The organism is Candidatus Poriferisocius sp. (genome assembly GCF_965202595.1).
Classification (GTDB): domain Bacteria; phylum Actinomycetota; class Acidimicrobiia; order Acidimicrobiales; family Bin134; genus Poriferisocius.
Genome location: NZ_OZ241836.1, coordinates 2,823,762 through 2,879,971 on the forward strand (window position 1 = coordinate 2,823,762; position 56,210 = coordinate 2,879,971).

63 protein-coding genes, 2 tRNA genes and 1 pseudogene (2 of these 66 cut by a window edge) are annotated in these 56,210 nt (G+C 52.0%); 40 read left to right on the top strand and 26 right to left on the bottom strand.

The features are described 5' to 3' along the window. The 15 genes from ACOGXC_RS12720 to ACOGXC_RS12790 form a co-directional block, all read left to right on the top strand. Window positions 1–460: the 3' portion of a hypothetical protein gene (locus tag ACOGXC_RS12720; RefSeq protein WP_419918545.1), read on the top strand. The gene continues 287 nt to the left of window position 1, outside the view; only the last 460 of its 747 coding nucleotides appear in the window; the start codon falls outside the window, past its left edge; it ends in the stop codon at window positions 458–460. 43 nt (window positions 461–503) lie between these two features. After that, complete coding sequence (locus ACOGXC_RS12725; RefSeq protein ID WP_419918546.1) at window positions 504–1,754, top strand: CpaF family protein; 1,251 nt, start codon at window positions 504–506, stop codon at window positions 1,752–1,754. Further along, window positions 1,754–2,641, top strand: a complete 888-nt coding sequence (locus ACOGXC_RS12730) for a type II secretion system F family protein (protein ID WP_419918547.1) — start codon at window positions 1,754–1,756, stop codon at window positions 2,639–2,641. The genes ACOGXC_RS12725 and ACOGXC_RS12730 overlap by 1 nt, the downstream gene beginning before the upstream one ends. Then, window positions 2,638–3,516 carry a hypothetical protein gene (locus tag ACOGXC_RS12735; RefSeq protein WP_419918548.1) on the top strand — a complete coding sequence of 293 codons (879 nt, stop codon included), beginning with the start codon at window positions 2,638–2,640 and terminating at the stop codon, window positions 3,514–3,516. Before ACOGXC_RS12730 ends, ACOGXC_RS12735 begins: the two co-directional genes overlap by 4 nt. Before the next feature lie 16 nt (window positions 3,517–3,532). Further along, a complete protein-coding gene (locus ACOGXC_RS12740) occupies window positions 3,533–3,724 on the top strand; it encodes a hypothetical protein (protein ID WP_419918549.1) in 192 nt (63 codons plus the stop codon). A gap of 27 nt (window positions 3,725–3,751) precedes the next feature. Continuing rightward, the gene (locus tag ACOGXC_RS12745) at window positions 3,752–4,129 is read left to right on the top strand and encodes a TadE family protein (protein ID WP_419918550.1); all 378 of its coding nucleotides are present in this window, start codon (window positions 3,752–3,754) and stop codon (window positions 4,127–4,129) included. Beyond that, window positions 4,126–4,575: a TadE/TadG family type IV pilus assembly protein gene (locus tag ACOGXC_RS12750; RefSeq protein WP_419918551.1), complete on the top strand. Its 450-nt coding sequence runs from the start codon at window positions 4,126–4,128 to the stop codon at window positions 4,573–4,575. The genes ACOGXC_RS12745 and ACOGXC_RS12750 overlap by 4 nt, the downstream gene beginning before the upstream one ends. 2 nt (window positions 4,576–4,577) lie before the next feature. Continuing rightward, window positions 4,578–5,039 (top strand): TadE/TadG family type IV pilus assembly protein, encoded by a 462-nt coding sequence (locus tag ACOGXC_RS12755; RefSeq protein WP_419918552.1) that lies wholly within the window; start codon window positions 4,578–4,580, stop codon window positions 5,037–5,039. Then, entirely contained in the window at window positions 5,036–8,131 is a 3,096-nt protein-coding gene (locus ACOGXC_RS12760) for a LysM peptidoglycan-binding domain-containing protein (RefSeq protein WP_419918553.1), read from the top strand. The genes ACOGXC_RS12755 and ACOGXC_RS12760 overlap by 4 nt, the downstream gene beginning before the upstream one ends. A gap of 10 nt (window positions 8,132–8,141) precedes the next feature. Further along, window positions 8,142–8,693 (top strand): RNA polymerase sigma factor, encoded by a 552-nt coding sequence (locus tag ACOGXC_RS12765; protein WP_419920083.1) that lies wholly within the window; start codon window positions 8,142–8,144, stop codon window positions 8,691–8,693. Continuing rightward, window positions 8,686–9,636: an anti-sigma factor family protein gene (locus ACOGXC_RS12770; RefSeq protein ID WP_419918554.1), complete on the top strand. Its 951-nt coding sequence runs from the start codon at window positions 8,686–8,688 to the stop codon at window positions 9,634–9,636. The genes ACOGXC_RS12765 and ACOGXC_RS12770 overlap by 8 nt, the downstream gene beginning before the upstream one ends. A gap of 81 nt (window positions 9,637–9,717) precedes the next feature. After that, window positions 9,718–10,062, top strand: a complete 345-nt coding sequence (locus tag ACOGXC_RS12775; protein WP_419918555.1) for a hypothetical protein — start codon at window positions 9,718–9,720, stop codon at window positions 10,060–10,062. Next, window positions 10,059–11,030 (top strand): thioredoxin-disulfide reductase, encoded by a 972-nt coding sequence (gene trxB / locus ACOGXC_RS12780; protein ID WP_419918556.1) that lies wholly within the window; start codon window positions 10,059–10,061, stop codon window positions 11,028–11,030. Before ACOGXC_RS12775 ends, trxB begins: the two co-directional genes overlap by 4 nt. Window positions 11,031–11,093: 63 nt before the next feature. Then, window positions 11,094–11,423 carry a thioredoxin gene (trxA, locus tag ACOGXC_RS12785; RefSeq protein WP_419918557.1) on the top strand — a complete coding sequence of 110 codons (330 nt, stop codon included), beginning with the start codon at window positions 11,094–11,096 and terminating at the stop codon, window positions 11,421–11,423. Between the two features lie 52 nt (window positions 11,424–11,475). Beyond that, window positions 11,476–12,456: a peptidoglycan-binding protein gene (locus ACOGXC_RS12790; protein ID WP_419918558.1), complete on the top strand. Its 981-nt coding sequence runs from the start codon at window positions 11,476–11,478 to the stop codon at window positions 12,454–12,456. Here ACOGXC_RS12790 and ACOGXC_RS12795 read toward each other — a convergent pair whose 3' ends face one another. The 11 genes and pseudogenes from ACOGXC_RS12795 to rpmH form a co-directional block, all read right to left on the bottom strand. Beyond that, window positions 12,457–13,335, bottom strand: a complete 879-nt coding sequence (locus tag ACOGXC_RS12795; RefSeq protein WP_419918559.1) for a ParB/RepB/Spo0J family partition protein — start codon at window positions 13,333–13,335, stop codon at window positions 12,457–12,459. Then, window positions 13,310–14,116, bottom strand: coding sequence for a ParA family protein (locus ACOGXC_RS12800; RefSeq protein WP_419918560.1), 807 nt, complete (start codon window positions 14,114–14,116; stop codon window positions 13,310–13,312). Before ACOGXC_RS12800 ends, ACOGXC_RS12795 begins: the two co-directional genes overlap by 26 nt. Window positions 14,117–14,413: 297 nt before the next feature. Beyond that, window positions 14,414–15,366 (bottom strand): annotated as a pseudogene (locus ACOGXC_RS12805) (IS481 family transposase). A 101-nt stretch (window positions 15,367–15,467) separates the two neighbouring features. Beyond that, window positions 15,468–15,842 (bottom strand): transposase, encoded by a 375-nt coding sequence (locus ACOGXC_RS12810; protein ID WP_419920084.1) that lies wholly within the window; start codon window positions 15,840–15,842, stop codon window positions 15,468–15,470. Then, complete coding sequence (locus tag ACOGXC_RS12815; protein ID WP_419918561.1) at window positions 15,820–15,990, bottom strand: hypothetical protein; 171 nt, start codon at window positions 15,988–15,990, stop codon at window positions 15,820–15,822. Before ACOGXC_RS12815 ends, ACOGXC_RS12810 begins: the two co-directional genes overlap by 23 nt. Window positions 15,991–16,346: 356 nt before the next feature. Then, on the bottom strand, window positions 16,347–16,976 hold the full coding sequence (locus ACOGXC_RS12820; RefSeq protein WP_419918562.1) for an RsmG family class I SAM-dependent methyltransferase: 630 nt from the start codon (window positions 16,974–16,976) through the stop codon (window positions 16,347–16,349). Further along, complete coding sequence (locus ACOGXC_RS12825; protein WP_419918563.1) at window positions 16,952–17,890, bottom strand: protein jag; 939 nt, start codon at window positions 17,888–17,890, stop codon at window positions 16,952–16,954. Before ACOGXC_RS12825 ends, ACOGXC_RS12820 begins: the two co-directional genes overlap by 25 nt. Window positions 17,891–17,892: 2 nt before the next feature. Then, the gene (gene yidC, locus ACOGXC_RS12830; RefSeq protein ID WP_419918564.1) at window positions 17,893–19,095 is read right to left on the bottom strand and encodes a membrane protein insertase YidC; all 1,203 of its coding nucleotides are present in this window, start codon (window positions 19,093–19,095) and stop codon (window positions 17,893–17,895) included. After that, window positions 19,088–19,402, bottom strand: coding sequence for a membrane protein insertion efficiency factor YidD (gene yidD / locus ACOGXC_RS12835; protein ID WP_419918565.1), 315 nt, complete (start codon window positions 19,400–19,402; stop codon window positions 19,088–19,090). The genes yidC and yidD overlap by 8 nt, the downstream gene beginning before the upstream one ends. Continuing rightward, window positions 19,392–19,742 (bottom strand): ribonuclease P protein component, encoded by a 351-nt coding sequence (rnpA, locus tag ACOGXC_RS12840; protein WP_419920085.1) that lies wholly within the window; start codon window positions 19,740–19,742, stop codon window positions 19,392–19,394. Before rnpA ends, yidD begins: the two co-directional genes overlap by 11 nt. Beyond that, window positions 19,739–19,873 carry a 50S ribosomal protein L34 gene (gene rpmH, locus ACOGXC_RS12845; RefSeq protein WP_419918566.1) on the bottom strand — a complete coding sequence of 45 codons (135 nt, stop codon included), beginning with the start codon at window positions 19,871–19,873 and terminating at the stop codon, window positions 19,739–19,741. Before rpmH ends, rnpA begins: the two co-directional genes overlap by 4 nt. Window positions 19,874–20,575: 702 nt before the next feature. Here rpmH and dnaA point away from each other — a divergent pair. The 10 genes from dnaA (at window position 20,576) to ACOGXC_RS12895 (ending at window position 31,533) form a co-directional block, all read left to right on the top strand. Further along, complete coding sequence (gene dnaA / locus ACOGXC_RS12850; protein ID WP_419918567.1) at window positions 20,576–21,955, top strand: chromosomal replication initiator protein DnaA; 1,380 nt, start codon at window positions 20,576–20,578, stop codon at window positions 21,953–21,955. A gap of 232 nt (window positions 21,956–22,187) precedes the next feature. Next, window positions 22,188–23,282 carry a DNA polymerase III subunit beta gene (dnaN, locus tag ACOGXC_RS12855; protein WP_419918568.1) on the top strand — a complete coding sequence of 365 codons (1,095 nt, stop codon included), beginning with the start codon at window positions 22,188–22,190 and terminating at the stop codon, window positions 23,280–23,282. 2 nt (window positions 23,283–23,284) lie between these two features. Continuing rightward, the gene (recF, locus tag ACOGXC_RS12860) at window positions 23,285–24,370 is read left to right on the top strand and encodes a DNA replication/repair protein RecF (RefSeq protein WP_419918569.1); all 1,086 of its coding nucleotides are present in this window, start codon (window positions 23,285–23,287) and stop codon (window positions 24,368–24,370) included. 34 nt (window positions 24,371–24,404) lie between these two features. Further along, window positions 24,405–24,725, top strand: coding sequence for a DUF721 domain-containing protein (locus tag ACOGXC_RS12865; protein ID WP_419918570.1), 321 nt, complete (start codon window positions 24,405–24,407; stop codon window positions 24,723–24,725). Window positions 24,726–24,844: 119 nt separating this feature from the next. Then, entirely contained in the window at window positions 24,845–26,830 is a 1,986-nt protein-coding gene (locus ACOGXC_RS12870; protein ID WP_419918571.1) for a DNA topoisomerase subunit B, read from the top strand. Between the two features lie 15 nt (window positions 26,831–26,845). After that, complete coding sequence (gene gyrA / locus ACOGXC_RS12875; RefSeq protein ID WP_419918572.1) at window positions 26,846–29,326, top strand: DNA gyrase subunit A; 2,481 nt, start codon at window positions 26,846–26,848, stop codon at window positions 29,324–29,326. 42 nt (window positions 29,327–29,368) lie between these two features. Further along, complete coding sequence (locus tag ACOGXC_RS12880) at window positions 29,369–29,737, top strand: hypothetical protein (RefSeq protein ID WP_419918573.1); 369 nt, start codon at window positions 29,369–29,371, stop codon at window positions 29,735–29,737. Beyond that, window positions 29,713–30,246 carry a DUF3566 domain-containing protein gene (locus ACOGXC_RS12885; protein ID WP_419918574.1) on the top strand — a complete coding sequence of 178 codons (534 nt, stop codon included), beginning with the start codon at window positions 29,713–29,715 and terminating at the stop codon, window positions 30,244–30,246. Before ACOGXC_RS12880 ends, ACOGXC_RS12885 begins: the two co-directional genes overlap by 25 nt. 17 nt (window positions 30,247–30,263) lie before the next feature. Beyond that, a tRNA-Ile gene (locus ACOGXC_RS12890) sits at window positions 30,264–30,337 on the top strand. A 221-nt stretch (window positions 30,338–30,558) separates the two neighbouring features. Then, a complete protein-coding gene (locus ACOGXC_RS12895; RefSeq protein WP_419918575.1) occupies window positions 30,559–31,533 on the top strand; it encodes an NAD(P)-binding domain-containing protein in 975 nt (324 codons plus the stop codon). A gap of 67 nt (window positions 31,534–31,600) precedes the next feature. On the opposite strand, the gene ACOGXC_RS12900 is transcribed toward ACOGXC_RS12895, so the two are convergent. From ACOGXC_RS12900 to pheA, 7 genes are all read right to left on the bottom strand, one after another. Then, window positions 31,601–32,383, bottom strand: a complete 783-nt coding sequence (locus ACOGXC_RS12900; RefSeq protein WP_419918576.1) for an inositol monophosphatase family protein — start codon at window positions 32,381–32,383, stop codon at window positions 31,601–31,603. Continuing rightward, window positions 32,380–33,609 carry a CaiB/BaiF CoA transferase family protein gene (locus tag ACOGXC_RS12905; RefSeq protein WP_419918577.1) on the bottom strand — a complete coding sequence of 410 codons (1,230 nt, stop codon included), beginning with the start codon at window positions 33,607–33,609 and terminating at the stop codon, window positions 32,380–32,382. Before ACOGXC_RS12905 ends, ACOGXC_RS12900 begins: the two co-directional genes overlap by 4 nt. Window positions 33,610–33,652: 43 nt before the next feature. Continuing rightward, complete coding sequence (locus ACOGXC_RS12910) at window positions 33,653–34,366, bottom strand: SDR family NAD(P)-dependent oxidoreductase (protein WP_419918578.1); 714 nt, start codon at window positions 34,364–34,366, stop codon at window positions 33,653–33,655. 14 nt (window positions 34,367–34,380) lie between these two features. Next, window positions 34,381–34,866 (bottom strand): MaoC family dehydratase, encoded by a 486-nt coding sequence (locus ACOGXC_RS12915; protein WP_419918579.1) that lies wholly within the window; start codon window positions 34,864–34,866, stop codon window positions 34,381–34,383. Between the two features lie 75 nt (window positions 34,867–34,941). Next, a complete protein-coding gene (locus tag ACOGXC_RS12920; protein WP_419918580.1) occupies window positions 34,942–35,568 on the bottom strand; it encodes a TetR/AcrR family transcriptional regulator in 627 nt (208 codons plus the stop codon). A 99-nt stretch (window positions 35,569–35,667) separates the two neighbouring features. Continuing rightward, entirely contained in the window at window positions 35,668–36,888 is a 1,221-nt protein-coding gene (locus tag ACOGXC_RS12925; RefSeq protein ID WP_419918581.1) for an LLM class flavin-dependent oxidoreductase, read from the bottom strand. Window positions 36,889–36,986: 98 nt separating this feature from the next. Continuing rightward, on the bottom strand, window positions 36,987–37,961 hold the full coding sequence (gene pheA, locus ACOGXC_RS12930; RefSeq protein ID WP_419918582.1) for a prephenate dehydratase: 975 nt from the start codon (window positions 37,959–37,961) through the stop codon (window positions 36,987–36,989). Window positions 37,962–37,981: 20 nt separating this feature from the next. On the opposite strand from pheA, the gene larB reads away from it, so the two are divergent. From larB to ACOGXC_RS12960, 6 genes are all read left to right on the top strand, one after another. Then, window positions 37,982–38,767 carry a nickel pincer cofactor biosynthesis protein LarB gene (gene larB / locus ACOGXC_RS12935; RefSeq protein WP_419918583.1) on the top strand — a complete coding sequence of 262 codons (786 nt, stop codon included), beginning with the start codon at window positions 37,982–37,984 and terminating at the stop codon, window positions 38,765–38,767. After that, entirely contained in the window at window positions 38,760–39,947 is a 1,188-nt protein-coding gene (gene larC / locus ACOGXC_RS12940) for a nickel pincer cofactor biosynthesis protein LarC (protein WP_419918584.1), read from the top strand. Before larB ends, larC begins: the two co-directional genes overlap by 8 nt. 215 nt (window positions 39,948–40,162) lie before the next feature. Next, the gene (locus tag ACOGXC_RS12945) at window positions 40,163–40,816 is read left to right on the top strand and encodes an MBL fold metallo-hydrolase (protein WP_419920086.1); all 654 of its coding nucleotides are present in this window, start codon (window positions 40,163–40,165) and stop codon (window positions 40,814–40,816) included. Between the two features lie 26 nt (window positions 40,817–40,842). Next, complete coding sequence (locus tag ACOGXC_RS12950) at window positions 40,843–41,214, top strand: hypothetical protein (RefSeq protein WP_419918585.1); 372 nt, start codon at window positions 40,843–40,845, stop codon at window positions 41,212–41,214. Beyond that, window positions 41,211–41,384, top strand: a complete 174-nt coding sequence (locus tag ACOGXC_RS12955; protein ID WP_419918586.1) for a hypothetical protein — start codon at window positions 41,211–41,213, stop codon at window positions 41,382–41,384. The genes ACOGXC_RS12950 and ACOGXC_RS12955 overlap by 4 nt, the downstream gene beginning before the upstream one ends. Window positions 41,385–41,435: 51 nt before the next feature. Further along, the gene (locus ACOGXC_RS12960; RefSeq protein ID WP_419918587.1) at window positions 41,436–41,714 is read left to right on the top strand and encodes a carboxymuconolactone decarboxylase family protein; all 279 of its coding nucleotides are present in this window, start codon (window positions 41,436–41,438) and stop codon (window positions 41,712–41,714) included. A 75-nt stretch (window positions 41,715–41,789) separates the two neighbouring features. On the opposite strand, the gene ACOGXC_RS12965 is transcribed toward ACOGXC_RS12960, so the two are convergent. Beyond that, window positions 41,790–41,873, bottom strand: a tRNA-Leu gene (locus ACOGXC_RS12965). A gap of 211 nt (window positions 41,874–42,084) precedes the next feature. Between ACOGXC_RS12965 and ACOGXC_RS12970 the strand changes: the two genes are divergently transcribed. Continuing rightward, complete coding sequence (locus ACOGXC_RS12970) at window positions 42,085–42,810, top strand: PP2C family protein-serine/threonine phosphatase (protein ID WP_419918588.1); 726 nt, start codon at window positions 42,085–42,087, stop codon at window positions 42,808–42,810. Between the two features lie 33 nt (window positions 42,811–42,843). Then, the gene (gene pknB, locus ACOGXC_RS12975) at window positions 42,844–45,018 is read left to right on the top strand and encodes a Stk1 family PASTA domain-containing Ser/Thr kinase (RefSeq protein WP_419918589.1); all 2,175 of its coding nucleotides are present in this window, start codon (window positions 42,844–42,846) and stop codon (window positions 45,016–45,018) included. A 43-nt stretch (window positions 45,019–45,061) separates the two neighbouring features. Here pknB and ACOGXC_RS12980 read toward each other — a convergent pair whose 3' ends face one another. Continuing rightward, window positions 45,062–45,673 carry an anthranilate synthase component II gene (locus ACOGXC_RS12980; protein ID WP_419920087.1) on the bottom strand — a complete coding sequence of 204 codons (612 nt, stop codon included), beginning with the start codon at window positions 45,671–45,673 and terminating at the stop codon, window positions 45,062–45,064. A gap of 25 nt (window positions 45,674–45,698) precedes the next feature. Between ACOGXC_RS12980 and ACOGXC_RS12985 the strand changes: the two genes are divergently transcribed. After that, a complete protein-coding gene (locus tag ACOGXC_RS12985; RefSeq protein WP_419918590.1) occupies window positions 45,699–45,974 on the top strand; it encodes a cell division protein CrgA in 276 nt (91 codons plus the stop codon). Between the two features lie 130 nt (window positions 45,975–46,104). Here the strand turns inward: ACOGXC_RS12985 and ACOGXC_RS12990 are convergent, their stop codons facing one another. Beyond that, window positions 46,105–46,362 (bottom strand): hypothetical protein, encoded by a 258-nt coding sequence (locus ACOGXC_RS12990; protein WP_419918591.1) that lies wholly within the window; start codon window positions 46,360–46,362, stop codon window positions 46,105–46,107. 41 nt (window positions 46,363–46,403) lie between these two features. On the opposite strand from ACOGXC_RS12990, the gene ACOGXC_RS12995 reads away from it, so the two are divergent. The 3 genes from ACOGXC_RS12995 to ACOGXC_RS13005 all read left to right on the top strand — a co-directional run bounded on the left by ACOGXC_RS12995 (window position 46,404) and on the right by ACOGXC_RS13005 (window position 49,420). Beyond that, window positions 46,404–46,907: a DoxX family protein gene (locus ACOGXC_RS12995; RefSeq protein WP_419918592.1), complete on the top strand. Its 504-nt coding sequence runs from the start codon at window positions 46,404–46,406 to the stop codon at window positions 46,905–46,907. A gap of 110 nt (window positions 46,908–47,017) precedes the next feature. Beyond that, window positions 47,018–48,064, top strand: a complete 1,047-nt coding sequence (locus tag ACOGXC_RS13000) for an Ldh family oxidoreductase (RefSeq protein ID WP_419918593.1) — start codon at window positions 47,018–47,020, stop codon at window positions 48,062–48,064. A 195-nt stretch (window positions 48,065–48,259) separates the two neighbouring features. Continuing rightward, window positions 48,260–49,420, top strand: coding sequence for an ATP-binding protein (locus ACOGXC_RS13005; protein ID WP_419918594.1), 1,161 nt, complete (start codon window positions 48,260–48,262; stop codon window positions 49,418–49,420). Window positions 49,421–49,621: 201 nt separating this feature from the next. Here the strand turns inward: ACOGXC_RS13005 and ACOGXC_RS13010 are convergent, their stop codons facing one another. From ACOGXC_RS13010 to ACOGXC_RS13020, 3 genes are all read right to left on the bottom strand, one after another. Then, window positions 49,622–50,314, bottom strand: coding sequence for a type I restriction endonuclease (locus ACOGXC_RS13010; RefSeq protein ID WP_419918595.1), 693 nt, complete (start codon window positions 50,312–50,314; stop codon window positions 49,622–49,624). 162 nt (window positions 50,315–50,476) lie between these two features. After that, complete coding sequence (locus ACOGXC_RS13015; protein WP_419918596.1) at window positions 50,477–51,613, bottom strand: DUF1214 domain-containing protein; 1,137 nt, start codon at window positions 51,611–51,613, stop codon at window positions 50,477–50,479. A 258-nt stretch (window positions 51,614–51,871) separates the two neighbouring features. Beyond that, window positions 51,872–52,435, bottom strand: coding sequence for an ATP-binding protein (locus ACOGXC_RS13020; protein ID WP_419918597.1), 564 nt, complete (start codon window positions 52,433–52,435; stop codon window positions 51,872–51,874). A gap of 93 nt (window positions 52,436–52,528) precedes the next feature. Here ACOGXC_RS13020 and ACOGXC_RS13025 point away from each other — a divergent pair, with 93 nt between their 5' ends. Then, entirely contained in the window at window positions 52,529–52,762 is a 234-nt protein-coding gene (locus ACOGXC_RS13025) for a FitA-like ribbon-helix-helix domain-containing protein (RefSeq protein ID WP_419918598.1), read from the top strand. Then, window positions 52,759–53,160: a type II toxin-antitoxin system VapC family toxin gene (locus ACOGXC_RS13030; RefSeq protein ID WP_419918599.1), complete on the top strand. Its 402-nt coding sequence runs from the start codon at window positions 52,759–52,761 to the stop codon at window positions 53,158–53,160. The genes ACOGXC_RS13025 and ACOGXC_RS13030 overlap by 4 nt, the downstream gene beginning before the upstream one ends. Window positions 53,161–53,188: 28 nt before the next feature. Here ACOGXC_RS13030 and ACOGXC_RS13035 read toward each other — a convergent pair whose 3' ends face one another. Beyond that, a complete protein-coding gene (locus ACOGXC_RS13035) occupies window positions 53,189–54,022 on the bottom strand; it encodes a polyphosphate polymerase domain-containing protein (RefSeq protein ID WP_419918600.1) in 834 nt (277 codons plus the stop codon). Continuing rightward, window positions 54,019–54,618, bottom strand: coding sequence for a DUF4956 domain-containing protein (locus ACOGXC_RS13040; RefSeq protein WP_419918601.1), 600 nt, complete (start codon window positions 54,616–54,618; stop codon window positions 54,019–54,021). The genes ACOGXC_RS13035 and ACOGXC_RS13040 overlap by 4 nt, the downstream gene beginning before the upstream one ends. Before the next feature lie 506 nt (window positions 54,619–55,124). Between ACOGXC_RS13040 and ACOGXC_RS13045 the strand changes: the two genes are divergently transcribed. Beyond that, window positions 55,125–56,210: the 5' portion of a CotH kinase family protein gene (locus ACOGXC_RS13045; protein WP_419918602.1), read on the top strand. The gene runs 411 nt beyond the window's last position; only the first 1,086 of its 1,497 coding nucleotides appear in the window; its start codon is at window positions 55,125–55,127; its stop codon lies beyond the right edge, outside the window.

Here is a 56,210-nt window from a genome sequence, read left to right on the forward strand (position 1 = left end):
TACCTCTCTAGTACTCGGATCGATAAGCAAGCAACTGGTGGACGGCCTCGACCACCTAAAAGAAATTGATCTTGTGATTGACATCGGGCGAGTACGACCTTACTCCCCGACTACCGACTTGGTTAGGCGCTGCGATTTGGTGATACTCGTTGTCCGACCTCATTTTGACCAACTTGTGCCTCTTGTCCACCAGGCAAGAAGGATGATCGCCCAAAACATTCCAACAGCACTGGTTTGTGTGGGGGATCGACCATACCCTCCAACAGAGATGGCCAAAGCAGCCCAAGTGGATCTCCTAGGTGTCATGGCCTATGAACCCAGAGTGGTCCAAGTATTAAGCGGTGGGTTTCCCAGCAATCGACGCCACCGTCGACTGCTTTTGTGGCGAACTCTAAACGAACTTGTTCATCGTATTAACTACCGTTTGCAAAATTCAGTAAACACTAGAATAGCAGCTTAAACTACCAATGATAAACCAATCACTTCTAGACAGAGTCCTAACCATGGTTACTCAAAAACTTGAACAGGTTGAAACAACCCAATCGGATACTCGACTTGAACAACAAGCTCTAGCAGGACAGTTTGTCCTAGAAGCTCTCGATGTCATCGCCGCAGAAAGAGTAAAAGCGTTCTTACCTCCGATGAATCATATTGAAGAGTCCAACATAGTTGATGAAGTCTTGGCAACCTTATTTGGCCTTGGGGCAGTAGAACGATTATTGGCTGATGAATCAATTGAAAATATTAATGCAAATGGATGTGACATAGTTTGGGTTTACCATGCCAATGGAGTCAAGCGACAAGCCAAAGCTATTGCTAAGTCAGACAATGAACTAGTTGCATTGATTCGCAAAGCAGCAGCTCGATTAGGTCGCAATGAGCGTCGGTTTGATATTGCTAACCCATTTCTTGATTTGAAATTACCAGATGGGTCTCGTCTTAATACAGTTATGTCAGTATCAGAACGACCAGCCCTATCAATTCGCCGACATCGCCATGAACAAGTTACGCTACATGATCTGTGTAAATCAGGAACCTTTGACAAAGCACTCCAAAACTTTCTATGGGCTGTAGTACAAGCTCGAATGAGCATCATAATCTGCGGTGGAACCAACGCAGGAAAGACAACACTTCTACGAGCTCTTCTAAATGCCTGTCACCCTGATGAACGGTTAATTACTATAGAAGACCGATTAGAATTGAGTTTAGCTGCTGACCCTAATCGCCATCGTGATGTAATTGAACTAGAAACCCGAACAGCTAATATTGAAGGATTAGGTGAGATAACTATGCAGCAGTTGGTACGCAATGCACTAGCAATGTCACCTGACCGGTTGATCGTAGGTGAAGTACGAGGCCCAGAAGTAGTGGATATGTTAGCAGCACTATCTACTGGAAATGATGGATCCATGTGTACAATACATGCAAATTCCTCTCAAGCAGCATTTAGTAAAATTGCCACTTATGCTTTAAGATCTTCAGAGCGTATACCGGTAGAAGTCACTAATCGTATGATTGCAGAAAGCATAAATTTTGTCGTTCATCTAAGCAAGGATAGTCATGGTCATCGACAAGTAATATCAGTCAGAGAAGTCATTGGTTATTCAATGGGTGAAGTAAGCAGTACCGAAGTGTTTGGACCCAATTCATCAGACTTGAATACTCTTTTACAATCTTCCACTCGAGAACGACTAACTAGTGTTGGCTTTGAATCAACTGTCTCAGAACAAGATCCAAAGGTGTTGAATTACTAATGAATTTACTGATTGCTTCACTACTTGGAGCTTCTTTAGGAAGTGGAATATTTATCACTGCTTTGGGCTGGCGAGGGATCCAACTAGAGTTTAGCTATCCCAACTTTAATCTTTTGAATAAGCTACAAATAGATACAGCTTCACTTCTACTCTGTTCAACCTTAGCTGGTACAGGATTTTTTATTACTCTTGTACTAACTAGATGGGTAGTTGCTGGTTTAATTATAGGTATAGTAGGATTTTATTCACCAGCTATATGGGGTGCAAGAGCAAATAGACAGCAAGAAACCGAACGTATGATAGCCTTAGCTACTTGGACAGAGATGGTACGGGACACAATCAGTGCAGCACCAGGACTTATTGAAACACTAAAGGCAACTGCACTCACAGCACCATCAGCTATACGACCCCAAGTTCGACAACTAGCTGCTCGTGCTGAACGAGAATCACTTCCCCTAGCTCTCGCTAAATTTGCTGATGAGACAGATCATGCCATAGCCGACAATGTGGCAATAACTCTTGGGATAGCAGCAGGCAATCAAGGAGGGACCTTACAAGAATTATTAACCGAACTTGCAAATAATACTCGTCAAGAAGTCTCAATGCGGCTACGAATCGAAGCATCTCGAACACGCCAATTCACTTCAGCGCGTTTTATTGCTGGGGTGATAGTCATATTTTCAGTGGGTATGGTTGGCTTCAATAAATCATACTTGGCACCTTTCAATTCTATATCAGGGCAAATTGCTCTTGCTATCATTGGTGGACTATTTATAGGGTCTGGTGGTAGCTTAATAAAAATGAGTAAATTTAATACCCAGCCTCGTATTCTTAATGTTCATCAAACTTTTGTAAATTCAAAAACAACCAGTGATCTCAAACTATGACCATTGGTGTAGTACTTGGTACCATGATTGGAATTGGTTTTACTATAGCTTTTTGGGGATTATTTCCTCCTCGAGCACCATTGCAAAATAGATTAATGAAGTTAAACCAATTAACTGAAAATAAATTTCAGACAAAAACACTTCAAGATAGTGTCGGTGAAATTATGGGACAGTGCTTCAAACATTTTGGATTACATAAACACAAAATTGAGCATGACTTAAAAATTACTAATCAAAGCTTAGAGAAGTTAGCAATTGTGAAACTTGAAACATTAATTTTTGGAGCAGGTTTACCTGTACTAATATGGCTTCTTGCCTGGTTAAATCAAATTTGGATATCTCCTGTATTTGTGATGTCAATGTCAATATTAATCGGAGGATTACTTTTTTTATTACCTGACTTACTTCTCCAAAGAAAAGCCCGCAATTATCGTCAAGAATTACGTCATCAACTTAGCACTTATTTAGATTTAGTAGGTTTACATTTAGCGGGAGGATCAGGGATAGAAAAAGCATTGACTGACTCCGTAGCTTATGGCAAAGCATGGGGATTTGTGAAAATAGAACAAGCACTAAGGCAAGCACAACGAGCTAACGAACCATTATGGATTTCATTGGAAAAATTAGGTAGAGATCTTGGATCAGCAGATTTAGAGGAGTTAGGAACGTGGTTTTTACTGGCTGGAACTTCTGGGTCTCAAGTGCGATCATCTCTGCACACAAAAGCCAAAGGTTTGAGAGAGCGAGCCTTGAATGAAGCTGAAACTGAAGCACAACGAGCTACAGAACGTATGTCACTCCCTATTGTACTTTTATTCACTGCTTTTTTAGGACTGATTAGCTATCCAGCTTTTGCTGCTATTATTGGCCAATAACTTATAGGAAGTACAAATGAAAATTATAATTGCTCTTCATACAGTAATACAATCATATTTTAAAAACCAAATCCAAAAAATATGGAAAAATGAACAAGGTGATGTTACTTCGACAGTTATTATCATTGCTGTATTAATTGTGGCAGCAGTGGCTGCAGGTGTAGTTATCACCAACTATATTTCCAGTCAAACTAGTAAAATTAGTTGAACATTGATAGTAAAACTATACCAAAAAATGCAAAACGAGCGAGGTGAAATAACTACTACTATTTTAACAGTCCCCATCGCCATATTTTTGATCACTATGATCATACAAGCTGCACTAATTTTCCACGCACAAGCTATAGTCGATGCAGCTACTCAAGATGGTGCTCAAGTTGGACAAAGTGAAACAGGCACAAAAGCAGCAGCAAGATCAGTAGTTGAATCAGTTATTGGGACAAGTGGAGGAAGTTTATTATCAGATGTGGATATTACAATTGAAACTAATCCTACACAGTTATCTGTGACAGTGCAAGCTACTGTAAAGTCACTGATTCCTGGATATATTCCAAAAATTTCATCTACTTCATCAGGACCTCGTGAAATTTTTATAGCGGAAAATCAAAGATGAAAAACCAAAATTTACAGTATTCACTAGTCAATGGTATACCAAACCAAGGTAGTAGTATAATAGGATTAACAGTTTTGACTCCGATTATGATTCTACTTTTATTTTTTGTAATTGCCGCTGGCCGTATAGGAGTTGTTGAAAGTAAATTAACAAGTACAGCTCGCAATGCTGCTCGAATTGCTACCCAATATCAAACAACTTTAGCAGCTAAAAATGCTGCTATTACTTATATTGAATCTGCTCTAAATAAATTAGAAATAGTTTGTCACAATAGACCTAAAATTTATATTCAAAAAATGGATTTATCGCCCGGAGGAAAAGTAAAAATACAAATATCTTGTACAATTAAATTATCGGATCTAACTTTACTGACAATTCCTGGATATCAGACAATCAATGCCAATTCAACTTCAATAGTAGATTACTACAGGGGTGGAATGGTCTAATCATGCAACAACACCTCTTTATTACATACTCCAGTGATAACTACTCAATAAAATACAAACAACGAGGGCAAGTAACTGTAATTTTTTTAGTTCTTACTCCTATCTTAATACTGTTGGGAGGACTAGCTTATGACGGAGCACAAATTTTGAATGCTAGACGGAAAGCTTCGACTTTGGCATTAGAAGCAGCTAGGGCTGGTGCCCAATCACTATCAACCAGAGCAATGTATGACAACAAAGAACAAATAGTGATAGACTCGTTTTTAGCTGAGGCAAACGTCTCTAAATATTTTGGCCAATACACTGACTGGTCAATGTCAGTAAAAAACGATACAATAACAATAACTGTCCGGCTGACTCAACCTCTTGAAATCCTCTCAATACTAGGAATCAAGTCAAGACAGGTGATTGGTAGCGCTACTGCTCGCGCTGTAAGAGGTATACGTACAGGAGAAGACCTATGAATTTTGGTGAAAAATATCGTACTGAATTGGTGTACGGTTTACTCTCAACAGCATTACTCACTATTGTGTTGGTGGGTATACCAATACTACTGATTGTGGGAGTGGGATGGCCACTACCCCAAAGTATTCCATCAATCACAAAGGTATCTGCTGCCTTCAAAACTGGGACAATCCCTTCAGCTTTGATTTTAAAATCAATCTCTTGTATCTTGTGGATTCTATGGTTACAAATACTAATCGGAGTAGGGGTTGAACTTTGGTCTCACTTTCATGGACGACTTGCACCTCGAGTTGTATTCATACCTCAATTTATACAACGATTTTCATCTCGAATAATTAGTACAGCTTTAGTAATTACATTTTCAGTACAAAATCCAGGAATAGCTACAGAAAATAACCAGGAATTGCTTGATCCAACAAGTATTGAATTAGATGAAGATAAATTGTGGAGCCCTTCGATTGAGAATATGAATACCTCTAGTTCTTTCAAAAACAAGGTGGATGGAATTAATACTTCATTAGATGAGGAATTAGTCGAGATAAAACCACTTATACATACGGTTCAACAAAGAGATAGTTTGCGAGTATTGGCTGAGCAGTACTTAGGTGACCCAAATAGATGGACAGAAATCTTTGTGCTCAACCACCAACGAGTTCAGGCAGTAGGAGGCTCACTTACTGATCCAGCTCGACTTCAGTTAGGTTGGGAACTAGTCATGCCTGCTGATGCACATCGTTTAGAAGAAACTAAATCTAATGAGGATATAATTATTGAAAAGAATAATCAAACTAACTCTTCCTCGATAAAACTTTCTTCCACAAAAGTTACTGTACAGGAGGGAGACACATTGTGGAATCTAGCAAATCAATACTTTAATGATCCCGAAAAATGGGTTACAATTTTTAATTCAAACCGGGATATTATTGATGATCCCAATATTATAGTGCCTGGATGGGAACTTACTATACCTGTAGATAACTACCAAAGTGAAGTACTACTAAACCCAGAATTGCCTATTGAAGTATCAGAAGAGTTAATAAAATTTACTGCTCCTGTTATGGCTTATACCGAAGCTAAACCAGTTGTAGTTACTAATGTTCCTTCTACTATTGAACTAGAGAAAGAATCAACTTTCAATGCCCAAGTTGCTTTTATTGTCGGTGGTCTTGGTATATTCACTAGCAGTCTCATTTGGTTTTTAGCGAGAATTAGACGTAACTATACTCAGCACTTATCAAATAAACGTATACCAATTTTACCTACCACAGAAACTCTTCAAATAGAACAACAACTAGAAACTATATCAGAGCATGATAGCGCTATTTTCTTGGATGCATCGCTAAGGATATTGTTCTCTAATAATTCCCCATCACCTGAGATAATTGGAGTAAATATAGATTCAAATAGCGTGTCGATCTTGCTGAGTAAACCAACCAAAGCACCCAATGGATTTATTGCCAATGAAGATAACAGTATTTGGAAATTATCAAAAAACATGACACCAAAATATCTTTTGAAAGAAGCTGAAGGCATTTCTCCAGCTCTTCCCACCTTAGTTACTCTTGGTAAAGGACCTAATGGTGAATTCTTACTTAACCTTGAACATACAAGTACTTTAAATCTAAAAGGTGATTCACAGGCGATTAAAGATATGTGTAAGGCTATAGCAATTCAGCTAGCTAGCAGCCATTTAGCTGATTTACTTACAGTCATATGTGTAGGTTTTGCTCAAGATTTGAGTGAATTTGAAAGAATTATATGTGTAGATGATGTGTCATCTGCAATTGAAAAAATCATATACCAACTGCGCCAGAATCAAGCTATACTTGGAGATGATTTTTTGTTTGATTACACAAGCACTGATAATAATAAATCTCATCACCCCGTGGTGGTTTTAATTCCTGACAAACTAACTGAAGGAGAAGCCCGTCGTTTTTTAGAAATATATGATCCGTCAATTTCTATTGTTGGCCATGGATTAAATGATGCAATTTGGACAGGTAAATTTGATGACAGTGGTTTACTATTAGAACCAATCGGGCTAAAGTTAGAACCTCATGGCTTATCTGATAATGCTGTCACTATGATTGCTGAAATGGTGTCTTCTGCTAAAAGTACTCATGATGCAGTGTTGGAAACAGCACCAACACAGGAAGAAGCAGAAATAGAAAAATCTACTTCAATGCTTGAACAATCACTAATGAACATAGAAGTACGGGTGCTAGGGACTGTGGATATACTGGGAACACTTCAACCCTTTGCTTCGCGTAGAGCGCTTGATCTAGTTGTCTACCTCGCATTTCACCCAGAAGGAGCGGACCGTGACCAGCTCAAGACCCATATCTGGCCACCTGATGATCCACCCTCCGAATCGACTTTTTCCAATACTGTAAGCCGGGCTCGTAAAGCACTAGGAGTTGATAGCGATGGACAGCCATACTTACCCAGAGTTAATTCAAAGGGAATCTACCAGTTGCGGCCAGAGGTGGAAACCGATGTGGGCCAATTTGAAACTCTCATTGCCGCGGCCCGCAGTGATACTAGTGAAGAAGGCACAAAGCAACTAAAGAAAGCTTTGCAATTAGTTAGAGGAACTCCATTCACTGGTGGTGCCACAAACTTGTATAGATGGGCTGATTTTGGATTGCGAACTTATATTGATTGCATGGTAGACACAGCAGCCCACGAATTGGCCGAGAGGTGTATAGTTTCCGGTGATGCCGAAGGGGCTCGACGCGCCGCGCTGACCAGCCTCCGGTTAGTGGGCATTTGTGAACAGTGTTACTACTGGCGACTGAGAGCGGCAACTGGTAACCCCACCGAGGCACGCCAAGTCATGGCCGAGTTGGTAGGTTTGTTGAGGAGGGAGAGCAACAAGTTCGAGGTCAATGATCTTATCAGTCCAGATCTGCTGCAACTGTACAAGCGACTTACAACATCTCCCACTGTCTTGGATCCACAGGACGAACGAGAAGACGTTGAAGAACCACCTTCGTATCAATTGCATGCTCAAACTTCATATAATCAAAGCCCCGTGCAACCAATAGTTGATGAAGAGTGGGTAATCTCGGAGTATCCAACCCACGACTGATGACACGGAACTGGTCCGGAACGCCCAAAGGGGCGACAAGACAGCACTCGATGCCCTCCTCCGCCGCCACTACAACCAGATCTACGCCCTCTGCCGTCGATTGACCGGCAACGATGCCGATGCTCTTGATGCCACCCAGGAGGCACTTATCATCCTGATGCGACGAATCGACCGCTTTGACGGGCGATCCAAGTTCACCACCTGGATGCATCGGGTAGTGGTCAACGCTTGTCTTGATGACCTGCGAAAACGGGGTAGGCGCCCGGTGCCAGCCCCGGTAGAGGAGCAGTCCCTGGAGATCAAGGCGCAGCTTGTGGAGGAATCGGTGAGTCAGCGGCTAGACCTTGAAGCTGCCCTGGCTCAGCTCCCCGCGATATTTCGGGTACCCGTAGTGCTGTGCGACCAATTGGACATGAGCTATGAGGAGATTGCCGAAGAGTTGGGAATACCCCCCGGGACGGTACGGTCCCGCATCTCTCGGGGGCGTCGACGCCTGTTTGAACTATTGAGCGGGAACCCAGACCACCCTGCTGAACGTCAGACTAGAGAAAACCATGAATGACGACCACACTGAAATGACTCCAAAAGAACTGGATGATTTGGCTTCTGCCTATTTAGATGGAGAGGCCACGATGCAAGAAGTTACCCTGGTGAGCAGTGACCCCCGGTTGCAGGCTCGGGTTGAGCAGTTCCGAACCATCAAGACCCAGATGGCTACTCCAGTGAAACCTCCCCCGAGCGAGGTGCGAGATAGAATGATTGCCCAAGCACTGACTCATCGGACCCCGGTGATGGCTCTGGAGAGCACACGCCGGCGACGGCTAACCCCCCGGCGAGTAGGAGTCGTCCTGGCCACCGCTGCAGTGGTTGCCGCCATCACCATTGTGAGCTTGGGAGTAATCCAAAAGAACAACAGTGATACTGGTGATTCTTTCGCAACAGAAACGAGAATAGACCCATCAACCTCGGCTACAGTGCTTGAAAATGCTGAAATTGATGAAAAGCCACCAGAAAACCTAGATTTTTTCACACAGGACAGCAGGGGACCAGTGATCAATAGTCCCGAATCTGAAGAAATTGCTACCGGAGATTGGGAATCTGACGACCAGGGGACCATGGATGAGGGTACAGGTATGAATGCATACCATCAGCCTGAGGAAGACCAGATAGGGGAAACCATGCCAACACCTGGAAAAGTTCCTCAGAGGTTCGACACTTTGACTGATCTCAAAACTTATGCGGTTTGGCTGGCAAACAATTACAGCCATGAACAGAACGACAACATGGACGAGGAGATTCCTATCGTTTCTAGCACTAGTTGCCCGCTACTGCTCGAGGAAGAACCTGAACTCGAACTGATTGCACGATTCACCGTTCTAGTGGAAGGCACCGAAACCGAAGTATCGGTGTACATCAACAACGACCTTGTGGTTCTCACTCGAACAACACCGCCACCCGATTGTCACAACCTTGACTCCGTACTCAAAATCTCCCTTCCGACCTGAGATTGGGGGGAGGGGGGAACAGTCCAACTCAAGAGATATGTCCCTCAACAACCAATCCGAATCGAACTGACGATAATCTGGATGGTCATGGTCAGTCCTGTCCAACCGAACAACGAGGCGACAACTGCTTCTCCACCAGGCTTGTCCGAAAACTGGTCCGAGCAGGCTGCCGACATCGTTATCCGCAGTGTGGACAAGGTCCATGATGCCACCACTGGACCGATCCTAAATGCCAGCCGTGTTTTTGCTTACCTAGTTTTTGGGGCATTTCCCCTGCTCATCGTGCTGGTTTTAGGAATTGTCGCAGCAGTACGAGGTTTGGAAATAGCTACCGGACAAGCATGGGCAGCTCACGGTATCCTCGGCCTGCTGTTCGTTTCACTGGGCACCTTCGCCTGGTCAAGATGTCCCGGTAAAGCCGCATGACCAACCAGAACATCCACAAAACAATCATCATCGGTTCAGGACCGGCCGGATTGACCGCAGCCATCTACTCAGCCCGGGCAAACCTCTCTCCCCTGGTCATCGAGGGCGAACCGTCGTCCACCAGCGACCAACCCGGGGGCCAGCTTATGCTCACAACCGAGGTGGAGAACTACCCCGGTTTTCCCGACGGGGTGATGGGACCGGAGTTAATGATGCATTTCCGAGCTCAGGCTCAGCGGTTCGGTGCAGAAATGATCACCGAAAAAGTCAGCCGGGTCGACCTGTCAGGTCCACCCCATGGTGTCTGGATAGGTGATCCCACTAGGGCCGAACCCACCCATCAAGCATGGGCAATAATAATTTCCACGGGAGCCAAACCGCTCATGCTGGGGTTGGAGGCTGAGGAACGGCTCATCGGTCATGGCCTGTCCACCTGCGCAACATGTGATGGGTTCTTTTTCCGGAATCAACATATATCCGTAGTGGGAGGCGGGGACTCCGCCCTAGAAGAAGCCATTTTTTTGACTCGATTTGCCTCAAAAGTAACTGTAATACACCGAAGAGACGAGTTACGAGCATCGAAAATCATGCAAGATCGGGCTTTTGCCAACGATCGTATCAAGTTCCTGTGGAACCATGTGGTAGCCAAAATCAGAGGCGAGGAGAAGTTGACCGGAATTGAGGTTCGTAACACGCTCACCAACGAGACATCCGATTTAGATGTGACCGGGTTGTTCATAGCCATCGGTCACCGGCCCAACACCGACCTGTTCGCTGATCAGCTCGCACTCAAGGAGAACGGATACCTCATAACCAAACCCGATTCCAGTCGCACCGAGATAGAGGGGGTTTTCGCTTGCGGCGATGTGCAAGACGATGTCTACCGCCAGGCAGTGACTGCGGCAGGATCGGGTTGCATGGCAGCCATCGATGCCGAACGATGGTTGGAGTCAGCAGGACATGGTTGAACCGGAAAAGCATTGATAGGCTGACTTTCTATTAACTGCCGCCTACCGAAAGGATTCAGAATAATGGCTGACAGTATCGCCACACTCACCAATAAAACCTTTGACGAGGTGATCGGCAGCGCGGAACTACCGGTTGTCGTTGATTTTTGGGCTGAATGGTGCGGTCCATGCAAAATGATTGCACCTATCCTGGCCGAGATCGCAGCCGAGAAGGCTGGAGTGATCAGTGTAGCCAAACTCAATGTAGACGATGCTCAGGACATAGCCCTGCGCTACCAGGTTATGAGCATCCCCACACTCATCGTGTTCAAAGATGGTGAACCAGCCAAGCGGATCGTGGGAGCCAAGGGCAAGCAACAACTACTCCAAGAAATTAGCGAAGTAGCGTTTTAAAACCACTGAAGGTGATGGGGGTCTATCAGCACAGCCGCGAGGAGCGCCGGATTTGGCCAACGATCATCCGCCCACATTGAAATGGGGAGACGAAAACGACCATGTAGTTGGTCTGCAACAAAAATTGGCTGCTGCCGGGTTTGCCCTGGCTCTAGCAGCCAATGGTGACTATGACACATCCACCGCGGCTGCGGTAGCCGACTTCCAGGCCAGCCGAGGTCTCAGCGTTGACGGAATCTGTGGTCCGCACACCTGGGCCGCGCTACAAGAAGCCGCTTGGTTGCTCGGTGATAGAAATCTCTACCTCAGTCAACCCATGTTGCGGGGCGACGACGTGGCCGAGTTGCAACTTCGATTGGGTGCGCTGGGTTTTGATGCTGGAAGAGTGGACGGTATCTTCGGGGGCGATACCGCAGGAGCAGTACAGGAGTTCCAGCTCAACAGTGGCCTTGTTGCTGATGCAGTTTGCGACACCGATACCACGGCAGCTTTAAAGCGAATGTCTGCCAGAGTCACACCTGCCACCGTGGCTGCGGTACGGGAACGAGCAAAACTACAACGGGCTCCCCGAAGACTGACCGAACGACACATCATGATCGCAGCCACCAGCACCATGTCAGGAGTAGCCGGAGAGTTGGCCACCGGGTTGAGACGTTTGGGAGCTACTGTTACCGAAATCTATGATGTACCGGAACCCGACCAAGTGAGCAAGGCCAACCATCTAGCAGTTGACGCATACCTGGGTTTGATCCCCTCAGAAGCCGAGGAATGCCGGGTCGCTTATTTTGCGACCGAAGGATTCGTCTCCCCTGGGGGTCAACGATTGGCCAACATCCTGGGCCAGCGACTCCCCGCAGCCCTAGGTACTGACAATATTAATGTAAGGGGTATGCGGTTACCTGTACTGCGGCATACCCGTATGACCGCAGTGCAATGCCTAATTGGATCACCCGGCTTGATACAAGCTCGTCTGTCCCCCCTCGCTCGCACCATTGAAGGCAGCCTCGCCCTATGGGCAACTAAACCAGCCTGATTATCGTTGGAGCATCACACGATAGATGCGTTCCAGGTCATCCAAATCAGCAAACTGGATCACCAGTTTTCCTTGCCCCTTGCCGAGAGCCACATCCACTTTAGTGTTGAGGTAATCGCTCAACAGGCTCTCCAGCTCGAGCACGGCAGCTCCCCGATCAGTAACGCCGGCACGATTCTTAACTTGTTCGGGACCCTCAGCACTTTGAGTGGCAACTCGGGCCGCTTCCTCAATCATTCGTACCGTCAAGCCACCAGATGCCGCTTTGTTCGCCAGTTTGACCAACTGCTTCTCATTGGTAATTGCTAGCAGCGCCCGAGCATGGCCTGCCGACAATGAGCCATCCACAACCATCGCTTTCACCTCATCAGGGAGTTGCAAAAGTCGCATGGTGTTGGCCACTGCCGATCTACTCCGCCCCAATTGCTTCGCTACTGCTTCCTGGGTAAACCCAAAATCATCAACCAACTGCCGGTAAGCAGCAGCTTCTTCAATCGCATTCAAGTCTTCTCGATGCAAATTCTCCAAAAGGGCTTGCTCCAGTGCATCAGAATCCTCTGCGGTGCGAACGATGGCAGGAATCCGTTCAAGTCCAGCCTGTTTTGCAGCCCTACAACGGCGTTCGCCGGCAATAAGCTCGTATGTCCCATCGGGGCAAGGTCGAACCAACACAGGTTGGAGAACACCGACTTGACGAATAGAGCTAGTCAATGCATCCAACGAGTCCTGATCAAACCTGTCCCGAGGCTGAAACCGATTCACTGAAATGACATCAAGAGGAAGCTCGAGATAAGCCGATGAAAGGATGCCATCATCCTGTTGTGTTGGATCGGAAATCAGAGCACTGAGTCCCTTACCCAATCCGGGTGAGCGTGCCATCAATAACCTCCTTGGCTAACTCGCGGTAGGCCAGCGCCCCCCGCGAACTTGGATAGGTAACCGTAATCGGTGCTCCGTGCGATGGTGCTTCCGCCAGACGAACAGTCCGAGGAATCACCTGCCGGCAAACCTTGTCCCCAAAATAGCTGCGTACCTCAGAGGCAACTTGTGAGGAGAGTTTGGTACGGCCATCGTACATAACCAATACAATGAGTGAAATTTCCAGTTCTTTATTGAGGCTGTCGCGAACCAAGTCGATGTTGCGCATAAGCTGTCCCAGACCTTCCAATGCATAATACTCGCATTGAATCGGGACCATTACCTCTCGAGCTGCGGTCAAGGCATTGACTGTCAACAGCCCGAGCGAGGGTGGACAATCCACAAATATAAAATCAAAATCGTGAATGACGGTGGTAAGAGCAGTATCGAGTCTTCTCTCTCGACTAAAAACCGGCACCAACTCGATTTCTGCTCCGGCGAGGTCCAGAGTGGAAGGGACCAGCGAAAGATTTTCAACCTGGGTAGAAACAACACCGTCTGACATCTGACCATTCTGAAGGAGAACATCATATGTGGAAACACCATCAGTGAAAGGATTTATCCCCAGACCGGTTGTAGCGTTGGCCTGAGGGTCTAAGTCCACAACCAGCACCCGCTGGCCCAATTCAGCCAGGCTGGCGGAAAGGTTCACCGTAGTAGTGGTTTTGCCAACCCCACCCTTTTGATTAGCGATCGCAATGATGCGACAAGGTCGAGACTTTGCTGAGCTGAAATCGGACACCTGCTAGATTCTCCCTCACGCCCCACCGAAGGTCAAGGATATTTAGCCAGTGTTTCACATGAAACACTGGCCCTTGAGCGGCTACGGTTCGGGGTACCATTCGCGAAGATTGTATACGGGTGTGCTGCTGGTGGCAGTGGTGGGTCCAGTTTTGGCTTCGGTTTGGAGCCGGTAGGAGCGGCAAAAGATATGGCCGATGTTCGCCCCCGCTTGGTGTCTATTCACGTTTGAGTGGGGTTTTGTGGGTTCTGATTCTTGTGGTGGGTGTATTTTGGTAGGGTTTGTGGCCTGTGACAACTAGGTGTAACATTCGTGGAGGTTGTTGACACGTGATGTGGGTGTGTTGCCGATGGCGGTGTGGTGGCGGTGGTGATTGTAGTGGTGGGTGCGGTGTTGGAGTTGGTTTCGGCGGTGGGTTTGTGATGTGAATTCGTGGTTGTAGAGGAACTCGTTGGCCAGGGTGCGGTTGAAGCGTTCGGCTTTTCCGTTGGTTTGGGGCCGGTAGGGGTGGCAGAAGATGTGGCCGATGTTGTGTTCGGTGAGGTGGTCGGCGAATTTGTGGGACCTGAAGTTCGGGCCGTTGTGGGAGATGACCTGGTTGATGCTTACACCGCAGTCACCGAATCAAAGGCGTGCCCGCTCGAAAAAGCCCACCAAAGTGTCGGCGGTTTCGTTGTCGAGGGCTTCTGTGTAGGCCAGTCGGCTGTGGTCGTCTATGGCTACGTGTAGATAGGTGTAACCCATCCGGGGCCGGTTTTTCGCACCCCGGGCTTTGACGTTGCCCCGCCCGTGGATCCTCCATCCCCCACCTGGGGGAATCCTGCCCACATGTCCAGGTGGACCAGATCACCGGGCCGGTCTCTTTCGTAGCGACCGATAACGCGCCCGGTGGGCCCATCAATGCCGTTGAGCCGGTTCAAGCCGTTGCGTTTCAAGATTTTCCACACCGTCGAAGCCGACATATTGAGCTGGGCGGCGATCTCATCGGGCCCCCGGCGCGAGTCACGCCGCTTTTGGCACACCTGCTCCTCAACCACCGCTGGGGTGCGCGTCGGGCTGTGATGAGGCCGCGAGGATCGGTCCACCAAACCCGCCTTCCCGTAGGCCTGGTAGCGCTTCCACCACTTGTTCACCGTAGCTCTGGACACACCCATCTAACCAGCCACATGAGCCTGAGCCGTTCCCGACTCGACCCGCTGAACCATCAAAAACCGCCCCGCAGGCGTCAAAAACGCATTAGCATGTGACACAGAGCCTCCCCTGCCACCTAGATGGACGTGATTTACAACCACCACAATGGCACCGGAGGCTCACCCAACCGAACTGTCAACAACCTCCATAAGGGTTACAGTTAGGCAGCTATTTGGGGGTTGGTTGTTTTCAAGATGGATCGGGTTTCTTCTTTGGCTTGCCAGCACTCAAAGACCTCATCGCAAGGATCACCGGCTTTGAGGGCTTGGTGGGTGCGTTGCCGGCCTCGGTGGTCCAGCCGCTCGGCGACCATCAGTAGGAGTTTGCGGATCCCGTAGAGAGGGTCACCTTTGCGGCCCCGGTGACCAGTGGTTTGTTGCAGGGAGCGTTGACGGCAGCGAGTGATGGCCTGGTTAGGCAACCCGACGATGTGGAACGGATCAGTGGTCAACCGTGTGTTCGCCGGTAACAGGCCCCGGGCTATGAGGGCTCGGATAGCTTTGCGGTACCCCTCATGGGGATACCATCCGGATATTTTTTCTCCACCCCCGGAATTGTCCGCTCACCCATTTGTTCAGGTCACCAGCATCGCGGCCCTCGAAGACATCTACCACCTGGCATGTAGCGGTGTCCACCGCGGTGGTGATGTAGCGGTGCCGCCAGCGGCGGGTGACGGAACCCATCACGGTCTCCACCCCAGCGGTGGCAACCACCCTGGTGGGATTGCCGTTTTAGTTCTGGCTCAACTGCTAACCAAACAGTGTGCCAACTCACCACCAAATCACGATCCACGCCAGCAACTGAGCCTTCCACCGCGGCCAACACCTCAACCGCGTGAGCTGCGGCCCAGCGTGTGAGCTGACAGCGAGGCTTCACCAACTCGTTTCGCTCAGTCCACGTCCTGGTCGCACAATCAGCGTTATCGCAGGCCCACAGGCGTTTGTTCCACACCACCCTCACCCCGTGACCCCCCCCCCGCATCTTTGGATGGATGTTTCACATGAAACATTGACCCTTGAGCAGCTACCCGTCATCCATATCAAAAAAGTGGGGGATCAGGGTGGATGCGGGGGTAAAAACGGGGACAGAGGGCTAATTGAGTGGCGTGGTGGAATTTTGGGTTCGTACCAACAAGACGGTCGGGCCCCAACCCCAATGCAGCAAGAGCTCCATGGGGCCAGGGTAAGGAGTCGGGGGCAGCACTAACCACAAGCTGGCCACCAAAGCGAAGCAATGGCGCTCCCACCTCCACTACCAGCGACTGAGGTCCGAAACTACGGGCAGTGACGAGATCAGCCTGACCACGACAGGATTCATCTCTACCTAAATCTTGAGCCAGAACATGACGCACGACTATTCGATCCGACCATCCGAGTTCGGCACAGTGCTGTTCCAAGAAAGCTGCCCGACGAAGGGAGGATTCTACCAACGTCCATCGGGACTTCATCCATACCGCAGCTAGGACAAGAGCAGGCAAACCACCTCCACTCCCCAAATCCACCGCAAGGGTAGGAACACCAATAAAAACTTTGGCAAAACTCAATGAGTGATCGATATGAAAATCTATGGCCTGACGACCGATCCAACCCCGCTCTTGAGCTTGACCGAATACTTCAACCAACCTCAAACGATCCTCGGCTGAAATTAGTCGGAAACGATCACAACCCATCGACGAGGTTCTTCTCCCTCCGAGATCGTCCTAACCCCATCGATCTCTGCAACCACATCATGAACCAACTTACGATCAGCAGCGTTCATGGGCTCAAGCGGCCGATCAACACCCGTTCCCCGCACTTCAATAGCAATCTTCTCACAGAAGGACTCAAGAGCTGCTCGACGACGTTCGCGATAACCACCGATGTCCACGCGGATACGACCTTCACAATTCCCATCCGACTTGCGTTGCACCAGCATCCGGGACAAATCTTCCACTGCCCGCAACGTGTTACCTTTGGGACCAATCAATAAACCCACTCCTGGGGCGTTTTCAACCCGCATTTCAGTGGTTTCATCGTCAATGCGTTCGGCATACACCTCAGCATCCAACTCAAAAACATCCAGCAGCCCATCAAGGAACCCGACCACCAGAGTGCTCTGTTCCTCCAAGCTCATTTGTCCTTCCATAGGTTTTCTCTCCTTAGCTCGTTGCCCTTTGGGGGCCTTTGTTGTTCGATTCCTGCCAGCTTCCTCGTCATCTCTGCTGGTCTTCTGAGCTTTCTGCTGCCGCGGACCTTGAGGATCTCGGCCTTCATCGCTAGGTTGCGAACCTCGATTCTTGTTCTGATGCTGGCCACTTCGTCCCCCGCGAGCACCTACATTTTTCGTGCTACCTCGTGCCTGCTTGGAACTTCGACCCTGTTTTCCAGAATTGGCGTTACGACGATTCCGATTTTGCTTCTCTCGAGGTATTACAGGCCGCACCCGAGCTCTGATACGCGCCTCTGTCCTCCTAAACCCCAGAAAAGCAGATTTCGGTTCGTCCACCACAGAGAACTCGGCTTCACTGCGATCAACTCCCAACTTATCGAGAGCTGCTTCTTCGGCTTGAGCAATGGTCTTTCCGGTGACTTCCAACCATTCCATGGCTACCTTCTCCTTTTCTTTCGCCGGCTACGATCACTTGTAGGGTGTGACTGGTGACCCTTCCGCGTAGTCCGGCTTGTACTTTGTTGTTCTGATGTTGTTTTTGATGATTTGGTGCTGCCGTCCTTTTCATTTGAATCTTTCGCACCCTTTTTTTGTATACTCTTAGACACCTTATCTTTGGCAACCCGGGGCGGAGTATTCGTTACTGAAGGTTTTGATGCTGTCCGACGACTATCCGACCGCCGCTGCGATGGAGGTCTTGACGTAGGACGTCGGCGGCCATGATCAATCGCGGGAGTGCGGGAACGGGTTGTAGAACGTGAAACCGGAGTGGAAACCTCTATAGAATCTTCGTCTTTGGTAAGTTCAATCAGTGCTTGACGTTCTTTATGTGGCCTATAAATACGACGAGTTATCACTGCCTGTTGCCCTACTCTCATTATATTTGAACTCACAAAATATAAATTCAAACCAGCAGGAAACCCAATAGAAATAATCGGCAAAAACCAAGGCATCAATTTCATAATCATCTGCTGTTGAGGATTCACAGGAGCATTCGGATCACGACGACCAGCTATCTGACGCTGCTGAATATAACTGGTAAAGCCAATCAAAATAATCAAAAGCAAAAAAGGAAGTGCAGTAGTAAATGAATCGCCAAAGGCATCCGTTAAACTAGACGATAGATCCACACCTAGAAAATTCATCTCTGTAGAACTTTCGAGCGCAGTCCTAAGCTTAGAATCAGACGCTAAATACTCTGGATTAAATGTGCGCTCACCAAAAGTAGGTGCTGTAGCCTCAACTTCTTCATTTAGTAATGAAGCATATCCAAAATGTTTGCCCAAATCACTAGTTCGGCGAGTGAGACCACTAATCAAACGCAAAAGAACAAAAAATACTGGGAGTTGGGCAAGCATAGGCAAACAACTTCCTAGAGGATTCACATTGTTAGCCTGATAAAGACGCATGGTTTCTTCGTTCATGCGCTGACGATCCCCTTTATACTGTGCTTGAAGTTTCTTGATCTCGGGCTGTAGATCTTGCATTCGCAGCATTGACTTAGTGGTGTAAAGTGTTAGCGGTGTCAGAACAAGCATCACCGTAAGAGTAAACAACATGATTGCGATTCCATAACTACCTCTAAACGAGTAGTACACAGCCAGCAACCAAGCAAGACCATCGAATAAGGCATCAAACATTAGGAACCGCCTCGTTTCCAGTGGGGTCGGGTGACAAGCGACCATTTGCATCTGGAACCGGATCCCACCCGGTCTTGGCTCCTGGACGACACCTCAACAACCGGCACAAACTCAACCAAACACCTTTTATTGCACCATGAACTTCGATCGCTTCCACTGCATAGTAGGAACAACTCGGTACATATCGGCATGGGCTTGGACGATGATCTGTAACCCTTTGATAACCAATAATGACCGTCCGCAAAATACGAGAAGGGATACTCAAAACAAATTTACTCCAAAAATGTTGAAAACCATTAAAAGTCATGGTAGCGTTCCATCGACCTGGCCAAACAGCTCCTCAAGGATTCCCTCAACTCGACCTGGGAAAGTTTTTGCGTGTCGTTTTTGACACCAACAAGGTAAAGCCCGGCCGGCAGACCTCCTGTGGCTTCTTGGTCAAGACACCTGATCACCTCACGCAACCGACGCCGGGCACGATTGCGAATCACCGCAGAACCCACCCGTTTAGGTAATGAGTAGGCCACCCGGGCCGCGTTGAGAGAAGGGTCAGGAAGGTACCGGACCCAAAGCAATCCATGACCAGCACGAATACCCTTGTCCTGCACACGCGCAAACTCGGAACGTTCCTGAAATCGCTCTATCAGGCTGACAGCCTTTTCCGTCCCCGTCGACGGCGGGCGTTGATGATCGCTCGCCCGCTTCTAGTCATCATCCGATGCCGGAATCCATGCCGTCGAGACCGACGCTGCACATTGGGTTGGTACGTGCGCTTCACAAGCTCCTCCAATTTGATACCGCTGTTCCAAAGGTCGCCCGGCGAGCACGGCCTTGGTCATCACCACGCTAGAGCCTAAACGTGCACAACGACAATCAATCACCCACAATGTGCTTTCCTTCTCTTCCAGCATGTGAGGGTTGCCTCGATTCGCTGATCATCACCGGGGCCATCAGGACCCACTCCCTGGCCTCGGAACAATACCGCAGGCTCCACCGGGAGCATGAGACGACATCTGTGCATCCCCGCCCCACGCCTAGGAGGAGCACAACCTTGTCTTGCGATTGGACGTTGGTAGCTCACTCCGGCCCCATGCTTAGGAGGAGCTCCCAGTGGACCTGATCCAGGCTTCAGTTCCGTCGCCAGGATCATCAGACCGGTCCCGAAGAGTGATCTCCGGCAGGTGGTGGCCCACTTGATGCAAAAATAAACTGGTCTGAGCTCACTCTTGGTTATTGTGTTCGAATGCATAGCAAAGCCAACCAACCACAATAATAACTTAAACAACATTGTCAACTCAAGCCTCTAAATTCACAAAAGTTTTGGCCATCAACTAGTGCACAGTCCGAGTTCCGGTGGTATAGTTTTCTACCTTGTCCAAGCAGGTGCCGATTTGGGCAGTAGTATATTGTAAACTTAGTTATCCACAGATTATTCACATTTGTGGATATTGGTTTTAGAAGCCATGGAGGTCTCAACAAGATGGTATCGGCAACGTTTCTTTGGTCTTCCTGCACAAACAGTATTCGAGCTCAAGTTCCCGACTCAGTATGGCAGTCTACTTTTAACGTAACCAAACCCATATCACTTAAAGAAGATGTCTTAGAGTTAACGGTTCCAAACGTAATTATTAAGGATCGTCTAGAAGGTGAGTATTTTGAAATACTACAAGAGGCGTTAGCAAATTCAAATGCTACTCATATTAAATTAAATATAAAAACGGATCAATCTTCAGATGATAGAGAACCTTTAGATAACATACCTTCATCATTAACTTCTGTCCCAGAAATCAATAATTTAACCACAAAAAGTAGAATAAATAATACATTACATCCTAATTATATTTTTGATAAATTTGTAACAGGTTCATCTAACAGATTTGCCCTAGCTGCCGCTTTATCTGTAGCAGAAGCTCCTGGAAAGTCTTATAATCCATTATTTATTCATGGACACGCTGGATTAGGTAAGACTCATCTTCTTCAAGCTATTGGCCACTATGTAAATGATCATTACGTAAATAATAACAATCACCCAATAAATCGAGTTCTTTATGTGTCAACAGAAACTTTTTTGAACCAATTTGTAGATGCTATTAGAACAAATGATCGCAGTAAATTTAAAAGAAACTATCGAGAAGTTGATGTTCTACTTGTTGATGATATTCAATTTCTAGAAGGAAAAGAGGGTTTGCAAGAAGAATTTTTCCATACATTTAATTCTCTGCACGAAATCAATAAACAAATTGTTCTTACAAGTGACCGACCACCTGATGCAATACAAACACTTGAAGATCGTATGACAAGCAGATTCAAAATGGGCTTACTAACTGATATTCAATCACCCGATTTGGAAACCAGATTAGCCATCTTAAGAAAGAAATCAGAACAATTTAATATAACAATAAACGATGACATACTTGTATTCATTGCCAGCAATGTCAAAGATAATATTCGAGAACTAGAAGGAGCCCTTACTCGATTGACTGCTTATTCTAGTTTCAATAATAAACCTCTTGATATTGAGTTAGCTAACTTTGTTTTACGGGATATTACCGAACGTTGTGAATCCAAAGTCATAACACCTGATATTATTTTACAAGCTACTTCTAATCTATTTGGTTTCAGCATTGAAGATATTATTGGCCCACGGCGCCAGCGTCCTTTAGTAAAAGCTCGACAAGTATCAATGTATATATTTCGGGAATTAACCGAGTTTAGTTATCCAGATATAGCCCGAATATTTGGTGATCGAGATCATACCACTGTAATACACTCTACACAAAAAATTACCAAACAGATGACAGAGAACCCAGAAACATTTAATCAAGTCACAGAATTGATCAACAAAATCAAGAATACTTAGGTACTGGACAAAAATTGATAAACATGGGGAAAAGTTTTCTTACGATGGGGATAAATAGACCAAAATTCACAAACACTACACTCTTCCACTCTAAAATCCACATTTCCGGCGAATGTAGAAAACAAATAAAACAACGTCTGACCAGGGAAAACACTCATAATCCACATTTCCACACACCTACTGCTACTAGCAGTAAAATATAAATAAGATATACAAGAAAGGAAACCAAACTGTGAAATTTAGATGCGAGCGTGACGCTTTTCTCAAAGCACTGAGGATAACGAGTAGAGCATCTGGAACCAAAGGAGGGCTTCAGCTCATACTATCTGGTGTTCGCATGGCGTTAACTGGTGATGAGCTGATTTTAACAGCCACTGATCGTGAATTAACTATTACCATGAGTTTGATTGTGGCAGGTGATACTGATGGCGAGGCTGTAGTAACGGCTCGTTTGATTAGTGATGTTGTTGGATCTCTTGATCCTGGCGCGGTAAATGTAAAAGTTGAAGATGGAAAGATTTGTATTGATTCAGATCGCTCTAACTTCACACTTCAAACGATGGATAGCAAAAATTTTCCTGAAATTACAGTTATTGATAGCAACCCTGTTGTACTAGAAACTGAGAAGTTTATGGAAGCTTTGCGTAAGGTTATTAAAGCATCTTCCGCAGATGAATCTCGTGCAGTTTTGAATGGTGTTTTATTATCACCTGAAACTCAAGGTCTCCGAATGGTTACAACTGATTCTTACCGGTTGGCACTTTGCGATCTTCCTGGATTAGAATTATTGAACTCAGATCAAAATGTTTTAATCCCAGCTCGATCATTACAAGAAGTAATACGATTATTTGATAATGATCAACATATAAGTTTAAGGTTTACCGGAGGTGAAGCCTCCTTTGATATAGGTACAGTAAGAGTTATTACTCAGTTAATTGAAGGAGACTTTCCTAGTTACAAGGGACTAATTCCAACACATCAACCCAATCGTTTAGTCATCAATAGGGAAAATCTAATTAATGCTATACGTAGAGTACGTTTGATGGCTCAAGATTCAACTCCAATAAGACTTGACATGTCATCTGCTGGTTTAGAGTTATCAGCTATAACTCAAGATGTTGGGGAAGCTAGAGAACAATTAGATGCTACATTTGAAGGCGAGGATCTTACAGTTGCTTTCAATCCTGAATATTTGCTTGATGGCGCAGAAGTAACACAAGGAGAAGAAATTGTATTGAAAACAATAGATTCTCTTAAACCAGCAGTTATACAAACATTAGATTCTGAAGAATTTCTATATTTACTAATGCCAATACGAATAAACTAAAGGTGCACTTCACTAACCTATCCTTAACAGGGTTTCGTAATTATTCTCAGCTTGATATAGAACTCTCTAAAGGAGTCAATTTATTTGTAGGTTCTAACGGCAAAGGTAAAACTAATTTATTAGAAGCAATTTTCTTTCTAGCTACAATGTCATCCTTTCGAGTTAGTGCTACAGATATACTAATAAAAACTGATTCCAATGTTTCTCAGGCCATCATTCGGGGAGAAGTAGTTTCTGATAGCCGGAAAATATTATTGGAAGCAGCAATTAGACAATCAGGTCGTTCACATTTTCAAGTTAATCGTCAGCGAATAAATCGATCAGATTTGTTAGGACTTATACCAATATCAGTATTTGTGCCTGATGATTTAGTTATAATCAAAGGAGGCCCAAACGAACGTCGTCGTTACTTAGATAATACATTGATACAAATTGATCCTAGTTTGAATAATGTTCGATCTGATATAGAAAACATATTACGACAAAGAAATGCTTTATTACGTCAATCAAGAGGTAAACTTGATGTTGGTATTATAACTACACTAGATGTATGGGATGATAAGTTTGTTATAGCTGCTGAAAAATTAGCTAGAGCTCGAAGAAGTTTAGTTGAAAAATTAAAATCTAAAGTAGCAGAATCTTATACGAAAATTTCTGGTAAATCACCTTTGATAGAAATGAATTATAAATCTACATGGCCACCTGGAGAACTTAGAGAAATTCTTTACAAAGTACGCCAGGAAGATTTAGCTCGAGGAATAAGTACTGTAGGTCCTCATCGAGATGATCTATTAATATATTTGAACGGGATACCTGCTCGTACTCATGCTTCTCAGGGAGAACAAAGATTATTAATATTAGCAATGCGATTAGCAGCTCATCGTGAACTTGCAGAAATAACTAAACAATCTCCAGTGTTATTATTAGATGATGTACTTTCTGAATTTGATTCAAATATATCTCAAGGAGTACTAACAACTTTAGAAGCAGAACAAACATTTTTGACTACTGCTGGTGAATTACCTACTGGTATTGTTTGTAGTACTCGATTTCAAGTATCTAATGGTGAAGTAAACATATTATCTTGATAATTATAGGTTTTTATTTGAGTAAAACTGATCAATGACTTGGAAACCACTATATGAGCAACCAGGACCTAAGCGATTGGGTGAAAGCCTGCATCAGGTCACTTCTCAATTGAAAATACCGCAAGCACACTTCCTTAAAATTATTTTTCAAAAATGGGATGAAATAGTTGGATCAGTAATGGCTGCTCATGTTTCACCAGTACGTTTGCTTGATGGTGAATTAGTAGTGATAGTAGATGATCCTGCTTGGGCCACAGAAATGAAGTTTTTCTGTACGGAAACGGTTGCTCGAATCAACGATGTAGCCAACGAAGAAGTGGTGACGAATGTGATAATCAAAGTTCGTCCTCAATAGTTGTTCATAATACTGATAAGTAGATTCTACGGTAAAATAATTGAAAGTTGAGAGGTGATAGAATAATATTAAACTGATATACTCTCTAGACCTCTCTGATGAGGTAGAAGGGTTAATTTGTGACCGACACGTCCGAATCCTACAAAGCCGAAGATATAACTATCTTGGAAGGCCTAGATGCGGTACGAGCGCGTCCCGGCATGTATATCGGATCCACATCTGTAACAGGTCTGCATCACCTGGTGTATGAAGTAGTAGACAACGCTGTAGATGAGGCTATGGCAGGTTATTGCACAACTATTGAAGTTACCTTGCTCAGTGATGGTGGATGTGAGGTGAAGGATGACGGCCGTGGCATTCCAGTGGACCCTCACCCTCAGTATCCTGAAATGAGTGCAGTTGCAGTGGCGCTCACATTTTTGCATGCTGGTGGCAAATTTGGAGGTAATGGTTACAAGGTATCTGGAGGCTTACATGGAGTAGGAGTATCAGTAGTTAATGCTTTATCTACCCGCTTAGAAGTAGAGATTGATCGAAATAGCTACCACCATATGATGTCATTTATCAATGGGGGTGAAATAGATAAAAATCTTCATGTTATTGGTAAAGTTCCCGACGGTAAATCAGGTACTACAGTTCGCTTTTGGCCTGATGAGAAAATTTTTGATGATACTAAATTTCGAGCACAAAGTTTGTTAGAGCGGCTTCAGATGATGGCATTTTTAAACCGTAATCTTGAAATCAAATTTCGGGATTTACGCTTTGATGGTACTGGAGGTGCTGACTGGACTGTATATTGTTATCAAAATGGCATTAGTGATTTTGTCTGTGAAGTAAATAGTTCTAAGGATGCACTATTTGAAAAGGTTGGTTTTTTTTCTCAAGAAGAAAATGGAGATTTGGTAGAAGTAGCTTTTCAATGGAATACCGGCTATAACACTGATGGTCTTCACTCATTTGCTAATGGAATAAACACTGTTGAAGGAGGGATGCATGAGGAAGGTTTTCGTAAAGGTCTTACGCGGGTTATAAATGATTATTGTCGAGCTAAGGGACATTTAAAGGAAAAAGATAGTAATCTTACTGGTGAAGATATTCGAGAAGGACTTACCGCGATTGTCAGTGTGAAGTTACATGAACCTCAGTTTGAAGGCCAAACAAAATCCAAATTAGGCAATACATCTATGCGCTCATTAGTAGAGCGAGCTACTAATGAAAAACTTGCTGAATGGCTAGAAGAAAATCCTTCAGATGCACGAAAGATTGTGACAAAATCTCTCCAAGCTCAAAAAGCTCGAATAGCAGCTCGCCAAGCCCGAGATGCTACTCGACGTAAATCTGCTCTTGATGGAGCAGGATTACCAGGTAAACTTGTTGATTGTACGTCAACTAATCGTGAAGAATGTGAACTATTTATTGTGGAAGGTAATTCTGCTGGTGGTTCAGCTAAAGATGCTCGTGATCCTCGAACAATGGCTATCCTACCTATCAGGGGAAAGATCTTAAATGTAGAAAGAGTTCAGGTTGATCGAATGTTGCGTAATACTGAGATACAAGCATTAGTTGCAGCTATTGGTGCAGGTTTTGGAGATGAATTTGATGCTGTTGAAAATAATGGCAATCAAGAGACAAGCCAAGATATTGTAAATACAAAATCTCGAATTCGCTATGGCAAGATAATTTTATTGGCAGATGCAGATGTTGATGGTAGCCATATTCGAACTCTTTTACTAACATTTTTTTATCGGCAAATGCGTAATTTAGTAATACAGGGTCGGGTATATATTGCTCAACCTCCGCTTTATTCTACCGAGGTAGGACGGTCAAGAGTTTATCTCAAGAACGACCATGCTAAGGAGATTTTTTTGGCTGAAAATCCTAAACATCGTGCAGAGTTTCAACGTCTCAAAGGTTTGGGAGAGATGGATCCTGAAGAATTATGGTCTACTACTATGGATCCAAACCGCCGAACTTTGTTACGAGTAGCAGTTGAACAGGCTGCGGCTGCTGATGAAGTATTTTCTAAATTAATGGGTGAGGATGTACAATCTCGTAAGCATTTTATTCAAACAAATGCTAAAGATGTACGTTTTTTGGATATATAAATATTTAGGAATATTGTGCTCGAAAACCCTGAAAATCCTTCTGAGTCTGAAGAATTATCAGTCGGTATCGAACCTGTTTTTTCTGTGCAGGATATTGATATCCAAACTGAAATGGAACAGTCTTTTTTGGACTATGCTATGTCGGTTATTACTGCCCGTGCCTTGCCTGATGTGCGGGATGGACTTAAGCCTGTACACCGTCGTATCTTGTGGGGGATGTATGACCAGGGGAATCGACCTAACCGGGCTTATGTTAAATGTGCCAGAGTAGTGGGAGATGTCATGGGCAAATACCATCCTCATGGCGATCAGGCAATTTATGATGCTCTTGTAAGGCTGGGACAAAGTTTTTCACTGCGCCATCCGCTGATTGATCCTCATGGAAACTTCGGATCTCCTAGCGATCCTCCTGCCGCTATGAGATATACCGAATGCCGTCTTGACGAACTTGCAATGCGGCTTATGGATGGTATTGATGAACAAACTGTTGACTTTGCTGACAATTTTGATTCTACGGAACGGGAGCCGGTAGTACTGCCAGCTCGTTTCCCCAACCTACTGGTGAACGGTGGTCAGGGCATTGCTGTTGGAATGGCAACAAACATTCCACCTCATAATCTTGGAGAAGTTATTGATGCTGTCAATTATATGCTTGAAAATTCTACAGCTACTAATGAAGAATTGATGGGTTTTGTTAAAGGTCCTGATTTTCCTACTCGAGGTAAAATTATGGGCTATAAAGGTATTATAGATGCCTATTTGACTGGTCAAGGTACAATAAAGGTACGTGCACATGCAGAAATTGTAGAAAGTGGTTCCAAGACCAGAATTGTTGTCACAGAAATTCCATATCAAACTAGTGTGGAAAGTATTGAAGAGAAGGTAGCTGATTTGGTTAATAGAAGGGTGATAGATGGGATTCGTCAGATTTATAATGAATCAGCTAAAGGTAAGATCAAACTGGTTTTTGAGTTGAAAAAAGATGCTCCTGCGTTGGTTGTACTCAATAATCTTTACAAATACTCTCCGTTACAAACTAGTTTTACAGTAAATATGGTAGCTTTGTTGGATGGTGTACCCCGTACACTGACATTGCGTGATTGCTTGGGTGCATACGTCGAACATCAGCAGGAGGTTTTACGTCGTAGAACTCAATTCCGTTTGGATGAAGCTCAGCGTCGAGAGCATATTCTCGAAGGCTTAGTGCGTGCTGTAGACATGATTGATGAGATAATTACAGCTATTAGAGCGTCAGAAAATCGAATGTCTGCTCGAACTAAATTGATGGATAACTTGTTTGGATTTAGTGAGATTCAAGCTAATCATATTTTGGATATGCCACTGGGTAGACTTACTCAGCTTGGTCGCCAAGAGTTGATTACAGAGTTGGCTGAGAAGCGGGAATTGATTGTCGAGTTAGAGGCTATATTAGCTGATGATACTAAATTACGAGCTGTCATTCGCGAAGAATTATTAGACGTTAAAGAAGCTTTTGCTACGGAACGAAAAACTCAACTTGCTGCTGATGAGGGTGAAATAGATATTGAAGCTTTGATCGAAGATGAGGATTTGATTTTTACTTTAAGTACGGCGGGCTATGCCAAAACAGTCATGCTAGACGAATTCAAAACTCAAGGACGAGGTGGTAAGGGAGTAATTGGTGCTAATCTAAAGGATGGAGACTTTATATCAACTCTTATTCATACTACTGCTCATGCATACTTGATGTTTTTTACAAGTATGGGACGGGTATTTCGGATCAAAGCCCATGAAATACCTCGAACCAGCCGCACGGCTCGTGGTATGGCTATTGTGAACCTGTTGCATTTAGATCCTACGGAAACAGTTTCTGCAGTGATTGACACTCAAGATTATGAAACTCAGAAGTATTTATTATTTGTAACTCGGCTTGGAGTAGTGAAACGAACTCGTTTTCTGGAGTACGATAAATCGCGTTCTCGTGGTCTTATTGCTATCAATATACGAGAGGGAGATGAGTTGGTACAGGTGCTTCCTACCAGGGGAAATGACGATATTTGTTTGGTGAGTGCATCAGGTCGGCTTATGCGATTTCCTGAATCTGAAGTTCGTGCTACGGGTAGGAATGCTGCGGGAGTAAAAGGAATGAAGCTGCTGGACAAGGATGTTGTGGTTGGCGCCAATGCAGTTAGAGATGATGATGAAATGCTTCTGGTCACTGAGCAGGGGTTTGGCAAGAGAGTGTTACTGGATGAGTTTCGAACTAAGCACCGGGGTGGTCAGGGAGTAATAGCTATAAAGTTACCCGATGGTCGAGGTACACTGGTAGCTGCTCGGGTGCTGACTTCAGATGATGAAGTTTTCGCGGTGGCATCCAACGGGGCGACCATCAGGATGGCGGTTTCGTCCGTTTCAAAGCAGGGAGCACATGCTGCGGGTGTGCGGGTCATGACCTTGCCTGAGAATGAGACCCTGGCGGCGATCGCTCCGGTTTTGTCCAGTTCTGATCAGGAGTAATTTTTGTTGATCTTCCCCGCGATATGAGATTGGGGCAGCATTATGGACGAGCAGGGATCGATTTCGATTCTGAGTGTCGGAATATTGGCAATGATCGGTGTGTCTGTACTCTTGCTGGGCCAACTGGGTACTGATGCTGTGCAGCAGGCCCGGATATCCGCGGTTGCGGATGTGGTGGCGATGGCAGCAGCGGCTGATCAGCAATCCGCGGCCGCGATCGCCACGATCAACGGAGCGACCTTGATGTCGGTGGCTGTGGACGGCTTTCAGACAGAGGTGGTAGTGCGCCGCGGTGGTGTCACCGCGGTAGCCCGAGCGGAACTTCTGCCCCCGGAATGGTGGCGGTGCCGGTTTCCCCTTCCTGGTGATCCCGTAGACTTAGAGTTGTGTCCATCGATCCCTCCTGGGTGAGCGCCCCCTCCACTGATCCGGCATCGGGCCTGGCTCCGACGCGTCAGCCAGTGAAGGTGACCCCGAGGGAGTACCGCAGGGCGGTGCGCTTGCAGGCCCGCAAGGTACGCCGGGTAATCCGGCACATCGAGCCGTGGTCGGTGTTGAAGATTTCACTGTTGTTCTACATGTGCCTATGGGTCATCGTGCTGCTAGCCGGGGTGATGCTGTGGAGTATTGCAGTGGGATCCGGCACGGTGGACAATACCGAGTCGTTCATTGAGGAGTTGTTCGCGTTGCAACAGTTCGAGTTCAACGCCAGCCAGATTTTTCGGGGCTTTGCTGTGGGAGGGCTGGTTCTGGTGGTGGCAGGCACCTTCTTCAACGTCCTGCTGTGCGTGCTGTTCAATCTCATCAGTGATCTGACCGGAGGAATCAGAATCACGGTCATCGAGGAGGAGACGGCTCGTCAACGACCCCAGAGCCACCCTCGCCGATTCCGTTGGCCCGGGTGGAAACTGCCTAAGTAAGCTTGTTTCCCGATCTCGGGGCTATAGCTCAGTAGGTTAGAGCGCACCCCTGATAAGGGTGAGGTCGCTGGTTCGAATCCAGCTAGCCCCACGTTTCAACCCGGCTGTTCTCGTGGGGTAATCATTCAAGAGCACGGTGAATTAGTATTGAGGTCGTGAAGATTTTGCGACGAGCGTTGCTGGCCCTGGCGGGGGCGACGGCTGTCGCGACCATTTTACGGGCTCGGGGAACCGGGGGCGTACCCCCTCGGTCGGGTGGATGGCGCCGGATCAACGGCAGCAGCTCTTTCTGATTCGTTCCGGTTGGTTTGGATGGACGTTCTCGTGGTCGGCGCGGGAGTGGTCGGCGCGGGGGTGGTGCAACGTTTGGTGAGCTCTCCATTGTTGCCGATGGTTCGGGTGGCAGTGCTCGACCGCAATCCTGATCGAGCTCAACATCTTTCCGATCAGTACGGGCCTTTGGTGAGGGTGGGAAGTTTCGAGAGTCGAGCTGATGTAGTGGTGCTAGCCACTGCTGCCGGCAGCCAGGCCCGATTGGCCCACCGGATCGTGGACAGTGCTGGCCTGGTCTTGTCCACTTCGGATTCGGTGTCTGATGTAAGGCAAATGTTGGCTATGAACGACTTGGCTCGGCAGCGAATGTCACTGGTGGTGGTCGGGGCTGGTTTGGCCCCCGGTATCACCGACGTGTTGGTCGCTCGAGCAGCCATGGGTTTTGACCGGGTTGTAGAAATCCATGTGGCGAAGTTCGGTACCGGTGGCCCCTCCTGTGCTCGACAACATCACAAGGCACTGAGTTCACGGGCACTGGAATGGCGAGGCGGCTGGAAGCAGCGGCCGGGAGGCTCAGGTCGAGAACTGTGCTGGTTTCCGAGCCCAGTGGATGCCGCCGACTGCTACCGGGCGGCCTTGCCCGATCCGTTACTGCTGGTCCGCAGGTTCGCTGATGTGGATCGGATCACTGCCCGAATGGCGGCGACTCGCCGGGATCGGTTCAGCTCTTGGTTGCCCATGCTGCGCCGTCCCCACCCGGAGGGAAAGTTAGGAGCGGTGAGAGTGGAGGTTCGGGGGCGGCGGGGGGCGGCTTGGGCCGGCCGGATATTGGGGGCGGCGGCACCTCCGGGGGTGGCCACGGCCGCAGTGATAATGAGCGTGGTCGAACTGCATGCTGTGGGGAAATTAGATGGGGTTGGGGCCATGGGATTGGCCGAGATAGTGGATGCATGCGAGTTCTTGGATGTACTGGAGAGGAATGGGATTATTTGTGAGCTATTTGCCGGGTTTTAGCTGGGGTGGAGCCGGGGCTTAGCCAGGGTGGGGGTGGGGGGGGGGGGGGGGTGACGGGGGCTGGGGCTCAACTGGGGTGGAGCCGGTTGAGCAGTTGGTCGTGTACGGCCCCGTTGGTGGCTAGCCAGTCACCGGCGGTGGCGGCGGTTTTCCCGTCCCAGGTGGTTATGCGCCCACCAGCTTCGGGGATTACCACAAGCATGGGGGCGATGTCCCACAGGTTCAAACCAGGGTCCACCATGGCTTCCACCCGGCCGGTGGCCACTAGAACGTAGCCGTAACCGTCGCCCCAAGTTCGTATCCGAGCACCGCTTTGACTCAAGCGGCTCAATGCGCCATCGGGCCACCATTCTAATCCCGAGGTACACAAGTAGGATCGGCTCAGGTCGTCCTGAGAGCTGATCCGGCATCTCTGACCATTATGAAAGCAACCCCGGCCCCGGCCGGCCCATACTGCCTCCTCCAGGCCGGGGACCGCCACGACACCCACAGCCGGTCCGTGCTTGTCAAACATGGCGAGCAGGGTGGTGTACAGGGGCACTCCGCGGACAAAACTTCGGGTGCCGTCGATGGGGTCGATGATCCAAGTTCTTCCCGACGTACCCTTGGTATCGGTGTGTTCTTCGCCGATGATCGCATCATCGGGAAACCGGTTGGATAAATGCTCCCGGAGAAACGATTCCGCAACCTTGTCGGCATCGGTTACTGGTGATCCATCGCCCTTGCGGCTTACTGCCAATTCATGGTCACCGAACCAGCTAAGCGTGAGTCTTCCGGCTTCGCGGGCTAGTTCCACAGTATCGCTGAGCAACTCGGTTGGTACGGGATCAACCGAGTCGACACTGGTCACCCCAGAACACCCTGCTCTCGAAGAGCCGTGAGGCGGTTGTCGCCCAGCCCCAGAACCTCGCCCAATACTTCGTCGGTCTGCTCGCCGACAGTGGGGGCGTGGGTGGGGATGGGAAGCTGCTCGTCGAAGAACCTGACCGGCAGGGGAAGCTGCTCGCAACCCACCTGTTCTGTGGAGAACAGCGGCATCCGGTCCTGGAACTGAGGATCATTGGCCACGGTTTTGGCGTTGTTGACCGGAGCAATGGGAGTGTTCACCTGATTACCGAACTCCAACCACTCTGCGCTGGTTCTGGTGCGGAAGATTTCCCGTAACTCCCGCTGTAACTCCAGGTTGCCCCGAGCATGGTCAGCGTATTTCGATCCCGGCCAGCGGTCGAACAGGTCCATACGATCCAGGGCCTCGCAGAAGTTGCGCCAGAATGCCTGCTCAGAAGCCATGAAAAGCACATGACCGTCAGACGATTCGTACATCTGGTAGCGAACACCTTCCCACATGCCGGCTAGGCCTGGTGCTCTACGCTCGTAGTTGTCCGCCGGGTTGCCGGTCACCTCGTCGTCGGGTCGTTCGTAGGCTTTCCAGGTTTCGATGCGGTACCAGTCCATGTATGCAGCGGCATCGGATTGGGCCAATTCCAGGCGACAACCTTCGCCGGTGGCTCGAGCCCGGGTGATCCCGGCCAGCAGAGCCAGGGCACCGATGAGCGGTCCCACGTTTATACCTATGTTGGGCATCTCCGGAATGCGACAGAAGCCATCGTCGTCGTAAGCAGGGGGGATGAGCCCGGCCCAGGTGTCGTAGGCAATGCCATGGCTGGGCATGTCCTTGTACGGACCGGTCATGCCGTAGCCGCTGATAGTGGCGAATACGATTCGGGGGTTTACCTCCTTGAGCTGTTCATAGCCCAGGCCTCTGCGTTCGAGGGCACCGGGCCTCATGGCTTCCACCACAGCGTCGGCCTTACCTACCAGGTTCAAGTACAGCTCCACGCCCTCGGGTTGACGCAGATCCAGTACGATGCTGCGCTTTCCCCGGTGGGTGTGCAGATGCAGCAGGGACACTCCGTTGATGATGGGCCAGGTCATTTCACGGATGTAATCGCCTTGCGGGGGCTCGACCTTGATGACATCGGCACCGAGATCGGACAGGAAGGTGGTCAGCAGGCCGGGGCCGAGAAGGGAACTCTCGATAACCCGGACACCGGCAAGGGGGGCAGCCCGGTTCATGCTTGTATCCCCCCGTCAACCCTGAGAATGATGCCGTTGCGGTTCATGCTTGCATCCCCCCATCAACCCTGAGAATGATGCCGTTGCAGTAGCTGGCATCGTCACTGGCCAGGAAAGCAAAGGCTGCGGCCAGCTCTGAAGGCTCAGCCATGCGATCGAAGGGCATGATACGGCTCATGATGGAGTGGTCCACCTCCTCGGGTGGGTTGAATTGACCGGCAATGGGGGTATCCACGCCGCCGGGAGCTACGCAGTTGACCCGGATGCCCGATAGCCCGTTGGTTATGGCCATGGTCTGGGTGAGAGCAATCACCCCGCCCTTGGAGGCCGAGTAGGCCGAACTCCAGGGCTGGGCGTTGGTACCCGCGGTGGAGGCGGTGTTGACAATGTTGCCTCTGGATTCGAGCAGGTGGGGCAGGCAGGCGGTGGACATGAAATAGGTACCGGTGAGGTTAACTCCGATCACCCGGTTCCAGTTCTCGGGAGTCTCATCCTCGTCACGGGCGAAGTGACCCAGCCCGGCGATGTTGCACAGTACGTCGATCCGGCCGTAGGCATCAACCGCCTGGGCAACCGCCGGGCCGATGCTGCTCAGATCGAGCAAATCCAACTGGATCGCCAGGTCGGCAGCGTCCACCGGGTCGCGGTCGATACCCACAACGGTTGCCCCTTCGGAACGCAACCGGGTGGTGGTGGCCCGACCTATCCCCGAAGCGGCTCCGGTAACAATGGCAATCTTGTTCTCAAAGCGGTTCATGGGTAAAGCATGGCCTACGGAGACGGTCGACGATGCATTAAAGCGTTGCGCACCGCCCGACATGCAAGGGTGTTGTTGTTCGTGGTGTAGCCCCGGTGCTCGAAGGTGACCACCCCTTGGGTCGGGCGGGATCCGGATGGACGAGCGTCCAGCACTTCGGTCTCCACCCGGATGGTGTCACCGGGGAAAACCGGGGCATCGAAGACGGTTTCCCTGAAGCCCAGATTGGCCACGGTGGTGCCCATGGTGGTTTCGTGAACGCTGATTCCCACCACCAGGGCCAGGGTGAGCATGGAGTTCACCAGCGGTCGGCCAAATTCCGTGCTTGAGGCATAGTCGGCGTCGAGATGGATGGGTGCAGGGTTCATGGTCATGGTGGTGAACGCCACGTTGTCGGCTTGGGTGATGGTGCGCCGGATGGCGTGATGGATTACAAGGCCGGGTGCCAGTTCCTCAAACCACAGACCGGTTACCGGTCGGGGGATGGAATCGGTGACCACGATAACAAGTTACCGGCCGGGTGAGTGGTTGCGTGATTTGGCGTTCCGGTTGGAGGGAGGGGGCCGGGTGAGTGGTTACGCGACCCGGCCGGCCAGTCGGGCGGGAGCTTCGATTACCCCGGTCAGCATGTCCACCAGGTTGGCGGCGTAGATGTTGTCCACGGTGTCGAGGGGAACGCCGGCTTCGGTCTGGCGGGCCCGCTCGGCCAGCGAGGCGGTCATCAGTTGGATCATGCCCAGCACCCTTTCGTCACGCTGGGCCTTGTTGGTGGCCAGAGCTCGGTCCCTGAGCAGTCGCAGGATGGCAATGAGGTTTGCCGGAACATGGGTGGGATCGAAGTCCCACCGGCTGAACTCCGCGCTGAGCTGAGCAACTATTCGCAAGTAGCACCGCCCGCTCGGTGTGGTTAGCCGCCGGGTGAGGGGTTGAACCAGGGCCTCTATGAGGGATGAGGTGTGCTCGTCGTCCAGTTCGGCCCACACCTCACCTCGTTCCCGATCGATGGGTTCTCCGTGCTCGCGCAGGATTTCATCGAGTACCCCGCTGCGGGAACCGAAGTGATAGGTGAGTGCCGAGGTGTTCTTCTGCCCGGCCGCTGCCACTATGTCCTGCATCCGTACTCGCCAGATGCCTTGTTCTGCGAACAATCGCTCGGCTTCGGCCAGAAGGCGACTCCGCGTTTGGGTTGCGTCACGCGGCATGGCCGTTTACTCCCGTGGGTTTGATTAGTGCAGTTGGTGGTCTTGGCCCGGCTGCGTTGCGTCGCGCGGCATGGCCGTTTACTCCCGTGGGGGGAGCGGCTATTGGACCAGCTCCAGGGGAAGCAGGGCGGTGTCGGGTATAACCTCCACGCCGATGCCCTCGGGTAGTGGGTATTGGAAGTCGGGATACCGGCGCTGGGCGGTGGCCCGGTAATGGTCAGTGGAGTGGACCGGATCGGTGTCGTACTCGGGAATTACCTGAGTGCCGAACACCTCGAGCATTTCCATGATCTCATCGTGCTCGATGCCTTCGCCGGGTAGGCCGAAAACCACCTGATCGCAGCCGACCTTTTGGTAGCGGGCCAACTGTTCACAAACCTCCTCGGGGTTGCCGCACAGCATGTAGCCCCCCTCGATGGCGGCATCAAGTATTTCGTCGGTCCACTCGATCTGCATGGGAGGGGAGGGCCAGGTGATGGCATCGGGGGATTTGGGCATGGTGTCGTGGTACAGATTCACCATTGTCACCAGGTAGCCGCGACCTCTGGTTTTTACGATCTCACGGGCTCGCTCGCGATCCTCCAGGCAGACGACTGCGTTGGTCATCATCAAGTTGTCGTTCTTGAACTGGCCGATCTGCTCCACTGGGTTCTGGATGGCCTCCTTGTAGGCATCGATCCTGTCCCGGAGGGCGAAGATCGGTTCGAAGTTGAACGCCACCGCGCCGATACCCAGCGAACCAGCCTTGGCGAACGTGGGGGGGTTGCCGCACGCCACCCAAATGGGAGGGTGACCCTTGCCGTAGGGCTTGGGCAGCACATTGTGAGGCTTTGGTACCGAGAAGTGCTGGCCCTCGAAGTTATAGTCCCGCTGTTCCCACATGCGGGGAATCTCCCGGATGACCTCGTCCCACATGGACTTGGTCTCAGGGGGTGTCAAGCCCCCGAACGTGGCCACCTCATGGCTGCCCGCCCCCCTGCCGGTGCCGAATTCGAAGCGCCCCTCGGTGATGTGATCAAGCATCGCGGCCCGCTCGGCAATACGGACGGGGTGCTCTTTGGCCGTGGGCAGGCTGGTGATCCCGGTGGAGAGGTGGATGCGCTCGGTCTTGGCTGCCACGTAGCCCATAACCGGTGCCGGCGCGGACATGTGGCTGTACTCCACCAGGCAGTGGTGCTCACCGAACCAGGCGTACTTCCAGTTGTACCGGTCAGCGGTGATGGCGTACTGAGCTTCTCGCATCAAGGCGGTGTGCTCTGCCTCGCTGTCATGAGCCGCAGGCCCTGGGATGTAGCCGTTGAGAAAAACGCCGAACTCCATGTTTGCCCTCCTTGGTGACGGTTGGACTTCGTAAGGCTCTAATGAGAGCCATTAGAACTCTAATGGCTCTCATTAGAACTTGTCAACTCGTTCCTGGTTCATTCCTGTTGCGGGTCGGCGCGGAACTGCCCGATGGTGTGGATGATCCGGCTTAACTCAGCATCGTCCATGTAGGTCGGTGGCGACCCTGCGCTGCTTCCGGGGGTTGCCGCGGCGGGATACGACCCCAGGAACTTCACTTCGCCATGTTCCTCCCGGATGCTCCTGAGACAGTCGGCTACCCGCGGGTCGGCCACATGCCCCTCCAGGTCGATTAAGAAGCAGTAGTCACCCAGTGCCTTTTTGGTAGGTCGGGATTCCAACTTGGTGAGGTTGATGGATCGGCTCTCGAACTCAGCCAGGATTCTCATGAGAGAGCCCGACCGGTCGGATCGCTGAAAGACCACTACGGAAGTCTTGTCGTACCCAGTGGGGGTGGGAACACCGCGGCGGGACACCGCCACGAATCGAGTCTGGTTCTCGGGGTGGTCCTCGATGTCGCTGGCAATCGTGTCGAGGCCGTAGAGTTCCCGGGCCAGGGCGGTGCCGATGGCGGCGGCGGAAGTATCGCCCGAGGCGGCCAGGTCCCGGACGGCGGCGGCGGTGGAGCCGGCGACCACCTCTTCGACTTCAGAAAGGTGCTTGCCCAGGTAGCGGCGGCACTGGGCGGTGGCCACCGGGAAGCTGATCACTCGTTTCACCTGCTCGAGTGATGTACCCGGATGGGCCAGGAGGTGAAGTTGGATATCCATGACGACCTCGCGCTGGATGAGCAGGTCGAGTTCGAAAATCAACGTGTCGAGGGTGATGTTGACCGTGCCCTCGATGGAGTTCTCGATGGCGGTGAACCCCCAGTCCACAAGTCCATCGGAGGTGGATGCAAGAACTTCGGGAATGGATCGGCATAGCAGGTGTTCGGCGGCAGCCAGGTCGGGTTGGGTGAGAAGCGCCTGCTCGGTAAATGTACCCGGTGGGCCCAGGTAGGCCACCCGGCTTACGGCCACCCGGCTTACGGATCGGGCAGTAACAATCACGAACGGGCAGGATAGTGGCAGTGGATGAAGCTTTTGTCCGGCAATTACTGATTCGGGTGCGCGACGGCACCATATCTGCGGATGACGCTGTCCTGCGATTGCGCCGCTTGCCGTTTGCCGATCTGGGTTTTGCCCGGGTGGATCATCACCGCAGCCTTCGTCAAGGATTGGCCGAGGTGGTGTACGGGCCGGGTAAGACTCCCGATCAGTGCGCGAGCATAGTGGGCGAGCTCTTGGTTCAGCCGGGCGGTCCAGTTCTTTTGACCCGGGCTTCCTCCGACCAGGCCGATGTCGTGCTGGCTGCCAATCCTGGGGGGCAGCGCTTTGATGCCACCCTGGTCTGGCGGCCCGCATCACCGCGAACCGAGCGGGTGGTGCTGGCGGCGGCGGGCACGGCTGATCTACCGGTTGCTGGTGAGTGCGAGGTGGTGCTGGCGGCCCACGGGTTGTCACCACAGCGGTTGAACGATGTGGGGGTTGCCGGATTGCATCGAATCCTTGCGGAGGTCGAAGCGCTGGCTGCCGCCGATGCGGTTGTGGTGGTAGCCGGAATGGAGGGGGCTCTGGCTTCGGTGGTGGGTGGGCTAACTTCTGCTCCGGTGGTGGCGGTGCCCACCAGCGTGGGTTACGGATCATCATTGGAGGGCATCACTTCCCTCTTGGCCATGCTGTCCTCGTGCGCTGCCGGAGTGACAGTGGTGGGGGTGGATAACGGTTTCGGTGCGGCCTGCGCAGTGCTACGGTTGCTCGGGTCGAGGGAGCGCCGACCAGCAGAACCTGTGTCGAGCCCAGCAAGTAATGAATGATTCAACTCGGATTGCCTGGTTCCACTGTTTCAGCGGAATTGCCGGCGATATGGCCCTGGGAGCCCTGATCGATGCCGGGGCTGATGTGGACGAGGTGCGGGGAATATGCGAGTTGCTGCCGCTGGGAGGTTGGGATCTTCGGGTTCAACCCACTCAGAGAGGGGGAATCGCAGCTACCGACGTGAGGGTGATCACCAGCGATACGTCGGTGGTTCGCACCGCCAGTCACATCAACGCGCTCATTGGCGAGGCCCGATTACCCGGTCGGGTTGCCGATCGGGCTCTGGCGGTGTTCGATGCCCTGGCTCGAGCAGAGGGCAAGTTGCACCGCCGGCCTCCCGAGCAGGTTCACTTCCATGAAGTTGGTGGGCTGGATGCCATCATAGATGTGGTAGGCACCTGTGCTGCCCTGGAAGTGCTGGCAATTGACGAGATCCATTCCAGCGCGGTGGCGTGCGGGCGGGGGATGATTCGCAGCGCCCACGGGAGGCTCCCCAATCCACCTCCCGCCGTGGTGGAGTTATTGGTGGGCTGCCCAACCTATGGGTTGGATGTTGGTTTGGAGCTGACAACGCCGACGGGGGCCGCGATCTTGGCTGCTCTGGCTACCGGATGGGGACCCATGCCACCGATGACCCTACGAGCCAGCGGGTTCGGTGCTGGTGACAACGAGCTGGAGGATCGTCCCAACCTCACCCAGGTAGTGGTGGGAACGATGGCGGCAACTCGCCCCGGGGGTCAGCCGGTGATGCTGTTTGAAACCAATGTGGACGATGCCACCGGGGAGACGCTGGCTCACACCGTGACTGCTCTGCTGCAAGCAGGGGCCCATGATGCCTGGATCACCCCGATAGTGATGAAAAAGGGTCGTCCGGCGTACACGGTGAGCGCGTTGGCCGATCCCGCGGTGGGTGATCAGGTAGCGATCACGATGACCGATGAGACCGGCTCGCTGGGAGTGCGGGGGAGGCTCATGGATCGGTGGCCCCGATCTCGGCTGGAGCACCAAGTTGATCTGGATGGGCACCTGATCCGGGTAAAGGTGAGCGCGGGACGGGTCAAGGTTGAACACGATGATGCGGTGCGGGCATCGAAGCTGTTGGGTCTACCGGCCCGAGAGGTGGTGTCATTGGCAGAAGCAGCCTGGCGGCATCAGGAGAGCAACGAACCGGTTGCGTAGTGTGGTTGCGTAGTATCGGGGTGGTGGGGCGGCGGTTGCGTAGTGTGGTTGCGTAGTATCGGGGTGGTGGGGCGGCGGTTGCGTAGTGTGGTTGCGTAGTATCGGGGTGGTGGGGCGGCGGTTGCGTAGTGTGGTTGCGTAGTATCGGGGTGGTGGAGAACGAGAGACTGTATTTTCGCCAGTTGTTATCGGGGCGGGATTTGGCGGTGGATGACATGCTGGCCCGGCAGATGGTCAATTTCGTCTACCTCATTGGCGATAGGGAGACGGGCGAGGCGGTGGTGGTGGATCCGGCCTACGATCCGGCGGGAATCGTGGCCGAAGTGGAGGCCGATGGGATGCGGCTGACCGGAGTGCTGGCTACCCACTACCACCCCGACCATGTGGGCGGATCGATGATGCAGTTCTCCATCACCGGGGTGGCCGAACTCCTGGAGCTGGTATCGGTTCCGGTACATGTGCAGGGTGACGAGGCCGAATTTGTCCGGATGACCACCGGCATAGGCGAGGGTGATATCCGGCGGCACCGCAGCGGTGATTTGCTGCCGGTGGGAGAGATCCAAATCGAGATGATCCACACACCGGGCCACACTCCCGGGAGCCAATGTTTTCTTACCAGCGGGAAGCTGGTGGCCGGGGACACATTGTTCCTGGAGGGGTGCGGTCGAACCGATCTGCCGGGCAGTGATCCGCTGGCCATGTACGAGAGCTTGACTCAGCGACTGGCTCGGGTTCCCGATAGCACGATCCTGTACCCCGGACACCTGTACTCGGCATTGCCCTGGGCCTCCATGGGTGACACCCGGCGCACCAACTACGTGTTCACCCCACGCTCACCCGAACAGTGGTTGGCCATGTTCGGTGGATGAGGTGTTTGTTGGTGGAGGATAGGTGGATGACGATGCTTGAAGGTGATCCCCTGGTTGTGCTTGACCGGCATGTGGCGGGGCCGCTGGAGGATCTGGTGAGAGCGCTGGGTGAAGTGGGTTTGGACCCGGATTTGCTGGAGATGTGTGCAGCTCGCATCGAACAGATGGTGGGGATCGAGCCACCGGTTCTTGCCCGGCCAACCGATGACCATCGGAAAAGAGTGGTTCTGGCCTTTGCCGAGCAGTACGTCCTGGATGCCCACGGGGTAACCGACGAATTGTGTGCTGAGCTGAACGCTTGTCTTTCGCCTCCGGAATTGGCCGCCCTCACCACAGCCATTGCCACGTTCGAGGCCTTGGCTCGTAGCCGGGCAGCGCTGAAAGGAGTGATTCCATGACCAGGATTTCCATTCCCGAGGGGGGATCCTCGTTGTTCGACCACCAACCCGAGCTGTTCGCGGTGTTCAACCGTTTCTACGGCACGTTGTGGAGTGAGGGACGGCTGGATCAAGCCACCAAGGAGGTGGGCAGACTCCGCAACGCCCGGGTCAATGATTGCAATATTTGAAAGAACCTTCGCTTCGCAGGTGCGAGGCAGCAGGGACTCACGGAGGATCTGGTGGATCGTATCGACGATGATTACGACCGCAGCGATTTGCCCGATCGGTTCAAGTTGGCTCTGCGTCTGGCCGACGCAGTGATAACAGACCCGGCGGGGCTCAGCCCGGCCGACCGGACCGCACTGACAAGGGAGTTCACTCCTGCCGAACTGGTCGAATTGGCCTTGACGGTGGCCATGGCCGCGGGTTTTTCCAAGGCGGCCATTGCCTGGGGGCCTCCTCCGCCCATTCCGGTGACCGAGGTGCCCACTCCCACCCCGCAGGGGACGGTGGCCTGATTGGGGATTTGGCCGACTCTGGCCCCGGCAGCAGCCGAGCGGCAAATTCCCACCTGAACAGTGAGATTCATACGGTGCGCGAGGAGGGACTTGAACCCTCACGTCCTTGCGGACACAGGAACCTGAATCCTGCGCGTCTGCCAATTCCGCCACTCGCGCCGATTGTAGGATTGACCAGCGTACAGGACACGTTAGCCGTTCGGTAACCGGATTGTTGGCCTGTTTACATGCCGGCGGTGACAATGGGGACCGCGACTGGATATAGTCCACCACCAAACAGGGGTACCACGGTCATGGAACTCTCATGATCCGGCTGGAAGTGGGTCAAGCCACCGATCGAGGCCTGCATCGAGAGAAAAATGAAGATTCTATGTTGGTTGCCGACGAGTTGTTCGCGGTTGCCGACGGGTTGGGTGGCCACCGGGGAGGGGAGGTGGCATCGGCTCTTGCCGTGGAGACACTGGCGGCGGAGGTCAAGGCCGTGGTTGAGGCCCGAACGGAGAACCGCCGCCCCCTGTTCCGCCGCCGCCCGTTGTTGCCCCTACCCAGGATGGAAGATTTGCTGGCCGCGGTGGATCGGGCCAACCAGGAGATAATAGCCAGATCGCTGTCCACCCTGGAGTTGACCGGGATGGGGTCAACTCTTTGCGTTCTGGCAGTTGTCGAGAACAACAGCAGCGCAGCTTTGGCGGTGGTGAACGTGGGTGACTCCCGGGTCTATCGCTGCGACGAGAGCGGTTTCCGTCAACTGACCCAGGATCACACTGTTGTGTGGGAAATGCTGAAAGCAGGGGTGATCACTCCAGAAGAAGCTGAATTTCATGAGAACCGGAATCAATTGAGCCGAGCCCTGGGTGTCGAGTCGAGAGTGGTGGCTGACGACTGGGTGTTTGACCCGGTGAGCGGGCACCGCTACCTACTTTGCTCGGATGGCTTGACCCATGAGGTGGCCGATCGCGACATACACGCGATCCTGCTTAGATTCCCGGTGCCGGGAGAGGCGGCAGAAGCTCTGGTGGATCTGGCCCTGCGGCAAGGTGGAAGCGATAACATCACGGTGGTAGTGGTGGATGTGATCGATGCAACCTGCCAATAGGTTGAGCGGGTAGAGAACTACGCTGGTTCTGCCATGTCAGAAAACGATTCGGAAATTTTGGGCGGTCGCTACCAACTGCGAAATCAAGTAGCTCGAGGTGGCATGACCGATGTGTTCCTGGGATACGACACGTTGCTGTCGCGGCGGGTGGCCATCAAGCGCCTGTTCCCGGAGTTTGCCACCGATCCCAAATTTGTGGAGCGCTTCAGGCGGGAGGCCACCGCGGCGGCCAATCTCAATCACCCCAACATTGTGGCGGTTTATGACTGGGGTTCGGACGGGGGTACTTACTACATCGTCATGGAGTACATAGAGGGTCACAGTCTTGCCGAGCTGCTGAGATCGGGCGGCCCTTTGGCACCGGAACGAGCTGCGGCCATCGCCATGGATATAGCCGACGCGCTCGGCTTTGCTCATGCGAAGGGGGTGATCCATCGGGATGTGAAGCCCAGCAATGTGCTGTTGTCGCCCAACGGTCAGGTGAAGGTAACCGATTTCGGCATCGCCATCACCGCGTTCGGGGGAGCGGAGTCGAACCTAACCCAAACCGGTACGGTGATGGGAACGGCCACTTATTTCTCACCGGAGCAGGCTGAGGGAAGGACTCTGGACCATCGCAGCGATCTTTATTCGCTGGGAATCGTGTTGTACGAGATGCTTTGCGGCCGGCCTCCTTTTACCGGGGATTTTTCCTTGTCTGTTGCGTACAAGCATGTGCAGCAGGCGGTGCCCTCCCCCTCCTCGCTGGGGATTGAACTGCCGGAGTCGCTGGTGGCCATCACCATGAAGTTGCTGGTCAAGAATCCGGCGGAGCGATACCCCACTACCGGTGACCTCAAGAAAGATTTACAGCGTTATCGCGAGGGAGGTCACCAACTCTCGGCCGGCTACCGGCCGGCCGAGGCTCAGCCGGTGGTACCACCCCCGACGCAGAAAGCACCCGAGGAACCTCCTCAGCCTAAGCCGCAAGCTGCCCCACCAGCCCAGGGGGTGGGGCCACCGCCACCGGTGACTGTTCTTGAACCCTCCTCGCGGGTCGGGTTGTACACGGCTGCTGCTGTCATCTTCGTTGCGGTGGTGTTGCTGGTGGTATTCGTGCTGGTGACTGTGCTCGGTAACGGTGGGAATGATGGGAATGGTTCTGTATCTGTTTCCACTGGTGAGCCCGAAGAACCCGACGATCCCGACGAGTTGCCACCCGATGGCGACACGGGTGGTGGTTCTGGGCCTGTTCCTAATGGTGAGTCTGTTCCTACTGGTGTTCTGGTGGCTGTTCCTGGGGTTGTGGATCAAAGTGTTGATGATGCTGTTCGTTTTCTTCGGGATCGGGGTTTTGCGTCTGAGTTGCGGGTGGAGTCGGGTTCTGTTGGGCCGGCGGGTCAGGTGTTGCGCCAGGATCCTTCTGCGGGGAGTGAGGTTGCTTCTGGTAGCTTGGTGGTGCTTTATCTGGCGGAGGGGCCTCGGGCTGTTGAGGTGCCGGATGTGGTGGGGATGACGTTGTTGCGTGCTACTCAGGTTTTGGTTCAGGCTGGTTTGGTGGTGAGTGAGGAGGTTGTGGAGGAGTTCTCTGTTGATGTGGAGAGGGGTTTGGTGATTGGTACTGTTCCGGCGCCGCCCGCTTTGTTGCCGCCGGATTCGTCGATCATCATTTTGGTTTCCTCGGGTTCGGAGAATGTGGTGGTTCCCAACCTGGTGGGTTTGACCTCGGTTGTTGCTGCTCAGCGTTTGAGCGAGATACAACTTGTGCTGGTTCAGCCTGTTGGTGAGTGTGATTTTCCCAACAGCACTGAGGATCTCGCCGGTCGGATTATGGATCAGACACCTTCGGCGGGTGAGGAACATTCCCAGGGTACGGAAGTGACGGCTTGTTTGGGGCAGGCAGTTTCAGTTCCCGATGGTTCCGGTTCGCTCCCGCCGGAGGTGCACAGCGCGGCAGCAGAGATTACCCAAAGAGCTATTGCTGCTGGTCGCGAACCGGGTGCTTTGGGCAGCATCGCGAACTGGAATGCCCTGTCGGGCAGGTTCGAATCGGAGTGCAGGAATTTGGTTGCGACCTATTCCGATCTCGCCGGCCTTGTAGTGGAGTGGAATCTGGAGAATCCGTACCCGATGCCTGCCGCCGAGGCCAATTCCATCAACTGGGTGGAGGGTCTAGATGGAGACACACCGGGGGTGGACGACGGGTGCGTTGCAACCAGGGGGCCATGAACCGAGACAGTTGCTAGGGGGGCAATGGCAGCCCGCGTGGGGACTACGGGGAGGTCTGAAGCAGAAAATTGGTCAACATTTCATGACCAGAAGGAGTAAGGATCGATTCGGGGTGAAACTGCACCCCTTCCACCGGATGGTCACGGTGGCGCAGTCCCATAACGATTCCATCATCGGTTTCAGCGGTGATGGCTAGAACATCGGGCACCGAGGATCTTTCCACGACGAGTGAGTGATACCGGGTGGCTTCGATGGGGTTGGGGAGTCCGGCGAAGACCCCCTCACCGGTGTGGTGGATGATCGAGGTCTTTCCATGCATGACTTGAGGTGCCCTTACCACCCGACCGCCGAATACCTCCCCGAGGCACTGAAGGCCCAGGCATACGCCGAGTACCGGGCGTACACCGCTGAATTGCTGGATGAGGGTGTTGCTCAGCCCGGCATCACGAGGTTGTCCTGGCCCGGGACTGATGAGAACTCCATCGGGTTCGATGTCGAGGGCCTGCTCGAGGGTGATGGCATCGTGGCGGTGGACAATGGGTTCCGCGCCCAGCTCACCGAGGTACTGGACCAGGTTGTAGACGAAAGAGTCGTAATTGTCGATCACCAGTATGCGGGGGGACACCGGAGTCAACGTTATCCGGGGCGCGATCATGGGTAAAAGCGCATATCCTGGAGCCATGGCTAAACCAACCAAGCGCAGAGTGCAGGGGGGGCGGATCACTCCGAGAGGTACCCGACCCGAGAACGAGGCACCCCCCCGGGTGCCAGTGTCCGCCGGGAGGATTAGCCCCACCTGGGTTCCGGTGCTGATGACCACCCTTCTGGTGCTGGGGGCACTCATGATCGTGCTGAACTACGTGGCGTTGTTGCCGGGTGAGACCAGCAACTGGTACCTGGTGGGCGGCCTGGGCCTGCTGCTGGCTGGGATGATCGTGGCTACTCAGTGGCATTAACCGGGTTCCTCACCATCCGGTCGGAACTTTCCGGTCATCATTTTTTGATTACAGTTTTGTAGTTACAATCTGGTTGTTTGTACCCAAGTTATCCACAGATTGGGGATAACTTGGTTGGAGTCAATTGATCTCAGTCGTCGATCGGAACGATCAGATCCATGTCATCGCCGCAGTGCCGGGGTGGCTCGGGATCTTCCTCCGGGGATGTGGTCATACGAACCTCGGCGTAGCAGATCGAGCATCGGTAGGAGATCTTGACCCTGCGTAGCTCTCCCGGTGGTGGGGGTGGCGGGAGAGGTTGGCGGATCATCAGCAACACCCCGATCCCGACGCGGATAAAGAGCATCCCGACGACAATGGCAATGAGAACACTGAGCCAAAGGGGCACTCATCCAGACTATTGCCATTGACTACCGGTACTGTGAACGAATGGATGAGATGAATCTGGCAATGCTGATACTGCGAGTGGGCATCGGGCTCACTTTTGCCGCTCACGGGTACGGCAAGATCTTCCAGGGGGGTGGTATCCCCGGTACCGCCGGATGGTTTGACGGCATGGGGATGAAACCGGGCAAATTGCATGCCTGGATGGCGGCACTCACCGAGATGGGTACTGGCTTGCTTCTGGCCCTGGGATTCCTCACCCCGCTGGCAGCCGCGGGGATGGTCGGGGTTATGGTGGTGGCAGCGTGGACTGTTCATCGCCACAACGGTTTCATGATCGTGCGGGAGGGCTGGGAGTACACCTTCGTTCTGGCTGTGGTTGCGGCAGCAGTGGCCACTTTGGGACCTATGGAATGGTCGGTGGACCACGCACTTGGTATTGCCGACGATTGGGATGGTTATGTGGGCCTGGCCATCGGTGCTGGCGGCGGGGTACTGGCCGGGTTGACCCAGCTCACCCTGTTCTATCGGCCACCGTCGTCGGACTAGACGCTCAGAGGCGAGTGAATAGGCAGGATCTAGTCTCGTGTTTGGACTGAATCGCGGGGATCGGACCGCTGCCGTGGCCCCCATCCGCGCGTGTTTCTAGCGCTGCGATCATGATCCGGCTCGATCACCGAGAACTGAAGCGTTACGAGATCGCCATTTTTGAGCGGTTGGGGGTTCCCCCGGATCAGGCCGAAATCGTGGCCGACAATTTGGTGGAAGCCGACCTCCGTGGGGTGGATTCCCATGGGGCTCACCTGGTGGAGCTGTATGTGGCTCGGCTGAGGTCGGGACACCTGCGGCCGGTAACCGAGGTGATGGTAATTCGCGATGACGGTGCCACAATGATGCTGGACGGCGGCATCGGCTTCGGGCAGGTGTCGGGACTGGTGGCCATGGAGTTGGCGGTTGAGCGAGCCAAGACTCACGGTGTGGCTGCGGTGACCGTGCGGGAGGGCACCCACCTGGGGGCTCTGGCCTACTACACCCTGCCTGCCGCCGAAGCCGGCTGTTTTGCCATGGCAATGCAGAACGGACCGACCATTGTTCCTCCTTACGGGGGCCGCGCGGGGATCTTTTCGACCAATCCGTTTTCCTGGGCCGCTCCCGCTGGTGAAGAACTGCCGGTGGTGTACGACATAGCCACCACTACGGTGGCTGGGAACAAGATTCTGCTGGCCAAGAACCGGGGTGACCCGACCATCCCTGAGGGTTGGGCCAACGACGAGCAGGGTAACCCCACTACCGACACGGTGGCGGCATCGGCACAGAACTTGTGCTGGTTCGGGGGGTACAAGGGATTCGGCGTGGCCATGATGGTGGAGGTGCTATCGGGAATCGTGGCCGGCAGCAGTTTCGGACACACCGAGCAGACCGATTGCGAGTTGGTGGGCACCCGCCGGTTGGCCAAGGGCTGGATGTTCTTGACCCTCGATCTGGAGCGCTTCTGTGGGTTGGACCGGTTCCGAGAGCAGATGGACCAGCTCATCCGAGACGTGCATGCCACCGAGCGGGCCGAGGATGTGGACCGTATCTACGTGCCCGGTGAGATCGAACACGAGAACCGAGCCACGCGGCTGGCCTCGGGAATCCCCCTCCCGACCACCCTGGTGGACCGGATCAGCACCATAGGAGCCGAGCTAGGACTGCCGGCTCTCTAAAGCAATGTCTCACCAGGAGGGCGACCAGTTCACGATTGCCTCAGCCTTTGTGAGAACTTGTGATAGCTAAGGCCGCTTTGTGAGAACTTGTGATAGCTAAGGCCGCTTTGTGAGAACTTGTGATAGGGGTAGCACCTTTGTGAGAACTTGTGATAGGGGTAGCACCTTTGTGAGAACTTGTGATAAGCTGTGGGTATGTCGGATGGTTGGGTGTCAAGGCGTAAGACCGAACGAGAGTCCGCCAATCCTTTTTCTCCGACATTCGGCACTGCACCCCCATTTTTGGCTGGCCGCGCTGACACGCTGGCTCGAATAGCCGAAGCAGTCGAAACAGGACCTCACCACCCCGACTACACCATGTTGATTCTGGGTACGCGCGGATCGGGCAAGACCGCATTGTTGAACGCTTTGGAACACGAAGCTGAGCGAGCATCATGGGTCACGATCTCAACTTCGGCCTCCACTCCTGGTCTGTGCTCACGTATCACCCGGGCCGCGTTGACCCTCGCCGATCAAATTGTCAAGCGGAAGCCCAAGCTAACTACCGTGAAGGCTGCCGGGTTTACGGCCACATGGGATACTTCAAAACCTTCCGAAATTCCCGACCTCAGGACAGCTCTGACATCGCTGGCTTCAAAGTTGGACACTAAGCGTATAGGTGTACTAGTGACAGTTGACGAGTTTCAGGCAGCCGAAACAGGCGAGGCCAGGGAACTAGCAGCAACTGTGCAGCACGTGACCCGCAGGGAGCAACACCCCTTGCTTTTCGTGAGTGCGGCGCTACCCGATATTGAAGACAGCCTTCTGGCTGATCCCGGCATGACTTTTTTCCAGCGTTGCGCTCGCGCTCACCTTAATCCTCTGAGCGACCAGGATGCCTCTGAAGCACTACTGCGCCCAATATGTGATCGCGGGTCAAGCATCGCCGAAGCTGATTTGAGGGCAGCCGTTGCTGCCACCTCCGGCTACCCGTACATGGTGCAGCTCATCGGCTACTACTCATGGGAAGCCTCAAACTCTCCTATGTCGGGTCTTGCCAGAGCTGATGTAGAGGATGGAATCGCCAGAGCCGAGGTAGCTCTCATCGACCAAGTGGTCAAACCTACCTGGGTTTCTCTATCCAATCAGGACAAGCGTTTCTTGAAAGCAATGGCCCAGGACGAAGACGTTTCACGTGTGAGCGACATAGCCGAGCGTATCCAACGCTCCAACGATTTTGCTCGCTCCTACCGAGCCAGACTTATCAAAGCTGAAATCATCGTTCCTGCTGCACGGGGACTTGTCCGATTTAGGCATCGTATTCTTGGTGACTGGCTGCGCTCAGATGATTCGCCCTCAATCCCCAGCGACAACTAACCCCTTATTCACCTTAAGCCATTCATATTATTCCTCAATTAAAGTAAGGTCAGTCCCATACTTCAAGCCAGCTACCTCACAGTAAGTCGCAATTCTTTTTCGCTTGTTGTTGTTGTTTATGTGTACAAATATCCAGTAGTTAGCGTTTAACTTTTTGTAATATTTTTTTGTTTTGAACTAAGGGTTAAAATATCTTTTTGCTTAGCAAGTAACCAATTTTTGCCACTTATCATCCTTGTGAGGTTTTTTACCACAAAGCTTTTCTACTTCTTCAACTAGAGCGTCAATAAGAATTGTATCAGAGTCTATAAGAATTTTTTCCCAAGCTTCAAAAATAGTCTGTCGTGCTCGTTCTTGTGATTTTCTTTCCTCATAATGCGCCTCAGCTGTTCTTCGTGCTTCCCCAGAAATAACTTTTTCTTTAGATAAAAAATTTTTAAAATTTTCTTTTTGCTCTTTTAAAAATGAGCCACTATCACCCTTACTCTTGGTTGATATCTCGATTTGATAGAATAACCTACTAGATGGTTCTCCATCTGCCATACTGAGATAGAAGTCCCAATGCTGACCATCTGTGAGAACAAGCAGTGGTATTCCTTTGTTGGTAGCATAATTGAAAATCTGATCTATTGCTTTTTTATCTAGGTTGCCAAGCCGTTTAGCTTCAATAAAAACTTTAGGCTCCTTACGTGAAAGCAAGGCATAATCCACTTTGTGTTTGTTTGGAAGTAAGTATTCTGACCGCAGCTCAGTGAGATTCATTTGATCCCATCCTAGAGCCGCGAGAATAGGGATTATCAGGGCTTGCTTCACATGGGCTTCCTCCCAGATGTCATCCGATCTGATTGTGTCAGCAGCTCGCTTCAAAACTTCAGTCAGGTCCATCTGATCCATTTTTTGTCCCTTCCATATTTGGTGGTTGAAATCATAACTCAAGGTTGAGCCCGATCATATACGACATGGCTCTGGGTTCACGTGGTTGCCAGCTCTTCGTGCCAAACGGCGTGGGGGACAAGCTCCACTGGCCACCCCCCCCCCCCCGAAATTGCGAAGGCTCTATCTTGTTGCTCGAACCTCGTCGATCGGTAGCACCTGGGTTTGTAGTTGTTCTGGTTGCTCGGTGGGTAGCAGGTAGCGCCAGAACACCGTGCCGGTGGGGGCGCCGGCGGTGTCGAGCCAGTTGGGTACACCTGGGTCGCGGTGAGCGAGGATCATGCGGAACGAGCCGTCTGCTTCGAGGGTGGTTTGGCGCCGGTTCAGCGAGACCCTGCGGTGGCGGTAGGGCGGGGTTTGGATGAACCGGTTGTTGAGCACCACGTTTGCGAAGCGACATTGTGGGAACCGCCCACGTATCTCGAGGGCTTGGTCGGGGGTGAGTTGGTAACGGGTGGAACGGTAGGCGTTGTCGGCTGCCGCGTAGCCTATGGCGCGGTTGCCAGCATCGAGCGGTGGGTTGGTGAACCGGTTTGGCTCGATTGAGCTCCACTCCGGCACGTTCTCGGGGCGACCTGCCGGCCAATCGACCGTGACGCTACGAAGGAAGGTGGCGACCCGCTCCAAGCTTTGGGCACAGGACTCGTCGTCAGGGATGGTTGGCGGGCCGGGATGGGGTACCGGCTGGATGGACAGCGGCACGTGCAGGGTTGGGTCGGTGGCTGCCGGGCGATCCCACTCGAAGTAGTGACGGGTGGTGATGCTGCCAGAGTCGGGCTTGAGTGCCAGCCAGTTGCCGGGCTGGGGTTTCTGGCTGACGTGCAGTTCATAGCTGCCATCGGGGTGCACTTGAATCTCGTCGTCATTGAGCGTTGCACCGAGTCCGGTGGACATTGACCCCCCGACTGTTCCCTGCTCCACGGTGAACGAGGTGTATACGGCACCGGCCAGGTTGCCCCGGATCACGTAGTCGCGATCGGGATGGATCACCGTGCCGTAGTACACCGCGTCAGGATTGTCCCCCAGGAGCTTCTTGGTGGGCGAGAACCAGCGGTAGAACCAAGGCCGTTCCGGGTCGGCTTGTGACCAGAACTCCAAGGCATGGTGCAAGGCGTTGAGAGCGAACATGCGGGCCTCGGCCCGGTCGTCGGGGTTGGGCATTTGCCTGATCTCGCGCCACCAATCCTGCTCAATCGCGGCCATTAGCTCCACGAGGCGCTCCCACGCCTGTCCCGACCGATCGGTCATCTGATTCGTCACTGCCTTGCTCCCCTGTTCGTCCGGCGGATACCGCTTCACGGAACTTTAGTCCCCCTGAATGTCATATTTGGGGACGAAGATACCGGGGCGGGTTGCCAGTCGTCACCGGCAGATGAAAGTAATTTATGAATAGGATCTGCACCGATCAGTTTCTTGCCTAGATCAGCCTTTTTTGGGATTCACGTAACGCGAGGATCGTTTCTCGCCCTGCATGTCGAGTTTCCCCTGGTCTCGCATGTGCCGGAGGAGGCGACTAGCTCATTGGGAATCGATTTGACATAATTCTGAGGCCTCACGCCGGGTTATTGAGCCATGTCGTTTTACGAAGGTCAGCACCGTCTGCTCCTGCTGATGCGCGACAAAGCCAGCTAGTTCCTTGTCAGCGGGCCCAGAACGCACTCGAGCGACGACTGAGCTAAAGGTGCTCCTACTGTAGTCCGGCACCGGCTTACCCAGGGCAAGTTGGCTGGCGAATGCCCGGTTGATACCTCGGCCTGTTCGCTCAACAACTCCAGCTCGTTTGAATGCATCGGCCAACGCAGGGTTGCGAGGTCGGGGCGGTGTGATCAGAAGATTTGATGTTGTCACTCCCTCAGGAAGTCCACCCGGGTTGGAGACAACGAGTGCGTCCTGGGATACCTTGACAATCGTGGGCCCGTTGGCAGTGTAGTCGCGATGCACAAGTGCACTCGCGATCAACGGAAGGCTCCACCGGTGATCGCGACAGGTCGGCCATGATGGTCGATCAGAAACATTCACGATCCACCGGTGGAGGTGTACTAGTATGGCACAGAGGTTGGGTGCGAGTGAGCGTGCCCGCATTGAGGTGATGGTTGGTATGGGGGTGGGGCAGGTACTTAAAAGTATGCTAAAAGCATGCACACATCATGTATAATGCATGCTAGAGTTAGTGGTATGGCCAATCTTCAAGTCAGGAACATGCCGGACGCGCTGCATGAGCGGCTTAGGCAGCACGCCCGCGAGCGCAACCGCTCAATGCGTGCGATGGTGATCGAGGCCATCGAGATGGAGCTCACGAGGAGCGAGTGGCGCATGAACTTGGCACAGCGAACAGAGACCAACCTCGGCACAGATGCGGCCAGTCTCCTTGCAGAGGAACGGACACAGCGGGACACTGAACTCGGGTGAAGCGCTACGTGCTTGATGCCTCGGTCGCAGTGGAGTACCTGCTTCGAACGCCGCTCGGGTTGGCGCTGGCCAACATGATCGAAAATACCGGGCTCGCGGCCCCCGATCTGATCGATGCTGAAGTCCTCTCAGTACTGCGGCAAGCTGTGCTGAAAGATCGCCTCTCGCAGGAGCGGGCGATTACGGCGGTCAACGACCTGATGCTATGGCCACTTGAGCGTATTCCCAACCGGGCGCTGGCTAGTCTGGCATGGCGGTATCACAAGAATGTGAGCGCTTACGATGCCTTCTATGTAGCAGCGGCGGACACCCACAACGCACCGCTACTTACCACAGATGGCCGTCTCGCTCGGGCACCGGGCTTGGGGATCGCCATCCAGCACTTCCGGTTGTCCTGATTCAGGCAGAACTTGCCTTACGTCTGAATCACCATGGTGCGTTAACGGCCGCTGGGAAGGGAGAAGCAGGCAAAGCGTGACCGCGTTCGGGGTGCCAGTTGAGTTGGTGGCGTAGCACCCGGTTCCATTTGTTTGCTGCGAGCGTTGGGTTGAGTGCGGCGAGGCCGGTGCAGTACTTGCTGATGGTCGTGGGGCGATGCCCCAACCGCCACAGGAGACGATCGAACTTGCAGGGGCGAGTAGTTGTCTTGGTCTCTATCACCGCAACCGGTCCGAGAGCCAACTCGGCTGCTACCCCTCGCCACAGAAGGCCGGTATCGATGGTGACGCGTGCAGCTTCATCCACTTGGGGGAGCAGTGTGGTTCGGTGGTAGGTGGTCGTGAGCAAGGGCTGAAGGTCGCCGGCCACTGTGCTTGTTTGCTCGATCGTTTCCACAAAGGCTCGACCACAGGCTGTGAGCCCGTTTTCCTCGTTGGGATCGCAGGTCATGCGGTGCTTGACCGTGAGGCCGCGACTGTCGGAGGTCTTAACCTCGAGCATGCATAGTTGGGTGTCGAGGTAGTGACGCGTCCGGACCTTGAAGCGTGACGGTCGGCGATGAGCGGCATCGAAGTAGGAGTCGAGCCTAGGAGTATCGAAATAAGTGGATCGGTAGGCGAACCGGTTGCGGCCGTCGATGGTGAGAACTCGACATCCAAAATCGAGTTCATGGACAAGGGCGGGGAGGGCTGCTTCGGGTACGAGGTACTTCCGGTCCTTGCGGGTTTGCAGTCCTGCTTTCGTGGTCAGCCCGTCGAGTCCAACCGTTTCCAGGTTGAGCAGGGCCTCGGCGAAAGTTGATTCGAGGGGGTGGGGTTTCACGACTTGACTCCCCGGCTGAATAGACCGTTCGACGAGGCGCTGGCGGAAGGAGAATCGCTCACCTCGAAGCGGACATCCACATCGGTAGTGTCGTTTACAAGGTCAACACGTCGCACGGCGACCCTGTGCACCTTGGCGGCAAGGAGGTCCTGGAGGTGGGCGATGAGCGCGCTTTCATCAGTGAAGGCTTGATCGAGGGTCATGCGCTGGGAGCGGTACCGGGTCAGGAGACGGTTGTGGTCACCAATGAAAAGCGCACCGAGAAGAGCGGCCATCAGCGTGGGCACGAGCCACATTGGCGAGACCGGTACGCCGCCAAGCACCCCAAGAGCAAGTGAGACGAAATAGTAGGCGACCTCTGGCTGATCGAGTTCGGCGGATCGCAGCCGGATGATCGACAAAACACCGAAGAGGCCCAGACCGAGGCCAGCGGTGATGCTTGTCGAGGTGAAGGCTTCTGCGACAGCCAGCACACCGATGTTTACGCCCAGGTAGGACACGACGAGATCACGCCGGCGGTGGCGAGGCAGGTACAAGCCGAATGTCAGGATGGATACTGCCACCAGATCGAACAAGATGGGGAGGAGGGTGTTCATAGCTCTTTCTCCAGGTTGATTTGACGGTTCTCTCTAGGTCTACTTCGAGTCTTTGTGAGATTCTTTAGGATAGCCTGGGAGTTTTCTGGTTTCCGACTCACAGAGAACTCACAGATGGATCGAAGAAAATTACCAAACCTCGCTGGTTTGATGTGGCAAACCAGGAGGTGCATATGTCAAGTAGATCTGTTTTAGCCGCATTCGTCGCCGTTTTATTGCTTCTCGCCGGTTGCGGAGACGGCACTACCGCGCCGAGTGTTGATCCGGTTGGGTCCGGGGGTGCTACGCCGAGTGTTGATCCGGTTGGGTCCGGGGGTGCTACGCCGAGTGTTGATCCGGTTGGGTCCGGGGGTGCTACGCCGAGTGTTGATCCGGTTGGGTCCGGGGGTGCTACGCCGAGTGTTGATCCGGTTGGGGGGACGGGCACTGATGGTGAGGTAGAGCTCTTCGATGCATCGACCATCCATGAGATCGAGCTCACGTTCGATCCAGACGACTACGATTCTATGATTAAAACTTATGCGACATCTGGTGACAAGACCTGGATCGACGTAACCGTCACCATCGATGGGGTCACCTACGAGCACGCCGGAGCTCGCCTCAAGGGCAACTCGTCTCTCTTCGGTCTATCATTATCATATGGTGGATTTGAAGGCCGGGGTGGCAGCTTCCCGGATGGTGAGGTTCCCTATGAGGTCAAGGATCAGGGGTTTGGGGAACAGGAGAGCTTGCCGGATGGTGAGGTTCCCGACGCATGTTTTCAAGCACTAGTCAATCTGGGGTCTCAACTGCCTTCATTCATCAGCTATGGAGTTATCGGCCCCGGTCTCGGCTACATGCCCGACGCGCTCTCGAAGGAGAAACCTGAAAAGCTACCATGGCTCATTCGCCTCAACCGGTTCGTAAAGGGTCAGAAGCATCAGGGATACGCCGATATTGTGATCCGTTCAAATTTCACCGAGACCTCGCTTAACGAGGCGGTATCGCTGGATTTGCTGGAGCGATCGGGGCTTGCTTCACAAGCTGCGGCTCATGTGCGGTTTAGGGCCAACGGTGGTGACCCTGCGCTACGATTAATGATCGAGCATCCATCCGACGATGCCTGGCAGGATCGCAATTTCTCTGCGGCCGGAGCGCTCTACAAGGCCGAGAGCACTGGGGACTGGTCGTATCGAGGAGATGCCCCGGCGGCCTATGACGAGGTGTTCGACCAGGAGGGTGGTAAAAAGGTGGCAGACCTCAAGCCGCTGATTGAGTTCCTCAAGTTCATTAACGAAGCCGATGACACCACGTTTTCTGCCGAACTGCCCGAACGACTCGATGTCGAGTCCTTCGCCATCTATCTGGCCATGATGGAATTGGTGCAGAACTGGGATGACATCGACGGTCCGGGCAACAATGCCTACCTCTGGTGGGATGCCGAATCGGCTCGGTTCACCGTGGTTCCCTGGGACATGAACCTGACCTTCGATGACTTTGTCGCCGATTTTTATGGTGATTTGCCTGACGGGTATGAACCACCCGATGGGGGTGAATCGTCCGATATCACCGACCCACCCGATGGGTACGAACTACCTGAGGGTTTTGAGGTG

Bases quoted from the DNA above. Each gene is read 5' to 3' on its own strand.
- larC (WP_419918584.1), top strand. From the start codon at position 38,760: ATGAATGATTCAACTCGGATTGCCTGGTTCCACTGTTTCAGCGGAATT.
- ACOGXC_RS13020 (WP_419918597.1), bottom strand. From the start codon at position 52,435: ATGCGGGCACGCTCACTCGCACCCAACCTCTGTGCCATACTAGTACAC.
- ACOGXC_RS12950 (WP_419918585.1), top strand. From the start codon at position 40,843: ATGACGATGCTTGAAGGTGATCCCCTGGTTGTGCTTGACCGGCATGTG.
- ACOGXC_RS12740 (WP_419918549.1), top strand. From the start codon at position 3,533: ATGAAAATTATAATTGCTCTTCATACAGTAATACAATCATATTTTAAA.
- ACOGXC_RS12750 (WP_419918551.1), top strand. From the start codon at position 4,126: ATGAAAAACCAAAATTTACAGTATTCACTAGTCAATGGTATACCAAAC.
- ACOGXC_RS12775 (WP_419918555.1), top strand. From the start codon at position 9,718: ATGGTCATGGTCAGTCCTGTCCAACCGAACAACGAGGCGACAACTGCT.
- ACOGXC_RS12945 (WP_419920086.1), top strand. From the start codon at position 40,163: ATGCTGGCCCGGCAGATGGTCAATTTCGTCTACCTCATTGGCGATAGG.
- ACOGXC_RS12745 (WP_419918550.1), top strand. From the start codon at position 3,752: ATGCAAAACGAGCGAGGTGAAATAACTACTACTATTTTAACAGTCCCC.
- ACOGXC_RS12920 (WP_419918580.1), bottom strand. From the start codon at position 35,568: ATGCCGCGTGACGCAACCCAAACGCGGAGTCGCCTTCTGGCCGAAGCC.
- ACOGXC_RS13010 (WP_419918595.1), bottom strand. From the start codon at position 50,314: ATGGATCAGATGGACCTGACTGAAGTTTTGAAGCGAGCTGCTGACACA.
- ACOGXC_RS12820 (WP_419918562.1), bottom strand. From the start codon at position 16,976: ATGGGTTGTGATCGTTTCCGACTAATTTCAGCCGAGGATCGTTTGAGG.
- ACOGXC_RS13025 (WP_419918598.1), top strand. From the start codon at position 52,529: ATGGCCAATCTTCAAGTCAGGAACATGCCGGACGCGCTGCATGAGCGG.
- ACOGXC_RS12760 (WP_419918553.1), top strand. From the start codon at position 5,036: ATGAATTTTGGTGAAAAATATCGTACTGAATTGGTGTACGGTTTACTC.
- ACOGXC_RS12995 (WP_419918592.1), top strand. From the start codon at position 46,404: ATGGATGAGATGAATCTGGCAATGCTGATACTGCGAGTGGGCATCGGG.
- ACOGXC_RS12905 (WP_419918577.1), bottom strand. From the start codon at position 33,609: ATGAACCGGGCTGCCCCCCTTGCCGGTGTCCGGGTTATCGAGAGTTCC.
- ACOGXC_RS12735 (WP_419918548.1), top strand. From the start codon at position 2,638: ATGACCATTGGTGTAGTACTTGGTACCATGATTGGAATTGGTTTTACT.
- ACOGXC_RS12770 (WP_419918554.1), top strand. From the start codon at position 8,686: ATGAATGACGACCACACTGAAATGACTCCAAAAGAACTGGATGATTTG.
- pknB (WP_419918589.1), top strand. From the start codon at position 42,844: ATGTCAGAAAACGATTCGGAAATTTTGGGCGGTCGCTACCAACTGCGA.
- yidD (WP_419918565.1), bottom strand. From the start codon at position 19,402: ATGACTTTTAATGGTTTTCAACATTTTTGGAGTAAATTTGTTTTGAGT.
- yidC (WP_419918564.1), bottom strand. From the start codon at position 19,095: ATGTTTGATGCCTTATTCGATGGTCTTGCTTGGTTGCTGGCTGTGTAC.
- ACOGXC_RS12815 (WP_419918561.1), bottom strand. From the start codon at position 15,990: ATGGGTTCCGTCACCCGCCGCTGGCGGCACCGCTACATCACCACCGCG.
- ACOGXC_RS12980 (WP_419920087.1), bottom strand. From the start codon at position 45,673: ATGATCGCGCCCCGGATAACGTTGACTCCGGTGTCCCCCCGCATACTG.
- ACOGXC_RS12910 (WP_419918578.1), bottom strand. From the start codon at position 34,366: ATGAACCGCTTTGAGAACAAGATTGCCATTGTTACCGGAGCCGCTTCG.
- ACOGXC_RS12725 (WP_419918546.1), top strand. From the start codon at position 504: ATGGTTACTCAAAAACTTGAACAGGTTGAAACAACCCAATCGGATACT.
- ACOGXC_RS13040 (WP_419918601.1), bottom strand. From the start codon at position 54,618: ATGAACACCCTCCTCCCCATCTTGTTCGATCTGGTGGCAGTATCCATC.
- ACOGXC_RS12970 (WP_419918588.1), top strand. From the start codon at position 42,085: ATGTTGGTTGCCGACGAGTTGTTCGCGGTTGCCGACGGGTTGGGTGGC.
- ACOGXC_RS13000 (WP_419918593.1), top strand. From the start codon at position 47,018: ATGATCCGGCTCGATCACCGAGAACTGAAGCGTTACGAGATCGCCATT.
- ACOGXC_RS12880 (WP_419918573.1), top strand. From the start codon at position 29,369: ATGGACGAGCAGGGATCGATTTCGATTCTGAGTGTCGGAATATTGGCA.
- ACOGXC_RS12985 (WP_419918590.1), top strand. From the start codon at position 45,699: ATGGCTAAACCAACCAAGCGCAGAGTGCAGGGGGGGCGGATCACTCCG.
- ACOGXC_RS12825 (WP_419918563.1), bottom strand. From the start codon at position 17,890: ATGGAATGGTTGGAAGTCACCGGAAAGACCATTGCTCAAGCCGAAGAA.
- dnaA (WP_419918567.1), top strand. From the start codon at position 20,576: ATGGTATCGGCAACGTTTCTTTGGTCTTCCTGCACAAACAGTATTCGA.
- ACOGXC_RS12795 (WP_419918559.1), bottom strand. From the start codon at position 13,335: ATGGCACGCTCACCCGGATTGGGTAAGGGACTCAGTGCTCTGATTTCC.
- ACOGXC_RS12955 (WP_419918586.1), top strand. From the start codon at position 41,211: ATGACCAGGATTTCCATTCCCGAGGGGGGATCCTCGTTGTTCGACCAC.
- ACOGXC_RS12730 (WP_419918547.1), top strand. From the start codon at position 1,754: ATGAATTTACTGATTGCTTCACTACTTGGAGCTTCTTTAGGAAGTGGA.
- ACOGXC_RS12895 (WP_419918575.1), top strand. From the start codon at position 30,559: ATGGACGTTCTCGTGGTCGGCGCGGGAGTGGTCGGCGCGGGGGTGGTG.
- trxA (WP_419918557.1), top strand. From the start codon at position 11,094: ATGGCTGACAGTATCGCCACACTCACCAATAAAACCTTTGACGAGGTG.
- ACOGXC_RS12755 (WP_419918552.1), top strand. From the start codon at position 4,578: ATGCAACAACACCTCTTTATTACATACTCCAGTGATAACTACTCAATA.
- ACOGXC_RS12925 (WP_419918581.1), bottom strand. From the start codon at position 36,888: ATGGAGTTCGGCGTTTTTCTCAACGGCTACATCCCAGGGCCTGCGGCT.
- ACOGXC_RS12865 (WP_419918570.1), top strand. From the start codon at position 24,405: ATGACTTGGAAACCACTATATGAGCAACCAGGACCTAAGCGATTGGGT.
- ACOGXC_RS13005 (WP_419918594.1), top strand. From the start codon at position 48,260: ATGTCGGATGGTTGGGTGTCAAGGCGTAAGACCGAACGAGAGTCCGCC.
- trxB (WP_419918556.1), top strand. From the start codon at position 10,059: ATGACCAACCAGAACATCCACAAAACAATCATCATCGGTTCAGGACCG.